Below are 56020 nucleotides of genomic sequence, written 5' to 3' on the forward strand. Positions count from 1 at the left end.
CGATCGTCATGCGGTACGATGTATCGAGGTAAATTCGCAGACAGTGGAGGGAAACGAGTGCGTAGTCGGCGAATCCGCCGCCGCCTTCCGGGGCGGCGGATTCGCCTCCATCGCCAGTAACTCTTTGAGCAACCGGCACAACTTCCCCGACGAAGCGGGAGATTTGTGTCATAGGCAACCGAATCGTCCCGCTTCAACGCCTTTGATTTAGCGACCTACCCTGCCGCAGTATGGCGATTCAACACAGCCACTCAATGATAATTACTCCCCCATCGGCGACGCCATCAGAGACAAACTGTTGATTAAGATCAGAGTTCCGAAGCGGTTCCGCCTTTTTTACAGATACCCAGTTACCAGCACTATGTCCTAGTGCTAATTGAATGGACGCAGCATATCGGTTGCTACGGAAAATTCCACTTTGTGAGGCTGTGGTATTGAAATTGAGAGGGATATCCTCACTCCATCCCGTTAGAACTCTTGAGCGAGCAATAACTTGATCATGAAGGATATGACCAGTTGAATTGACAGGGTGTAGTGAAATTATGTATGGAGTCTCATCGTTGATCGTGTCTGAGACCTTAGCTCTGGAGATAACGATGGTCTCTGTTTGTGGTTCATTATATGATGAATTATTGAAATTTATATAGGAATTAACTACTCGACCACTAGCGGATGAAAGAGCTAATTCGGTTACCTTAGTGGGTAAATAATCTCCAATGTCATAATCTGAAGTATCAATCGAAGAGTTAGCTATGAGATATCCAGTGACATTTCCACCAGGGTTGGACAGATCAACAGAAATAGAATCTTCGCTCATAAGAACCTCTTTACGAAGATCTTGAACACTGATTATTTCGTTATGTTCTCGTTTTGTGATGAATAGGGTTGAATTTGTGTTCCCGCTGAGATTATCAACAGTTACACCGACAGCCGTCCGGAAGTCCCGATGGAGTTGTGTTGACCCGGTCGCTTGATTGTGAATTCGGATATTACCATCTATTATTTGAAATGAGCTTGTACTCTTTTGTTCGGTAAGGTTGGTAGATGAGAAATCAGTCTTGTTAGTGACTGTGATTGGATATCTTATGTTTCTCGAAAGTTGTGCCTCATCTGTGTTAATTCCAGATATTTGGACAGAGTCAATATGTATTGAGCGACTCGATCTATTCGGCCGTATCGTAGCGGCTAGGAAAGTCGTATCTTCAGTATTTAATTGTGAGGTATTAATTACGGATCCGTTTTGGATACCATTGATTGACATTGAGACTGAAGAAGTGTCTACTCCATTTGACTCAATACTAGCTAAATCCACATACAGTCTTATTTTTTCGGGAGTGTTTGATGTATTCAAAACTAGAATTTCAACATTATTTATTTTTTGCCCAGACTGACCTATTCGGATAGATTCCGGGTCACCAGTGCTGTTTAAAGTGGGTTTATGATTATTTGCTTGAGCATCAACGATGCTCGTTCCCAGTAGTACGATAACAGAACCGATCACGAAGCAAACGACAATACCGGTCCACAGCCATCGAAGCGATCGCGTCCGGATCATAGCCAACGAACCGCGGATGCCAGAGCTGTCGCTCCCGGGGCAGCACGGCGTCAGTGGTCGCCCAGCCTCCGCAAAGCGGCTCTTGTCGCACCGCGGGATCTCTTACTCGAACCGATCGCTTATAAGTGGCTTACGAAGGTGAAAGCTTCCGCTCGAAGAAATAATCGAAAGACAGCGGCGTCGCGAGAGGGCTGCTTCGTAGAAATTCACGGGCGATGTATCCAAGGCCAGACAGAACGGGAAACGAGGACTGGGCGGTCGCCGAAGCGGGTCAGTGTTCGACCGCCTCCATCATCGCGAGCAGCTGTTCGGACTGCTCGACCTCGACCGGGTGGAGTCCCACCAGCGCGATCACGTCCTCGCTGTCCGCGTCGGCCGCCTGGTGTTGGATCGTCGTGAGGTAGAGGAGGACGGGGATGTCCTCGACCGACCCGCTCTGGCCGTTCGAGCCCTCGACGTCCGCGCTAACGGTCGTTTCGAAGACGGAGATGGTCGCCTCCTGATCGAGGATCGTCCGCGTCTCCTCGCCCCGCGCCTCGATGTCGTCCGTCTGGATGTCGGCGTTGCCGCCGCCGACGTCCTGCTGGTTGACCTGGTTGAGGAGCCGGCGGATGAGCTCGGCGCCCTCCACTCGGACGAGCGGATTGACCGACTGGCCGGCGACCGACGCGTTCGGGGTGCTCGCCACGAACAACGCCGACTGGGTCGTCGGGTTGACGTACCGGGCGACCCACGTCGTCGCCGTCACCCGCGCGTTCACGCCCGTGACGTTGAACTCGCGGTCGATGCTGAACGACTCCGGCTCCTGACCGTTGTATCCGGAGTCACTGTACGCGCTCTCCGGGACGCGCGCCGGTTCCGCGTCGAACTCGTAGCTCCCGTCCTCGCCGGCGCATCCCGCGACCGCGACCGACGCCGAGGCAGCCATCGCGGCGAGCAGTCCACGTCGTTTCATACGTACGGGTAGGTCCACACAGTTCTTTAACACTATCGGCGAGGGTATCGGCCGCGAGATCGTCGGGGTCGAAGGCACAAAGTTCACGTCGGGGCGTGCGCGACGTGAGGCAAATGGAACGCCGAGGACAAACCGGGCTGGTGGAAGCGCTCTTCTTAGACGTTGTTCGCCTCCACGAGACGTGGATGGAGGTGGTCTTTCCCCGACAGCTTGACCCGAGCGCCGTCCTAGGAAAGTGGAAGCCCGAGACGACGGTTCAGTCGGTCGGCTACTACCTCTGGGCGGTGCTCGGCGCGCCGCTCGTCGCGGTCGCGTACCCGCTGTTGCTCGTCGGGTTCGCCACGCGCTACTACGCGGCGAAGCTCGACTCGGCGGTCACCCGGATCGGCGTCGCCGGTGCGGTGCTCGTCGCCGCCGTCGTCTGGGGGACGCTGACCGTCATCACCCACCTCCAACTCCCGTTCGACGCGGTGATCGCGGTCGGCGCCGCGAGCGCGGTAGCGGTCGTCTCGGCCGCGCTCGCCGCCGGCTTCTCGAAGCTGGGCGGACGGTTCGTCAGCGTCCTGCTCGCGTACCCGTTCGCCATGACGGCGCTGTTCCTGCCGCCGGTCGTCGCCGCGCTCGTCACGCCGACGCTGGAGGAACTGATCTTGCCGCCGAGCTACGACCTCGCGCGGTGGATCCTCGACACGTTCCTCTCGGTGGGCGGCATAAACGAGATGCTTCGAGGCGCGTTCGACCTGGAGACGTTCGGCGAGCAGTGGGGGCTCCCCGGGCTGGGCTACGTGCTGATGTGGATCGGAATCTCGGTGCCGCTCGGGTGGTTCCTCGGCCTGCTCGTCGCGCTGGCGAACCTGATCCGGCCGGCCGACGACGCCTGATCGGGTCGGGGGTCGCCTGAATCGGAGCGACCGTCAGTCGGCTGAACCGGATCGGTCGTCGATCGATCAGTTCTCGGGATCGTATCCCTCGCTGGCCGCCTCGAACGACGACGCCGAGCGCTCGGTCTCCCGGCGTCGCTCGCGCTCGGCGATCGCCTCGGGGTCCGGGCTCGCGTCGTCGTCGATCCGAGCGATCGAGTTGTGGACCTTGGCGTGACACCAGCGACACAGGCCGACCGTGATCTCGTGGGAGCCGTCGCCGCCGTACGAGAGGTGGTGTTCCTCGACGAGCGGCCGGGAGTCGTCGTGGGCCAGGCGCACGTCCGCCAGCCCGCACCGGGCGCAGGTCTTCGCGTCGGTCGTCGACCGGTAGTGCGGGCACGCGCGCCACGCGCCGTCGGCGCCGACGTGGCAGTCGTAGCCGTCGGCGCGGCGGGCCGCCGCGAACTCGGGGTCGTCTCCGGACCGCGTCAGCGCGAAGCGACACCGACCGTCGTCGGTGAGGTGGTCGCAGACGCCGGCGACCGCGTAGGGGTCGTCGACGCCGACGGGAGTCCCGTCGGGGGTGCGCTCCATACCGGCAGGTAGGGGCGGACTCACTTCAATTCGGTCGCCTGAAGGCGGGAACGGAGCAGCGAGGGAGACGCGGCGGCCGGGGTGCCGACGGCTCAGACGAGGCTGGCGCCGTCGAAGTCGGTGCGGCCGTATTCCACGTCGAGGAGTCGGAGGAGGGTCGGGGCGACGTCGAGGAGGTCCGCGTCCTCGACCGTCGCGTCCGGGTGGTCGACGAACAGCGCGGCGTCGTCGAAGGCGTGCATCCCGGACCGTGGACCGTCGGGATCGAACACCTCGTCGTGCGGGCGGAACCCGGACTTGAGGTCGAACCCGTCGTTCGGGAGGACGACGAGGTCGGGCGCGATGGCGGCGTGATCGCCGCGGAACACCGTCTCGCGGTCGACGACGCGGTCGGCGACGGGATCGCCGTCGGGGCCGGTCCACGACTCCAGCGCCTCGCGCAGCTCGGCGCGCGTCTCCTCGTACTCGGACTCGGGGACGACGCCGTTCGGCTCGCGGCCCTCCACGTTGAGGTAGAAGCGACCGGGGACGAGGGAGTACGCGCGGGTGTCGTCGGTGACGTCGGCGAGCGCGTCGTGGTCGTCGCCGTCGTAGGAGAGCCACCCCTCGCGTTCGAGCCACTCGTTACAGTAGACGTCGTACCGGAGGCGGCGGAACCCGTGCGTGGAGCCGACGACGAGGGTGACGTCGTCCGGGAGCGCCTCGCGGATCGAGCCGACGTGCTCGTCGAGCGCGGCGTGGAAGGCAAGCAGCTCCTCGCGGTACGTCCCGCCGTCCTCGTAGTCGCCCCAGAGGAAGTGGTTGACGCGGTCGGGGGCGGTGAAGACGCCGACGAAGAGGTCCCAGTCGTCCCGCTCGACGTAGCGCTCGAAGGCCGCGGCGCGCGCGTCGAGGGTCTGGCGGGCGTGCTCTATGAACGCCGTCTTGTCCGGCTTGTGGCCGAGCTTCGCGTTGACCGACAGCCGATAGTCGCTGCCGGTCAGGTACTCGCGGAGCTCCTCGGGGGTGGCCGCCGCGTCGAGGTCGGGCGAGAGGTAGCCGGAGACCATCCGCTGGACGGTCCGCTGCGGCGGGAACGTGACGGGGACGTTCATCACGGTCGCGTCGAGGTCCGCCTCGGTCGCTCGGTCCCACACCCGGGGTGCCTGGACGTCGCGCCCCATCGGCACGTAGGTGTCGTAGGACCCCACCTCGCGGTCCTGAAAGCCGTACACGCCCGTCTCGCCGGGGTTTTTCCCCGTCGTCAGGCTCGGCCAGCACGCGCTCGACTCCGCCGGCACGATGCTGTCGATCCGTCCCCCACCGCCCTCGTCCGCGATCGCCGACAGCGCCGGGAACGCCTCCGGGTTGTCGGCGACGAGCCGGTACGAGAGGCCGTCGATCCCGATGAACGCCACCCGCGGCGTGTCGCTCCCTCGCAGCCGGTCGAAGAGACCCATACACACTCATCCGCGGTCGAGGGCAAAAGGATTGACATCGGACGCGCCGCGAACCGCGGTTCGACGCCCGCGAGAGGCGGGGGTCGTCGGCGCCCGAGGGGCGGCTCGTCTGTTCGCGAGGCCCGGACCGCCGACCGGCTCGGGAGGGTTTTTGTCCGTGACTCGCGGAGGGGCCGGCATGGAACACAGACGCGCGATGCTCGTCGACGCGTTCGCCGCGGAGCCGCTGGCCGGGAACGCCGCCGGCGTCGTCCCCGACGCCGAGGGGCTGAGCGACGGCCAGCTGGCCGCGGTCGCCGCCGAGCTCGGCGCCTCGGAGACCGCGTTCCTGACCGACGGCGACGGCGCGGCCGACGACCGGCTCCGCTACTTCTCGCCGACCACGGAGGTCGACCTCTGCGGCCACGCCACGATAGCGACCTACGGCGCCCTGTTCGCCGAGGGGGCGATCGACGGCGGCGAGCGTACGCTCCACACGAACGTCGGCGACCTCACCGTCTCGGTCGACGACGACGGCACCGCCTGGATGCGACAGCAGGCGCCGAGCGTCGAGGTCGTCGACGTCGACCTCGACCGGGTGGCGGCCGCGCTCGGCGTCGACCCCGCCGCGCTGCGCGACGTCGGCGCGGACCTCCCCGTCGCGGTCGCGTCGACCGGCCTGCCGTTCCTCGTCGTCCCGGTGAACTTCTTGGAGCGGCTGGGCGAGGCGGATCCGGACGACGACGCGGTCGAAGCGCTCTCGGAGGCGTTCGACGTCGCGGGCGTGTACGCGTTCTCCTTCGACGCGCTCGACGCGGACTCGACGCTCCACGGCCGGGCGTTCGTCCCGTCGCTCGGCATCCCGGAGGACCCGGTCACGGGGACCGCGAGCGGCGCGGTCGGGGGATACCTCCGCCACGTCGACGCCTTCGACGGGGACGAGCCCGACGAGCTCCGGTTCGAACAGGGGCACTTCCTCGACCGGCCCGGGCACGTCCGCGTTCGCGTGGAGGCGGACGGGGTCCGCGTCGGCGGGCGGGCGACGGTCGCGCTCGACGGGGAGATCCGGATCCCCGACGACGAGGACGACGAGATCATCGAGGCCTGATGCGCCGGAACGCGGGCGTCCGAGACAGAACGTTTAGGATCGCTCGCGACGTACGGCGGGTATGAAGTTCGACCTTCCACGCGCGGCAGCGGTCCTCGTACTGATCGTCGCGGTCGGCGCCGGCGGCCTCATCGGCGCGAACATGATGCCGCTCCGGACGACGCTGATGATGGTCGTCCCGTCGATGCTCGTCTTCGGGGCGCTCGCGTTCGCGATCGGCGTGAAACACGGCGAGTTCCGGGCCGGACACGCCTGACCCGGGGCGGGCGGCGAGCGGCGATCGACCGGTGACGACGCCTCCGAGCGACCGGGGATCACGACCCTTTTGAAACGCCGTTGCAAACCGGGAGCCGTGCTGCCCGGGTCGCCACTCCTCGAACTGCTGTTGATCGTCGGCGGCGTCGCCCTCCTGTACGCCGGCGCCGAACTGCTCGTCACCGGCGCGCGGGACCTCGCGCTCGCCGTGGGGCTGAAGGCGTCGACCGTCGGCGTCACGGTCGTGGCGTTCGCGACGACCGCCCCGGAGCTGTTCGTCTCGCTGCTCGGCGCCGTCACGGTGTCGACCGACATCGGGCTCGGCGCCATCGTCGGCTCGAACATCGCGAACATTGGTCTCGTACTGGGCGTCTCCGCGCTCATCCGCCCGCTCGACGTCTCCGACACCGTGTTCCGCCGAGACGTTCCGTTCATGGTGTTGGCAGCGCTGCTGCTCGTCGCGCTCGGCTGGGACGGCCGGATCGGCCTGGTCGACGGCTCGGTGCTGCTCGCAACGCTCGCCGCGTTCACGGCCGCGGTCCTGCGGCGCGTTCAGGCGAACCAGTCGGCGATCTCCGACAGCGAGCGCGATGGCATGCCGGACGCAGAGGTGCGCGACGCCGCGGCGGTCGTCGGAGGAATCACCGCGCTCGTCCTCGGCTCTCGGTGGCTGATCGACGGCAGCGAGTCGCTGCTGGCGGCCGCCGGGTTCTCCGACATCTTCATCGGGCTCACGGTGCTGGCGCTGGGGACGTCGCTGCCGGAGCTGGCCGCCAGCGTCGTGGCCGCGGTGCGCGGCCAGGCGGAGTTCAGCGTCGGCAACGTCGTCGGGTCGAACATCTACAACATCCTCGCGGTCATCGGGATCGTCGCGGTGGTGACGCCCGTCGGCGTCGCCCCCGGCGTCCGCGGCTTCGAGTTCCCCGCGCTGCTCGCGTTCACGGCCGGAATCGTCGCGATAATGGCGTACCGCGAGCGGATCACCCGACTCGACGGCGCCGTGCTCACCGTCGGGTACGGGGTCTTCGCGTACCTGTTACTTCCGTAGCACGGCGTGCCCGGTTCCGGTCGGGGCGTCCGCGGCGGGGCGGCTTCTGGGGTCGGAACCGACGGGTATTCGGTCGCGGGCGGCCGAGCCGATGCCGTGATAGCGATCGTCGTCAGCCGGGCCGACAGCGCCTCGGCGCACATCGGGGAGCGGCTGCTGGAGGTCGGCGACTGGACGGCGCGCGAGGACGGCTCGCGCCCCGACGCCGACGGGGGCGGGACCTACTACCGGACGGAGGGGTTCGAGCTCCGCGAGTTCGACGACCTCCACATCCGGCTGTCCGACCCGACCGCGGCCTTCGACTGCGACCCCGCGTTCCTCGCGTTCGTCTCCAGGCACTCGGGCGAGACCGGGCGACTCCTCACCGCGCACGTCACCGGGAACTTCGGCGGCGCCGAGTACGGCGGCGAGCCGGAGTCGCTGGCGCGGGCCGCGCCGGGCGCCGAGAAGCGCGTCGTGGAGGCGCTCGCCCGGCGCGCGCCCGACGGGTACGAGGTCGGCATCGAGTGTACCCACCACGGCCCGACCGACGTCGCCGTCCCGTCGCTGTTCGTCGAACTGGGGTCCGACGGACCGCAGTGGGAGGACCCGGACGCGGCCCGGGCGGTCGCGCGGGCGGTCCTCGACCTGCGGGGGACCGGCGCGGACCTGACTGCGGACGGCGACCCCGCGGCGACCGACGCGGGCGACGCCGGGAACTGGCCCCGCCACGTCGTCGGCTTCGGCGGGGGCCACTACGCGCCGCGGTTCACCCGGATCGTTCGCGAGACCGAGTGGGCCGTGGGGCACGTCGGCGCCGACTGGGCGCTCGGAGAGCTCGGCGCGCCCGACGCCAACCGCCGCGTGATCGAGGCCGCGTTCGAGCGGAGCCGCGCCGAGCGGGCCGTGATCGACGGCGACCGCCCCGCCCTCGCGGCGGTGATCGAGGACCTCGGGTACGGGGTGGTGAGCGAGACGTGGGTCCGCGAGGTCGGCGACGCGCCGCTCGCGCTCGTCGAACGGCTGGAGGCCGAGATGGGGTCCGTCGACGACGGCCTGCGGTTCGGCGCGGTCGGCGGCGACGCGCTCGACCCCGACTCGGAAGCGGTCGACGGCGATGCCGACGCGGTCGGCGACGCGGTCCGCGTCCGGGACCTCCCGGCGGACCTGCTCGCGCGGGCCCAGGGGCTCGACGCGGACGCGGCGCGCGCGACGGTCGAGCGCGTCGCCGTCGCGTTCGACACGGAGCAGGGCGGCACGCGGGCGGCCGGGCGCGTCGCGTTCGCGACGGCCCCGGAGGCGCCGGGCTACGCGGACCTGATCGAGGGGCTGGTCGACGTGCTTGAAACGGGGTACGACGCGGTCGAGGTGTCGCCGGAGGGGGGCGCGGTGGTCGCCCGGGAGACGGCGTTCGACCCGGCGCTGGCAGCCGAGCGAGGCGTCCCGGAGGGACCGGCGTTCGGGCGGTTGGCCGACGGAGAGGCTGTCGAGGTCGACGGGGAGACCGTCGGGCCGGACGAGGTGTCGCGGACGCGCGCGGACCGGTTCCCGATCGACGGCGACGCGCTCGACTGATTTATAAGAATCGTCGCGTTCGGCGGGCGCGGGCACGGCGCCCGTACTTTCGCCGGTCGACGGCGGACGCCGGTGATTTCGGCGTCCGACTCGCGTCAGACGAACGGGCAAAAATAAATACGTCCGGGTCGCAACCTCACCACATAATGGACTCCATCGTTGAGGACGCCATCGACGAAGCCGAAGAGGCCCCCGCAGACGACGCCGGGGGAGCCGGCGAGAGCGCCGCCGGGGGGAGCGCCGGCGCGCCGCCGCAGACGGGGACGATGACCGACGACGAGCTACAGGACGTCCTCCAGGACCTCCAGACGAACATCACGGTCGTCGGCTGCGGGGGGGCCGGCGGCAACACGGTCAACCGCATGACCGAGGAGGGGATCCACGGCGCGAAGCTGGTCGCCGCCAACACCGACGTCCAGCACCTCGTCAACATCGAGGCCGACACGAAGATCCTGATGGGCCAGCAGAAGACGCAGGGCCGCGGCGCCGGCTCCCTCCCGCAGGTGGGCGAGGAGGCGGCCATCGAGTCCCAAGAGGAGATCCAGGACGCCATCGACGGCTCCGACATGGTGTTCGTCACCGCCGGGCTCGGCGGCGGCACCGGGACCGGCTCGGCGCCGGTCGTCGCGAAGGCGGCCCGCGAGTCCGGGGCGCTCACCATCGCCATCGTCACGACGCCGTTCACCGCCGAGGGCGAGGTCCGCCGGACGAACGCCGAGGCCGGCCTCGAACGCCTCCGCGACGTGAGCGACACGGTCATCGTCGTCCCCAACGACCGCCTGCTCGACGCGGTCGGGAAGCTCCCCGTCCGGCAGGCGTTCAAGGTGTCCGACGAGGTGCTGATGCGCTCGGTGAAGGGGATCACGGAGCTCATCACGATGCCCGGGCTCGTCAACCTCGACTTCGCCGACGTCCGCACCGTGATGGAGAAGGGCGGCGTCGCGATGATCGGCCTCGGCGAGTCCGACTCCGACTCGAAGGCGCAGGACTCGGTGAAGTCCGCGCTGCGCTCGCCGCTCTTGGACGTGGACATCTCCGGCGCGAACTCCGCGCTCGTGAACGTCACCGGGGGCACTGACATGTCCATCGAGGAGGCCGAGGGGGTCGTCGAGGAGATCTACGACCGGATCGACCCCGACGCGCGGATCATCTGGGGGACCTCGGTCGACGACGAGCTTGAGGGCGAGATGCGGACGATGATCGTCGTCACCGGCGTCGAGTCGCCGCAGATCTACGGCAGCAACGGCGAGCCGCCGGAGGGCGGCGCGCCGAGCGACGTCGAGGACATCGACTACGTGGAGTGACGGACGCCGAGCGGGCGGGTCGGTGGCCGCGCGCCGGGACGGCGCCGTCGCCGCTTCGGGGGCGCATCAAAAGGTAAAAACCGTCTCGTCTCGAATCCGCAGGTAACATGGACGTTCCGTACGACCTCAACAGCTACATTCGGGTGCTGAAGCTGGCGAGCACGCCGAGCACCGACGAGTTCCTCCAGGTGTCGAAGATCGCCGGCGCCGGGATCCTGCTCATCGGGTTCATCGGCTTCCTGATGTTCGCGATCATGAGCCTCCTCCCGGGGGTCGGCGCGTAATGCCGATCTACTCGGTCAAGACCACGGCGAGCCAAGAGCGGACGGTCGCCGACATGATCGCCGAGAAGGAGGCGCCGGAGATCCAGGCCGTCATCGCCCCCGACCAGCTCACGAGCTACGTGATGGTCGAGGCGACCGACGGGACCGCCTTCGGGCGGATCCTCGACGAGATCCCGCACGCCCGCGGCGTCATTCAGGGCGGCGACGGCCCCGCCGAGAGCCCCTTCTCCGAGGTCGAGCACTTCCTCTCGCCGACCCCGGACGTGGAGGGGATCGGCGAGGGCGACATCGTCGAGCTGATCGCGGGCCCGTTCAAGGGAGAGAAGGCGCGCGTCCAGCGGATCGACGAGGGGAAAGACCAGGTGACCGTCGAGCTGTACGAGGCGACCGTGCCGATTCCGGTGACGGTCCGCGGCGACCAGATCCGCGTGCTCGACAGCGAGGAGCGGTAGCTCCCTCCTCGCGCCGGCGGCGCGGAAACGGGGCGACGCGGTGCGCGTGACGGCGTCGGTCTGACGGCGATCTCGCGCGCAACGACAAGGGCTTTATTCGACGACGACGGACCGGACGGATATGCTCGGCCACGGCGTGCCGGCGGTGTTGAGCGTGATCCCCGACACGTTCACGTTCGCGTGGGTCGTCGCGATCCTCTTCGCGACCTCGTGGGCGCTCGACAGCCGCGGACTCGCCGCGGGGCGCGTCCTCGCGGCCGCGACGTGGGCGCTGTTCGGGCTCTTCTGGCTGTCGACGGTGCCGTACTTCGCGTTCGAACACCAGAGCTACGTCGAGTCGATCCTCGCCCTGGTCGGCTTCCCGGCCAGCGTGTACGCGGGGTACCTCCTCTACGACGGGCGGGCATCGCTTTTCACCCTCACCCGGGCCATCGCGATAATGTTGTTCATCTACCTGCCGTTCGAGACCATTCCGGCGTTCACCGTCGCCGGGGTCGCGGTCCCGGAGCCCCGTCGGGTCCTCATCGAGGTCGTGGCGTCACAGACCGGGGCGCTCATCGACCTGCTCGGGTACGCGCCCGAGGCGGTGGCGAGCAACGAGGGGTACGACGCGGCGTACTCCTGGACGCTCGACGACGGCCACACGGTCGTCATCCACATCGTGCTGGCGTGTACGGGGCTCGGGAGCATGGCCATCTTCGGCGGGCTCGTGGCCGCCGTCGAGGCGCCGCTCACGAGGAAGCTCCGCGCGCTCGCGGTGTCTATCCCGCTCATCTACGGGCTGAACATCCTCCGGACGACGTTCATCTCGGTCGTGTCCGGCAACCAGTACATGCACTGGTACCCGGACCTCGTGATGACGATGTTCGGCGCGACCGACCCGTACCGGGTCTCCTTCCTCATCTCCGACCGGATCATGAGCCAGCTGTTGGCGGTCGTGGCGCTCATCGCGATCACCTTCCTCGCGGTGCGCGAGCTGCCCGAGCTGGCGGTCATCCTAGAGGACGTGCTCTACCTCATCACCGGCGAGGAACACGACCTGACGGAGGCGCTCGACCTCCCGCGAGAGCCGACGAACCGGTAGCCCGGCGGCCTCTCGACGGTTCCGGCGGGGCGGTCGGGTCCCGGAGAACTGCCGGGGATAAATAGAACTATATAGCAAGCTATAGACGTTGGCGACGGGTACGGGCGAGCATGACTGCGGCGACGCGCGGCGGATCCCCCGGTCCGCGTCGAGGGACGCGGTCGCCACGGGGTGAGCGGCGGTGATCGGCGGCGTCGACCCGTTCGTCTACCTGGAGACGAACGTCGCGAAGCTGGTGTTGGCGACCGCGCTCGGCATGTTCCTCGGGTTGGAGCGGGAGTGGTCACAGAAGTCGGCGGGGATCCGGACGTTCGCGCTGATCAGCCTCGCGGCGGCGGTGTTCTCGCTCGTCGGCGAACCGGGGCTCCTCGCCGTCGGCGGGGTGCTGGTGGTTGCCAGCGCGGTGCTGCTGGCGGTGCGAAGCTTCGTCGAGGCCGACGTCGACGGGCTCTCGCTGACCACGTCGGCGTCGATGCTCGTCGCGTACGGCGTCGGCGTCCTCGTCGCGGCGGGGCTGTTCATCGAGTCGGTGACGGTAGCGGTGCTGTCGTCGCTACTCCTGGTGTTGAAACGCGAACTCCACGCGTTCGCGTGGGGACTCTCCAGAGAGGAGGTGCGCAGCGCCGTGGAGTTCACCATCCTCGCGTTCGTCGTCTTCCCGCTCCTCCCCGCGGAGACGGTCGACCCGTGGGGGGCGGTCCAGCCGCGGCTGGTCTGGTCGCTGGTGGTCGCGGTCAGCGCCATCGGGTTCGTCAACTACGTCCTCGTCAAGCGGTACCAGGGCCGCGGCTACGCGGTGACGGGCTTCTTCGGCGGGCTCGTCAACTCGACGGCGGTCGTCGCCGAGATGGCCGAGCGGGCGAAGGGGCGCGCGGCCATCGGCGACGTCGCGGTGGGCTCCATCCTCCTCGCGAACGCGGCGATGGCGTTCCGGAACGCCGCCGTAGTGGCAGTCTTCGTCCCCGAGGCGGCGCTCGTCGTCGGCGTCCCGCTCGGCGCGATCACCGTCGCGGGGGTCGGCGTCGCCGTGCGGCGGAGCGACTGGCGGACGACGATTGAGGCCGAGCTGGCCTCGCCGTTCAGCCTCGGGAACGCGCTCACGTTCGGCGCGCTCTTCCTGATCGTGCTGCTCGTCTCCGCTGTCGCCGAGGAGTCGTTCGGCGCGAGCGGCTTCATCGTCACCTCCTTCCTCGCCGGCCTGGTGTCGTCAGGGACCTCGACGGCCACGGCGGTCTCGCTGCTCGGGACCGGACAGATCGGGGTCGAGACCGCGGTCGCGGGCGTGATCGCCGGCACCGCCGCCAGCGTCCTCATCAAGACCGTCTTCGCGGCGAGCATCGCTCGGGAACTCGTCCGTCCGGTGTTCTTCTGGAACCTCCTGCTGATCGCCGTGGGGGTACTCGCCGGAATCCCGGTGTTGCTGTTTTAAAACGCCTCGGCGGACCCGCTCCGGCGCGGGTCGGGGCGCGCCTCACGAGAGGTGTTCGGCGATGTCCGTCGACGAGACCATGCCGACGTAGTCGTCGTCGACGACCGGGAGGTGTTTGACGCCGTACATCGTCATCATCGCGGCCACCTCCTGCATCATGAGGTCGGGCGTCACCGTCTCGACGTCCTCGGTCATCACGTCGCGGACCGTCGTCGCCTCGGGGTCGCGCCCGTCGGCGACCGCCCCGACGACGTCGCTCTGCGTGACGATACAACCGCCGCCGGTGGTCACGACGAGGGCGCTGATGCCGCCGTCGCGCATCCGCTGAGCCGCCTCTCGAATCGGAACGTTCGCTCCGATCGTCTCCAGGGGCGTCGACATCACGTCCGCGACGCGGGTTCTGTCGTCGAGATCCATGCCACGACGTGTGATACCGCGTGTCATTACTCTTCCGGAACCCACACCGCGGGGCGGGCGCGACCCCGTTCGGGACGGCAGAAGAGCGGCGGAACGCGACGCTCGGAGGGGGCCGTCAGCGCGCCTTCGAGAGGTGCGCCGTGAGGTCCGTCGTCGACACCATCCCTATCGGTCTGCCGTCCCCGTCGGTCACCGGGAGGTGGGTGTAGCCGTGCGCGGTCGGCGCCGCCAGCTCCGCGACGGTGTCCTCGCGGCCCACCGTGACGACGTCGGTCGTCATGAACGCCTCGACCGGCGTCCGGTCTTTCGGGTCGTTGTCGCGGACGAGCCCCACGAAGTCCGTCGCGGTGATCAGCCCGGCCAGCCGTCCGTCGGGCTCCACGACGAGGATCGAACTGACGCCGGTGTCGCGCATCCGCTTCGCCGCGTCGGCCGCTGGGGCGCCGCGTTCGATCGTGGTGAGGTCGGTCGACATGAGCCGATCGACGAGTACGTCGTTCATGTCTCGTGGTAACGCTGGGCACGGTTATCAATTATCCGGTCGGAGGGCCTGTTCGCGTCGAGCGACACGGGTTCGGGCCCGGCGAGGGACGGAGACGTCCCGGACCGCCCGACGGCTCACTCCTCGACGAGGGCGTCCGGAGCGTCCGCGAGGCCGACCAGCGCGTCCGCTTCGACGTGGTGGAGGTCGCCCGGGATTACGAGCAGGTGGAGCGGGTCGCCGAACTGGCGGTCGGCGAGCGCGCTCAGGCGGTCGGCGGCGACGACCGCGTCCGGCGACCCGGCGCGGGCGACGGCGACAGCGAGCTCGTCGGCCCACCCCTCGGCGAGCAGTTCCGCGGCCGCGTCGGCCGTCATGTACTCCTCGTGGTCCGGGTCGGGGCCGCTCGGGCCGGTCCCGACCTTGATGTCGAGGTAGACGACGGTGTGGAGCCCGCGCTCGCGGTTCGCCTCGACGGTCTCGACCACGCTCGCGGGCACGTCGTCGCCGCCGTGCGCGTACGGGAACGGCAGCGTCGTCGCCTTCCCGAACCGGTAGTTCTGGAGCCCCGTCAGGCTCGACGCCGCGGACTGGGCGGTGACGCCGTGGACCACCCGCGTGTCGATGCCGCGCTCCTCGGCGCGGAGCCGGAGGTCGGTGTGGGTGGTCGAGATCATCGTGTCGCCGGCCGTGAGGAAGGCGGCGTCGCCGTCCGCGGCCGCCTCCAGGATCGGCTCCGGATCCTGTTCCACGCCGGCGCGGTCGCGGACCGCGATGTCGACGTCGTGGTACGCCTCCAGGTCGGCGACGTCGGCGCCGATCAGCCGACTGGTGTAGAACTCCGCGAAGACCCGGTCGGCCGCCCGCAGCGCCTCGCGCCCCTCGACGGTGACGGAGCGCTCGTCGTAGAGGCCGAGCCCAATGAAGGTGAGCATGGGTGCGTTCGGCGCGCGGCGGCCTAAAAAGACGCGGAAGGGTCGGCAGCGACGAAACCGAGGGCGGGCGCTCGGATCGGCCCGGCGGACGGGCGACGAGCGCCCGAGCGCCCCTTATAGACCTTCATGATAGTCCCTTGGGATTCCATAGCAAGCCCTAAGAGGGAACCAGCACAACGTTCCGCTACGAGGCCCAATCGGGCTCACATACCACTATGACTGACGACGAACTCATCTGGCGGATATCGGGGGGATCCGGTGACGGGATCGCTTCCACCAGCCAGAACTTCGCGAAGGCCTTGATGCGATCGGGGCTCAACGTCTTCACGCATCGGCACTACCCGTCGCGGATCCGCGGCGGCCACACCTATACCGAGGTCCGCGCGTCGGCGGACCCCGTCGAATCCCGGGGCGACGGCTACAACTTCCTGCTGGCACTCGGCGACTCCTTCGCCCGTAACCCGCAGGAGGAGGCCGTCTACGGCAACGAGGAGATCAAGCCGCTCTCGGAGAACCTAGACGAACTCCGCGAGGGTGGGGTCATCGTCTACGACGAGGGACTCCTCGACGCCTCCGAGATCCCGAACTTCGAGGAGCGCGCCGAGGAGAACGACTGGCACGTGTACCCGCTCGACCTCCGCGGGCTCGCCCGCGACATGGGTCGCGAGGTCATGCGCAACACCGCCGGCGTCGGCGCGACCTGCGCGCTGACCGGCATGGAACTCGACCACGTCGAGGACCTGATGCGCGACGCGATGCCGGAGAAGATCCTCGAACCGAACCTGGAGATCCTCGAGACCGCGTACGACCAGGTCCGCGAGGAGTACGACGTGGACGCCCCGGACGTGTCGGTGCCGACGGGCGAACACGACGAGACCCAGCTGCTCATGTCCGGGTCGGACGCCATCTCCTACGGCGCCATCGACGAGGGCTGCCGGTTCATCGCCGGCTACCCGATGACGCCGTGGACCGAGGTGTTCACCATCATGACGCAGAACCTGCCGAAGCTCGGCGGGATCTCCGAGCAGGTGGAAGACGAGATCGCCGCGGCCGCGCTCGCGGTCGGGGCCTCGCACGCCGGCGTCAAGGCGATGTCCGGCTCCTCCGGCGGCGGGTTCGCGCTGATGTCCGAGCCGCTCGGGCTGGCGGAGATGACGGAGACGCCCGTCGTCCTCGTCGAGGCCATGCGCGCCGGCCCCTCGACCGGGATGCCGACGAAGCCGGAGCAGTCCGACCTCGAACACGTCCTCTACACCTCGCAGGGCGACTCCCAGCGCGTCGTCCTGGCCCCGGGGACCGTCGAGGAGGCGTACGAGCAGTCGCGCATCGCCTTCCGGCTCGCCTACGAGTACCAGATCCCGACGATCCTGCTGTACGACCAGAAGCTCGGCGGCGAGCTGACGAACGTCCCCAAGAGCCACTTCGACCGCGATCCGAACCCGGACCTCGGGAAGACGCTCTCGGAGGACGCACTCGCGGACGAGCCGCACTCCGGCGACGGGAAGTTCCACCGCTTCCAGCACGACGTCGACGACGGCGTCTCGCCGCGGTCGGTGCCCGGGCAGAAGGGCGGTCGCTTCCTCGCGACGGGCAACGAGCACGACCCGACCGGCCACATCAGCGAGTCCCCGGACAACCGGGTCGCGCAGATCGACCGGCGGACCCAGAAGCTGGAGGCGATCCGCGCCGACCTCGACGGGGAGGACACCGGCTCGTACGCCGGCCCCGAGGACGCCGAGTACGGCATCCTCACGTTCGGCAGCCAGCAGGGCACCGTCGAGGAGGCCGTCGGTCGGCTCAACGAGGCCGGCCACTCGGTGAAGTCGTACGGGGTCTCCGACATGCTCCCGTTCCCGACCGAGCAGGTCGAGGCGTTCGTCGAGAGCGTCGACGAGGTCCTCGTCGTCGAGATGACGGCGTCCGGACAGTTCCGCGGGCTCGTCCAAAAGAACCTCGGCCGCTACGGCGAGAAGCTGTCGAGCCTGTTGAAGTACAACGGGAACCCGTTCGAGCCGGCGGAGGTCGTCGACGGGTTCGAGGCCGCGATCGTCGAGGGCGACGGCGACGCGTCCGGCCACCAGACCACGTTCGTCCCAGCCGCAGGTGACTAACCAATGAGCACGTTTTCAGCGATCGGAGAGGAGCGGGAGATCGACCGCGACGAGTACACCCCCGGCGTGGAGCCGCAGCCGACGTGGTGTCCGGGCTGCGGTGACTTCAGCGTCCTGAAGGCGCTCAAGCAGGCGCTGCCGGAGGTCGGGCGCACGCCCGAGGAGACCCTGCTGTGTACCGGGATCGGCTGTTCGGGCAAGCTGAACAGCTACCTCGACACGTACGGGTTCCACACGATCCACGGGCGCTCGCTGCCCGTGGCCCGCGCTGCGAAGCTCGCGAACCCCGACCTCGAAGTGATCGCCGCCGGCGGCGACGGCGACGGCTACGGGATCGGCGGGAACCACTTCGTCCACACGGCCCGGGAGAACCACGACATGACGTACATCGTGTTCAACAACGAGATCTTCGGGCTCACGAAGGGGCAGACCTCCCCGACCAGCCCGAAGGGCCACAAGTCGAAGACGCAGCCCCACGGGAGCGCCAAGGAACCGATCAAGCCGCTCTCGATGTCGCTCAACGCCGGCGCCTCCTACGTCGCCCGGACGGCCGCGGTCAACCCGAACCAGGCGAAGGATATCCTCATCGAGGCGATCGAACACGACGGGTTCGCGCACGTCGACTTCCTCACCCAGTGTCCGACCTGGAACAAGGACGCGCGCCAGTACGTCCCGTACATCGACGTCAACGACTCCGACGACTACGAGTTCGACAAGACGGACCGCGTCGAGGCCCAGGAGATGATGCGCACGACCGAGGAGGCCCTCTACGACGGCGAGGTCCTCACCGGCCGCTTCTACGTCGACGAGGACCGTCCGTCCTACGGCCAGGAGAAGCGCGAAATCGGCGAGATGCCCGAGGAGCCGCTCGCCGAGCGCTACTGGGACGACGACTACGAGTGGGAGCGCTCCCACGACATGTTCCTCGACAAACACGCCTGAGCGGGGCCGTCGGTCGTTGACGGCGCGGTGAATCCGTTTTTTGATTCGCAAGGTATTTTTTCATTGGTGACAAACGGAGTGGTATGAGTACGGTATCGACGGAAGAGCGGATCCTCTCCGTGTTAGAGGAGGACGCGCAGGCGTCCTGCGGGGAGATCGCCGAACGGGCCGACGTCTCGAAGCCGACGGTGCGGAAGTACATCGACCGCCTCGAAGAGCGGGGCGTGATCGTCGGCTACTCCGCGGAGGTCGACCCGAAGAAGCTCTCGTCGCAGTCGATCGCCATGGTCGGGATGGACGTCGACTCCGGACAGTACGTGGAGGCGACGCGCGAACTGAAGTCGCTCGACGAGGTCCAGGCGCTGTACACCTCCTCGGGCGACCACATGCTGATGGCCGAGGTCCGCGCCGGCGACGGCGACGAGCTCGGCGAGGTCATCTCCGAGAAGCTGCTCGGCGTCGAGGGCGTCACCGCGGCCCACCCATCCTTCCTCCAGGAGCGACTGAAGTAGGCCGGCGGCCTCAGACGAGCGTCCGCGGGGCCGCGACCACCACGTCCTCGTCGCCGACGGGGCTCCGGCGGGTCCCGCGCGCCTCGAAGCCGTGTGCGACGAAGAACTCCGTCGCGCTCGGTCTGTCCGCCGGCACCGTCGCCCGGAGCGTCTCGACGCCGCGGTCGGCGAGCGCGCCGCCGACGCGCGACAGCAGCTCCCCGGCGATCCCCTCCCCCGCGCGGTTCGGGTGGACCCACAGCGCCAGTAGCTCCGCCTCGGCGCCGTCCGGGTCCGGGTGCGCGATGGCGAGGCCGACGGGGCCCTCCTCGTCGTGTTCCATCAGGAACGACCACTCGGCCTCGGCGGCGGCCTCGCGGACGCCGGCGGCGGAGACGTCGAGCAGCGGTGCGCCGATGTCGTCGAACACCGTCTCCTCGCGGGCCCGCGAGACCGCGGTGCGAAGGGCCTCGGCGTCGTCGGCCCGAGCCGCCCGAACATCCATGTTCAACCGTGAGTAAAGAACGCACCTATAGGTTTCGGGGTGCGAATTGTTCCCACAGTAATTCGCGTCGCGGAGGCGACGCCCCGGCGGTGCCGTTGTCGTCGGTTCGAGCCAGCGAGCGCGGGCGCCGAGGGCTTCGAAACCGAGCACTCGGACGCTCGAAGCGGCGTCTTCGGTCGGGGAGGCCTACGCGACCGGGTCGACGCCGATGGTGAGCGTGACGTCCTCGACCTCCCACTCCTCGACGAGGCCGTCCTCGGCGTCCGCCGCGTCGGTCGGGTCGTCGAACCAAGCGTCGGCGCGCACTTCGCCGGCGATGAGGTCGGCGTGGTCGTCCACGAAGCCGGCCACGCGGTCGTCGTCGACGCCGACGCCGACGCGGATCCGCGCCTCCACGTCCAAGTCGAGCTCCTTGCGCATCTCCTGGATCCGGCGGATCACGTCGCGGGCGTACCCCTCGGACTCGATGTCGGGGGTCAGCGAGGTGTCGACGTAGACGGTGCCGCCCTCGAAGTCGGCGCCGGAGACGTGCTCCGGGGGCTCAGCGACGTACTCGACCATCTCGTCGTCGAGGTCGACGGGCTGGCCGTCGACGGTCACCTCGCCGCTCTCGACCGCCGCGCGGTCGGCGCCCTGAACCGCCTCCATCACCTTCTGGGCGTCGCCGCCGAACGCGGGTCCGATGGCCACCATCTGCGGCTCCGCGGTCTCGACGAGCTCGTCGAAGGCGTCCGTGACGAGCACCTCGCGGGCGTTGACGCGGTCGGCGATCAGCGCTTCGAGCCGGTCGACCGCGGCCGCGACGGTCTCGTCGGCCGTCTCGACGACGACGCGCGGGACGGGCCAGCGGAGCTTCCGGCCGGCCTGCTGACGCGCGTTCGCCGCCGCCTCCTCCACGTCGCGGAAGACCGCCACGTCGCGTTCGAGGTCCGGGTCGCGCAGGTCGGCGTCCGGCTCGGGGTACGACAGCGCGTGGACGGTCGTCGCCGCGCCGTCGAGCCGCTGGTACATCCGCTCGGTCAGGTACGGCGCGATCGGCGCGAGCAGGCGGATCACCTCGTCGAGGACGGTCGCGAGCGTGGCGTAGGCGCCGCGCTTCGAGGCGGAGTCGGCCTCCTCCCACATGCGGTCGCGGACCGCCTTCACGTAGAACCGCGACACGTCCTGCGTGACGAACTCGATGACGGCGTTGACCGCGTCGCTGACCTGGTAGTCGTCCCAGGCCTCGGCGACCTCGGCCTCCACGGACTGGAGCCGCGAGAGCACCCACTCGTCGACGAGCTCGAGCTCGCCGTCGGAGAGGTCCGCGTCGGCGGGGTCGTAGCCGTCGAGCTCCATGTACTCCAGCGGGAACCGGAACACGTTCCAGAGGATGTTGAGCTTGCCCTGAATCTCGCCGAGCCCGTCCCACTCGAACGCGAGGTCGACCCCCTGCTGGTCGTGGCTGAGCAGGTAGGTCCGGAGCGGGTCGCGTCCGGCCCGGTCGATCGCCTCCTCCGGCGTGACGATGTTGCCGACCGACTTCGACATCTTCCGGCCGTCCTCGTCGTTGGCGAAGCCGTGCATCAGCACCTCGTCGTACGGGATCTCGCCGACCGCGGCGGTGCCCATGCCGAGCTGCGACCAGAACCAGCCGCGGGTCTGGTCGTGCGCCTCGATGATGAGGTCGGCGGGCCACAGCTCGTCGTGCGCGGCCTCGTCGCTCGGGTAGCCCAGCGTCCCCCACGAAGCGACGGAGGAGTCGAGCCACACGTCGAACACGTCCTCGACGCGGCGGTACGTCGTCCCGTCCTCGACGATAGTGAGGTCGTCGACGGAGGGCCGGTGGAGGTCGATCGACTCGGGGTCGACGTCCTCCTCGACGCGCTCGGCGAGCTCCTCGCGGGTGCCGATCACGATCATGTCCTCGTCGAGGTCGCCGGCGTCGGCGTCCTCCGGCACCCAGATGGGGATCGGGATCCCCCAGTAGCGCTGGCGGGAAACGTTCCAGTCGGGCGCGTCCTCGATGAAGTCGCGGAACCGGTTGTCGCGGGCCCAGTCGGGGTGCCACTCCGAGTCCTCCATGTTGTCGAGGAGGTCGTCTTTGACGTCCGTGATCGAGATGAACCACTGGTCGGTGACCAGCTGAACGATCCCGGTGTCACACCGCCAGCAGTGGCCGTAGCTGTGGTCGACGGTGCCATGCGCGAGCATATGTCCGTCGGCGACGAGGTCGTCGACGATGTCGTCGTTGGCGTCGCGCACGAACTGGCCGGCGTACTCGCCGGCCGCCTCGGTGAACTCGCCGTTCGGCTTCACGGGGCAGTGGATGTCGAGCCCGAGCTCCGTGCCGCGCTGGAAGTCCTCCTCCCCGTGGCCGGGCGCGGAGTGGACCAGTCCGGTCCGGTCGGCCTCCACGTAGTCGGCGGCGTACACCCGACCGGCGCCCTCGAAGTCGGGGTACTCGGCGACGCGGTCGGCGAGCGGGTGGTCGTACGCCCAGCCGACGAGCTCGTCGCCCGTCAGCTCGGCCTCGATCTCGTAGTCCTCGTAGCGCCCCTCGCCGAGCACGTCCTCGACGCAGTCGGCGGCGACGTAGATGAGCTCGCTCTCGCCGCCCTTCTCCGCGCGGACGGCGTTGTAGGTGAGATCCTCGTCGACGGCGACGAAGGTGTTCGCGGGGATGGTCCACGGCGTCGTCGTCCAGATGACGAGGCTCCCCTCGCGGTCGGCGAGCGGGAACTTCACGTAGACGGAGGGGTCCTCGACGTCCTCGTACTCCACCTCGTTGTTTGCGAGGCCGGTCTCGCAGCGCGGGCACTGCGAGATGGACCGCTTCCCCTGCTCGACGAGGCCGTTGTCGGCGACCTCGGAGAACGCCCACCAGGCGGCCTCCATGTACTCCGGCGAGATGGTCTCGTACGGGTCGTCCCAGTCCATCCACGCGCCGATGGATTTGAAGTCCTCGTCCATCGCCGCCCGGTTCTCCAGGGCGAACTCCTTACACTTCTCGATGAACGCCTCCATCCCGTACTCCTCGATGTCCCGCTTGTTCTCGAAGCCGAGCTCCTCCTCGACTTTGACCTCGATCGGGAGCCCGTGCATGTCGTAGCCGGGGCGGTCGGTGACGCGGTGGCCGGTCATCCGCTTGTACCGGATGACGGCGTCCTTCAGCGTCTTGTTCCAGGCCGTCCCGAGGTGCATCTGCCCGGAGGTGTACGGCGGGCCGTCCACGAAGAAGAACGGCGGGTCGTCGGCGTGCGCCTCCTTCGCCGCCTCGTAGGCGTCGTGGTCGTCCCAGTACTCGTCGACCGCGGACTCGACGTCCGCGGGCGCGTACTGGTCGTCGATCTGCTCCATACGCGTTGGTCTGCGCGCGCGTATTTGAATACGGCGGAGTCGTGGGAACGGTTCAGCGGCGGCGAGGCGGGACAAGACACTTCTCCCGGGAGGCGGACGCAGCGAACATGGAGACGCCGCGACTCGTCCGCGAGAACCTCGGGTACGCGCTCCTCGGCGGCCCGGCACTGGCCGCCGCCGCGTACTTGGCCGGCGCGTGGCTCGCCGGCACCGGCGCCGGCGTCGCCGCCGCAGTCGCGGCGTACGCCCTCGGCTGGGCGCTCGCGGCGCGGGGGTCCGGGTCGGCGTCGGAGCGGTCGGCGTCCGAGCGATCGACCGCGAACGCGGACGACGGCTCGGACCGGCGCGAGCGGGAGGCCGAGGCGGGGAAGAGCGGCTACGGCGGCGGTGGCGGCGGCGGGTAGCGGAGGCGGTTTTCCGGCCCCACTGACCGTCAGATCGGCCGGGAATGCGGGATTCAGGCCCGCTTACGGCAAGTAATCGGGTCATACCTATACTGACCGACCGCGTACGCCGCGTATGAACGTCGCACGTTCGACGCTGGTCACCGCGGCAGTACTGTTCGTCGCGGTGACCGCGACCGGCGGCGCGTTCGCCGTCGACCCGGTGACGCTCACCGTCTCCGTGACCGATCGGGACGGCGACGCCGTCGCCGGTGCGACGGTCGAGGCGACGTGGGAGACCGACGCCGGTGAGACGGGGACCGCGTCCGGGACGACGGCGAGCAACGGGAACGTCCTCCTCGACGTCCCGGAGGGGGCCGGCGTCGAGTTGGACGTCGACGACGACGCTTACGTCCGGAACCGTCCGCTCCGGGTCGAGAACGCCAGCGAGACGACCGTGGACCTCGGGGTCTCACGGAGCGGCACCGCGACCGTGACCGTCGTCGACGGGGAGAACCGGTCGCAGCCGGACGCGACCGTCCGGGTCCGCGAAGGCGGGCGGACGATCGACCGGGGCGAGACCGAGGCGGACGGGCGGTACGAGACGGCGCGCCTCGAACGCGGCGACTACGAGGTCGTCGTCGTGAAGCCCGGGTACCTGGAGGCGTCCGTCCCCGTGACCGTGGGGGACGGCGGCGAGGCCCGGGTCGCCGTCGAGCGAGGCGCCACGACGCTCGACGTGCGGGTCTTCGACGACCACTTCGACCCGCCGGTCCCGATCGAGACGGGGGCGGTGCGGGCCTCCTCCTCGGTGTTCGACGGGCGGGTGAGCGTGACCGACGGGACCGCATCGCTCACCGTACCGGTGAACGCCGTCTACACGGTCGCGGTCGTCAAGAACGGATACGACGCCACGTCCGAGCGGGTCAGGGTGGAGGAGTCGGCGGTGAGCGTGAACGCCACCGCGCAGCGCAGCGCCGCACTCGTCGCCGAGCCCGCGAACGACCGCGTCCTCGTCGGGGAGACGACGCGCGTGACCGTGCGGAACGCCTACGACGAGCCGGTCGGTGGTGCGACCGTCGAACTCGACGGCGAGGCCGTCGGGGAGACCGACGACCGCGGCGAGTTCGAAGTGACGATCCGGACCGCCGGTGACCGGACGCTCGTCGCGCGGGACGGCGACACCGTCTCCGAACCGGTGACGGTCGTGGGCGTCGACGAGTCGGCGACGGACCGCGACGACGGGAGCGCCGACGACGCGGACGGCGACGCGTCCGACGGCGACTCGTCGAGCGGCGACGGGACCACCGACGACGAGAACCCCGGATTCGGCGTCGTCGCGGCCGCGGTCGCTCTCCTCGCGCTGTCCGTCGCGGGCCGGACCCGCGGCCGGTGAGGGCGTCGCGGCGGCCGTCGGGAGCGACCGGCTGACGAGCGCCCGCCGGCCCGCCGGGGTTCCTCAGCGGGAGTCCGGGGCCCCGTCCGCGAAGTAGTCCGCGAGCCGCTCGGCCGCCTCGGTCGCGCGCGGCGTCACCAGCGCGAACCGGATCCACTCGTCGCGGGCGGTGCCGAACGCCTCTCCCGGCATGCCGGCGACGCCCGCCTCGTCGACCAGGCGCTTGACGTTCGCCATCGTGCCGGGGAACCCCTCGAAGCGCGCGAGGACGTAGAAGGCACCCTCCGGGCGGCTGTACTCGGCGCCGGCCGCGTCGAGGGCGTCGGTGAAGGCCGCGACACGGTCGGCGAGCAGCTCGCGCGACTCGGCGTAGTAGTCGTCCGGGGCCTCGGCGAGCGCGTGGTAGACCGCGTACTGGGAGGGACGGGCCCCGGTGACGTTCACGAGCATGTGACGGGTCTTCGCGTCGCCGACGTGCGCCTCGGGGAACACGCCGTAGCCGACCCGGAGCCCCGTGATCGCCATCGACTTCGAGAAGCCGCTGGTGACGATCACGCGCTCGGAGTCGAGGGTTAGGGCCGACTCGAAGGAGCCGGCGAGGTCGAACTGACCGTACACCTCGTCGACGACGACCACGGCGTCGACCGCCTCGGCGACCGCGACGACCTCGCGGACCGCGTCGAGGTCGTAGACGGCGCCGGTCGGGTTGTTCGGGGTGTTCAAGACGATCAGCGCGGTGTCCTCGCTCGCGGCTTCGCGGACCGCGTCGACGTCGAGGCGCCCGTCGCGGGCGGTGGGCACGAGCGTCGGCTCGCCGCCGAGGAGGTGGGTCTTCCCCGGGTAGTACGGGTACACCGGGTCCATCAGGAGCGCCTCGTCGCCGGCGCCGCGGTCGAGCGCGCGCGCCATCGCGAGGTAGTTCGCCTCGCCGGTGCCGTTGGTGACGACCACGCGCTCGGGGTCCACGTCGCGGCGCTCGGCGATCGCCTCGCGGAGCTCGCGGAGCCCGTCGCTCGGCGGGTACTGGAAGTCGGCGGGCGGCAGGTCGGCGTACTCGCGGAGCGCCTCCCGGAGCGCGGCGGGCGGCTCCCAGTCGGGGTTACCGCTCACCATGTCGATGACGTCGCCGTCGGCGGCCGCGGCGTACCGCATCACGTGGAAGAACTTCGGCTCCTCGTACTCCATACGGTCGGGTCGGACGCGGTCGCCGTGGCTCTTTCGACCCGAACGCCGGGGCCGCCGACGGGGGAGGCGCGGCGTCCCACCGAGTCACCGCGATCCGGTGGTTTGACCTGCCGACCCGCACACGGGGAGACATGAACAAACGCGGCCACGTGCTCAACGGCCTGCTGCTCGCCCTCGGGCTCGGCTTCATCCTCGAACCGGGGCTCGACGCGGCGACCGCGACGACCGTCGCCGAGATCACCGTTCCCGTCGTGTTGGGGGCGCTGTTCCCCGACGTCGACACCGCCTTCGGGCGCCACCGGAAGACGCTCCACAGCCTCCCCGTGCTGGCGGTGTTCCTCGCGTACCCGATCTTCTTCGGGAACCTCCAGTACGTCTGGATCGGCGTGTTGACTCACTACGTCCTCGACGTGGTCGGGAGCCGCCGGGGTATCGCGCTGTTCCACCCCCTCTCGGACCGGGAGTTCGGATTCCCGAGCGGCGTGACGACGAGCAGCAAGTACGCCGACCTCGTCACGGTGGTCATCACCGCGATCGAGCTGGCGGGCTTCTGGGCGATCCACACCTACGTCGTCAGCCTCGATCTGGACCTGTCCGCCGCGTCGGAGGCCGCGGCCGGATTCGGACTGTGAGCGCGACGCGCTACTCGTAGACGCTCACGTCGTCGAACCGCCCCTCGTAGGCGACGTTCGACGGCAGGGTAGGCTCGTTTCCGGAGAGGAACATCCGGTCGAGCTTCGCCCACGTGTTCTCGTAGCCGAGGTGTGCGAACTCGACGAGCCCCCGGAGCCGGTGGCCGACGCCGCCGCGGTGGATCACCGTCCGCGGGCGGCGCTCGCGGAACGCCTCGGCGACCGCCGCGGCGTCGTCGAGGTCGCCCCCGAAGGCGGTCCACGCCTCGCCGACCGTGCCGGGGAGGTGGGCGTACGACGAGCCGAAGCCGGCGCAGCCGGTCTCCGACGCGGTCCGGCGGGCGCGGGCGTTCTGGTGGGGGAGGAGCTTCGTGTTGTACGTCTCGACGGCGTCGATCCGGGCGGCGTGCGCGTCCACCTCGGGCCGCGTGAGCGAGATGGTGGCGAACCCGGGGTGCGGGACGAGGACGGCCGCGTCCTGGCGCTCGAACTCGGCCATGGCGCCCTCGAAGGTGATGTAGTCGGGGACCGGGTCGGAGAGCCCGAGCGCGAGGAGGTGCCGCCGGTTCCCCCAGTCGCCGGTGAACACCTCGCGGGCGGGGACGACGGTCAGCTCGTCGTCGCTGTAGCGGGCCGCGCGCTCGCGGACCGTCGGGAGCCGCGTGAAGTGCGGCGCGTACACGAGCGCGTCGATCCCGCGGGCCTTCGCGCGGGCGACGACCTCGTCGTCGAGCACCTTGACGTGGGCGTCGACGCGCGTTTGCGATCGGGTCACGGTCGCACGGTCGTCGCGCCCGCGCAAAGGCGTATCGTTCGACGACGACGGTGCCGCGGCCGCGGGTCGGACCGCGCGGCGGCGGCCCGTCCCGGCGTCTCGCCGAGTTGGGAAACCGTTAATCCCCCTCGGGCGAGTGTTCCCGGTATGGCTCCTCGCTGGACGTGCGGCATCGGCGACTGCGACGCCGCCTTCGACGACGTGGAGGCGGCGATCGTCCACCAGACGAACGACCACCAGCGCCACGAGTGCAAGGTGTGCGGCACGATCGTCCCGGACGGCTACTTCGCGATCCGCCACGCGTTCGACGAGCACACCCGCGCCGAGTTCGTCCGCGCGTACGACGCCGACTCCGCGGCGGTCCGGCGCCGCGAGGAGATCAAAGGCGAGATCGAGGCCGCCGCGGACCTCCAGCGCGTCGTCGAGGAACTCGACCGGAACGTCTGAGGCGGATCTGTCGTCCCCGAGCTACAGCACCCGCTTCCCGAACGCGCTCGCCGCGAGCTCCGTCGCCAGCTCCGCCGTCTCGTTGTGCTGGTCCAGCGTCGGGTTCACCTCGACGATCTCCATCGAGCGGAGCGCGTCCGTCTCGTCGACGATCTCCATCGCGCTGTGCGCCTCGCGGTAGGTGACGCCCCCGCGGACGGGCGTCCCGACGCCGGGCGCGGCGTTCGGGTCGAGCCAGTCGAGATCGAGGCTGACGTGGATCCCGTCGACGCCGGCCGAGGCGACGTCGAGCGCCTCCTCCGTGACCTCGGTTATCCCCCGCTCGTCGATGTCGGACATCGTGTACGCGGCGAAGTCGCGCTCGCGGATGAGCTCCGCCTCCGCGCCGTCGACCGACCGCAGCCCGACGAGGGCGACGTTCTCCGGCGAGAGCCCCGGCGCGGTCGCCCACTCGGCGCCCGCGAACTCGCCGATCCCGAGGGCGGCCGCCAGCGGCATCCCGTGGACGTTGCCCGACGGCGTCGTCGCGGGCGTGTTGAGGTCGGCGTGCGCGTCGAACCACACGGCGCCGATGTCCGCGTCGCGCGCGGAGCCGGCGAGGCTCCCGATGGCGATCGAGTGGTCGCCGCCGAGCGCGAGCGGCACGTCGCCGGCGTCGAGCGTCGCGGCGACCTCGTCGCCGAGCTCCCGGCACACGTCGGCGGTCTCGCGGAGGAACTTCGCCTCCCCGACGCTGGGCGCGTCCGCGTCCGGGTCGCGCTCCTCCGCCCGCGGGACGGGGAGGTCGCCCGCGTCGACCGCCTCGACGCCGGCGCCGGCGAGCTGGTCCGCGAGCCCGCCGTACCGGATCGCCGACGGTCCCATGTCGACCCCGCGTCGGTTCGCCCCGTAGTCGGTCGGCGCGCCGATAATCCTGACCGTGGTCATACCGGGTACGCGACGCCGCGGCGCTTGAATGGTGGGGATCGACGCGGCCGCGGCCCGCGAGGGCGGCGGAGAGCGCCCGATTCGCCTCGCCGGATCGGACACCGTTTTGCGCCCGGGCCGCCACGGGGCGGTCATGGGCAGTTCCGATCCCTACTCGGTCGAGCCCGGCGACATCGAGCCGATCGGCGCGACCATCGCGGTCGCGTTCACCGGCGCGGCGATCGGGCTCGTCGGCGCCGCGGTGTCGTTCGTCGCCGTCGACTTCGGGCTTGCGCTGATCGGCGTCGGCGTGGTCGTCGCGCTGTCGAGCCCGCTCGCGTACGTGCGCATGAAGCGGCTGCGCGGGGAGTAGCCCCGGAACGCGCAGCGCCGGCTGTACCCGGCCGTCGAGGCGGTTTCACACGATCATTTATAAGCGAATTCCATCGCATTTAAGCGGGGGCGTCGTGTATTCGAGACCATGTCATCGATCGAGCTCACGTCGAGCCAGAAGAGCATCCTCACGGCCCTCATCAACCTGTACGGGGAACAGGAAGACGCCGTCAAAGGCGAGGCGATCGCCGAGGAAGTCGACCGCAATCCCGGGACGATCCGGAACCAGATGCAGAGCCTCAAGGCCCTCCAGCTCGTCGAGGGCGTCCCCGGTCCGAAGGGCGGCTACAAGCCCACCTCGAACGCCTACGAGGCGCTCGACATCCAGCGCATGGACGAGCCGGCCGACGTCCCGATCTCCCACGAGGGCGAGCAGGTCGAGGGGACCAACGTCGACGGGATCGACCTCTCCAGCGTCCACCACCCCGAGCTGTGCCGCGCCGAGATCCACGTCCAGGGCTCGGTCCGCGACTTCCACGAGGGGGACAGCGTCACCGTCGGCCCGACGCCGCTCTCGAAGCTCGTCATCGACGGCACCGTCGACGGCAAAGACGACACCGCGAACATTCTCATCCTGCGGATCGACGACATGCGGGCGCCCGACGAGCCGGCCGAACACTGATCTAGAAGCGGGACTCGTCTACCGGTTCGAGAAATCCTCGGAGAGCGCGGACTGATTTGTCGACGGCCGGAGTCGAGCGTCGGAGGCCGAAGGCGCGTCGACGAAAGGCGTCGCCCGCGCTTACATGTCGCCGAACGCGCTGACGCCGCGGCTCGCGGAGGAGACCTTGGCGATCCAGCGCGTGGCGATGGCCTTCTTCAGCAGCTTCGCGGGCTTGCCGCCGAACGTCTTGATCGGCATGCCCACCACGTCGTGGGCGACCGCCTCCTCGCCGACGGAGACGACGGTGCCCTTGTCCTCGTGGGTCCACGAGCGGAGCGGCGCGCCCCGGGCGGCGCGCGCGAGGTTGGCGCCGGCGACCTCGGCGGCCTGCCAGGCGGCCTGCGCGGTCGGCGGGGCCACGTCGTCCTCGCCCTGCTCGACGAGGGCGGTGTCGCCGATGGCGAACACGCGGTCGTCGCTGGTGGCGAAGTCGGAACCGGCGTGGACGCGGTTCGAGCGGTCGTCCTTGTCGACCTCGACGTGCTCCAACTCGGGCTGGCCCGTAATTCCGCCGGTCCAGATCAGCACGTCGTAGCCCAGCTCCTCGGGCTCTTCGTCCTCGCCGCCGCCGAGGTAGACAGCCTCCTCGTCGGCCTCCGAGATGAAGTCGCCGGTGAGGATGTCGATGTCGGCGTCCTCGAGCCGCTGGCGGAGCGCGCCCTGGATCTGCGGGTCGTTACCGGGGAAGACCTCGTCGAGCCCCTCGACGAGCTTGATATCGAGCGGCGCGCGGTGCTTGTCGCGGTACTCGGCGATCTCGCCGGCCGTCTGGATGCCGGAGAGGCCGGCGCCGCCGACGATGACCTGCGCGGGGTCGGAGCGGGTCGCGTCCGCGGCCGCCTCGCGCACGTCCTCGTGGATCGCCTTCGCGTCGTCGAGTCCCTTCAGCTGGCGGGCGTTCTCCTTCAAGCCCTCGATGCCGAAGAACGCGGTCGTGGAGCCGACCGCGAGGAGGAGGTAGTCGTAGTCGACGGTCGTGCCGTCGTCGGTCTCGACGACGCGCTCGTCGGTGTCGACGTCGACGACCCGGCCCTGAACGAAGTCGGACTCGGGCGACTTGATCTCGTCGACGGGGATCGTGATCTTGTCCTCGACGGCGGGGTTGCGGATCGCGCGGTGGACCTCGTGTAAAACGAGGTGGTAGTCGTGTTCCGAGATCCACGTGAGATCGGCCTCGCCCTCGCCGACCTCGTCTTCGAACGCCTTGACCGCCCCTGCGCCGGCGTATCCCGAGCCGACGACCACGACCTGTGTACTCATGCCTGCCGCTCCGCGGCGCGCGGGTAAAGTCGCTTTGGAACGGTCGCGATCGGCGGTCCGGCCCGCGGCGGGACGGCGCGTTACAGCGAGAGCCCGGCGTGCCAGCGGTCGGCGCCCGCCTCCCGCTTGACCTCGTCCATGCGCGCGAGCAACTTCACCGCGAGGCTCGCCGTCTCGGCCGCGCGCGACTCGCCCTCCGTCCGGAACTCGCCGGTGACGCGGTTGGCGTAGACGGAGCAGACCGCGCCCGCACGGAGCCCGTACACGTTCGCGATCGTCAGGATCGCCGACGCCTCCATCTCGATGTTCTTCACGTTCGCGTCCCGGAGCTCCGCGACGAGTTCGTCCGAGCCGGCGGCCTCGAACCCGTCGAATCCGGGGCGCCCCTGCCCGGCGTAGAAGGAGTCGGCGCTCATCGTCACGCCGGTGTGGTAGTCGTGGCCCAGCCGCTCGGCGGCCGCGACGAGCGCGGAGACGACCTCGCCGTCCGCGGCAGCGGGGTAGTCCTCGCGCACGTACTCGTCGCTCGTCCCCTCCTGTCGGACGGCCCCGGTCGTGATGACGAGGTCGCCCACGTCCATCTCCGGCTGGATCGCGCCGCAGGAGCCGACCCGGATGAACGTGTCGACGCCGACGCGCGCCAGCTCCTCGACGGCGATGGCGGCCGACGGCGAGCCGATGCCGGTGGAGGTCACCGAGATGGGCGCGCCGTCGTAGGTGCCGGTCGCGGTGCGGTACTCGCGGTGGCGCGCGACCTCCTCGTGGCCGTCCCACAGCCCGGTGATCTTGTCGACTCGCTCGGGGTTGCCGGGGAGGAGGACGGCGTCCGCGACGTCCTCGGGCGCGGCCTCGACGTGGTAACCGGCCTCGTCGTTCGGGTCCTCGCTGTCGTCGGTCATGTCTCCGCCCTTCGTCGAGCCGTTTAAAAGTAGTTCCGTCTCGGTCGCCCGCCGGCGTCACTCCCGGCTGGCGTCGTCGAGCGTCCCCTCGCTGATCGTGTTCGGGAGCAGTTCGCCGAGGGTGTACTCGGTCACCGCGTCGCCCCCCTCGTCGCAGGCGACGACGAGGTCGTCGGCCGCGAACTCGGCGAGCGTCTGCCGGCACATCCCGCAGGGCGTGACGCCGTCGCGGACGCCCGACGAGACCGCGATCCGGTCGAACTCGCGGTGGCCGTTCTTCACCGCCTCCGCGAGCGCGACCTCCTCGGCGTGGAGGCTGTTGGAGTAGTTGGCGTTCTCGATGTTACAGCCGGTGAACACGGTGCCGTCAGCGGTCCGCAGCGCGGCGCCGACGCGGTACTCGGAGTACGGGACGTGGGCGGCGTCCAAGGCCTCGCGCGCCGCGGCGATCAGGTCGTCCATACCGGCGCGTGACGCGGCGGGCCGATAACTGTACTGTGTCGCGGTCGGGGGCGGGCCCGCGGTCCGGTCAGGCGCGGTCCACCCACGCCGAGAAGCCGCCGTCGATGAGCGTGTCGGCCTGCTGGCGGATGTACTCGCGCTGGGTGTCGACCACGGCCGTCTCGAAGTCGTCGCCGTCGTCGAGGCGGGCGCGGACGCGGTCGCGCTTCCAGCTGGCCGGGGTCGTCCGGTTGGCCACGCGCCACCGGAGCGGCGCGACCCACTCGGCGGCCTCGTCGGCGGCGCAGCCGGCGGTCCGGAGCCCGGCCTCCGCGTGGTCGAGGAGGTCCTCGTACAGCGCGTCCGTGTCCGTGGTGTGCTGGCCGTCCGGACCGATCCACTCCATCTCGGCGTCGAGCCCGTCGGCGACCGCCGCGTAGAAGTTGTCGCGAGCGGTCTCCCAGTCGAGCCCGATGACCGGGTGTTCGCGCTGGGCGAGCGACTGCAGCAGGCCCGCGAACGCCCCCTGGAACGCGATGGAGTCGCGGACCGTGGGCTGGCCGGGGATCGGGCGGAACTCGATGCGCGCGTTCGCCGCCGAGCGGCTCGCCCCCTCGAAGACGGGCCGCACCCACCGCCAGTAGCTGCCGTGTTTGGTCCGGAACGTCGCGAAGTCGTCGTCGAACCGGTCGCTGCCGCCCGGGTCGGGCATCGGGATCAGCGTCTCGTCGGCCGCGATGCGGTCGACCGCGGTCTCGACGTCGCGGAAGTCCCGCGGGAACCGCACCTTGTCCGCGTCGGTGCGGGCGTTGAGGACGGACTCGAACACGTGGACGCGGTTCTCGGTCGCCCCCTCCGCGAGGATCCGCTCGCCGTCCCAGCCGTCGTCGTACAGGTCCGGCGGGAAGAACGGGGAGTTGACGCCGAGCGCGAGCAGGGGGCCGGCGATCCGGAGCGCGTACCGGAAGTGCCGCGGTAGCGTCTCTGCGTGCGCCACCTGATAGTGCGGCTGGATCGACGTGATGAGGCTCTCGGGCATCACCGTGTCCGCCGCCAGCGACACGCCGGGGGCGGAGAGCTCGACGCGGCTGCCCGCCGACCGCGCGTCGTCGGGTCCGTCCCCGTCCGCCGCGTCGGGGTCCGCGTTCGCCATCGCGTGGTAGCGGACCGCGTCGCTCATGTTGACCGCGACGACGACGCCGTCGACCTCGACGCTGTCGGTGAGGTACCCCTCCGCGGTCTCGCCCGCGGGCGGGATGGTCCAGAGGCCGTCGGAGACGAGCCGCATCCCCTCGACGCCGGCGGTGTTCTCCGCGGCCTCCAGGCGCGCGCGGACCTCGGCGAGCTGCGCTCGGAGCCCGTGGTCGGAGAGCGGCTGCGGGCTCGTACACATCTCGGCGTTGTGGAGCCCGAGCTCCTTCTCGAAGCCCATCAGCTCCAGCAGGCGGCGCGGCACGCGCATCAGCGCGTACTCGCCCGCCCGCGACTCCTCGCTCCACCGCCCGTCGCCGACCGCGTAGAACTCGTACTCGAAGCCGACGATCGACTGGTGGTTGTCGAAGGAGCCGTCGCGGAGCTCCTGTTTGACGATCTCGGCCTCCTCGGCCGCGCGCTCGGCGAACGCCTCGGCGTCGACCGAAAGCGCCTCCCGGACCCCGTCGGCGAGCGCGGACTCGGTGGTCATGCGACCGGGGAAGGAGTCGGCGAGGTGAAAAGGTCACCGGCCGCGAGAGCGTACGGGTCGAGTTCCCACGACGGCTCCGCCCGGCCCGCGCGCCTACTGGTTCGCCGAGCGCGCGTCGAGCGCGACGGGGATCGAGCGGCTCGCCACGTCGCCCGCGAACGCCTCGCCGTCCGCTTCCAGCAGGTCGAAGGTGTCGTAGTGGACCGGGACGACGAGGTCCGGGGCCATCGCCTCGGCGAGGTCGGCCGCCGCGCGCCGGTCGGCGACGATGCCGCCCCCGCCGATGTTCGCGAGGAAGACGGAGACGTCCAGCTCGGCGAACCCGTCGAGCGCGTCCGAGTCGCCGGGCCAGAAGACGGTGCGGCCCCCGAGCGACAGCAGGTAGCCGCAGCCGAAGCCGGGCGGGTGCGCGACCGAGCCGTCGGCGTCGGCGTTCGGTCCCTCGGAGTCGTTGTGGGCGGGCACGGACCACACCGTGACCTCGCCGGCCGGCGTGTCGACGTCGACGCGGTCCTCCTCGCCGACGCGGACCACGTCGTAGTCGGCCGCGAGCGCGTCGATCGGCTCCACGTCGCGGTCGATGCCCGCGGGGTCGACCGCCTCATAGATGACCACCGTCGCGTCCTCGCTCGCGACCGACCGGATGCCGTCGCTGTCGTAGTGGTGGTCGTGGGTGACGACGACGAGGTCGCCGTCGCGCGCCCAGTAGTCGTCGAGGACGCCGTACCGACCGGGGTCGGTGTAGGCGACCGGCCCCCCGTCCGTCTCCAGCCGCGCCGTCGCGTAGCCGAGCCACTCCACGGTGAGCTCCTCGAATCGGACCGTCATGTCACGGGGTCCGGCCGCGGGCGCCTTGAGGGTGGCTATCGGTCGCGGTCGCCGGCGTCGTCGCCCGCGCCGCGCGTCCCGCCGGCCGCGTCGGGCCCGTCGTCGATCACGACCAGGTCCCACGCCGCGGCGAGCGCGTCGTCCCCGAGCGAGCGCCCCAGCGCGTGCTCGGGGACGAGCGGCATCGGGACCGGGACGTATCCGGCGTCGCGCATCGCCCCGAAGCCGCCGAGCGTCTCGACGACGGCCCCGTCGTCGCCCCGCCGGACCCGGAACCGCTTGTCGTCCGGGTCGCGGCGGTACGCGAACGGGAACGCCGCGTCCGGCGGCGTCCGGAGGCTCTCGACGCCGGCGAGGACCGCGACGGGAGTCCCGTCGACCTCGCAGACGAGCCGCGGGACGACCGGGCGGCCCGCCTCGTCGACCGCGGCGGCGTCGACTCCCGAGTCCGCCGTCACCGGGCCGACCGGGGTGTCCGTCTCGCGCCACGCGAACGTCGGGTCGCCGAGCCCCTCGGCGCGAACGCAGGCGTAGCCGCCGCCGGCGACCGGGATCCGGTCCGGACCGAGGTGGAAGGTCCGCCGGCCGTCGCGGCGCGCGGCCAGCAGCGGCGGGTCGGCAAGGAGGTCGCGCACGGCGGCCGCGGTGGCGTCGTCGCGAGCGACGAACAGGACGCTGCGGTCGCGGTCGAGCGCGTGGCCGAGCCGCGAGACGATCACGGTCGGCGTCGCGTCGTCGGGCGCGAGCGGCTCGACCGCGATCCGCTCGTCGCCGCGGGTCGCGACCGCCGGGGGCTCGACGCCGCTCTCCGGGCGGTCGACCGCGAACCCGTCGCCGGCGAGCCGGGCGGCGGCCGCGTCGGTGAGGTCGCGCCGCGTCGCGTCCCCGAGCGGGCCTGGCATGGGCGTCACTACGCGCCGAGGGGTCAAGGGGTTTCGCGTGGCGGAACGCCGGGCGCGGTCGCGTCGCCGCCGGCCCGCCGACCGCGGCTCACTCGTCGCCGGCGAGCCGGCGGACCCGCGCGAGCGAATCGGCGTCGCCGACCCCCTTGTCCTCGCGCACGCCGACGAACCGCGGGAACCGGAGGGCGTAGCCGGCCGAGTACGTCGGCGATGTCTGGATCTCCTCGTAGCCGACCTCGACTACCAGTTCGGGGTCGAACGCGACCGTCGTTCCCGTCTCTTCGACGACGTGCGGCGCCAGCCGCTCGGTGAGGTCCGCCAGCGCCTCGTCGGTGATCCCCGTGGCCACCTTGCCGACCGTCGCGTACCCCGCGGGCACGGGGGCGTCGGCGTCGCGGTCGGCCGCGTCACGAGCCGCTGTGTCACGGCCCGCTGCGTCGCTCGCGTCCCCCTCGTCGTCGCGGACGGCGAGGAGGAACGTGCCGAACAGCTCCGCTCGGCGCCCCTCGCCCCACTCGGCGCCGACGACGACGGCGTCGAGCGTCTCCACGTCGGGCTTGCGCTTCAGCCAGTCGCGGCCGCGGTCGCCGGGCGTGTACGCCGCCTCCGGGTTCTTCAGCATCACGCCCTCGTGGCCCGCGTCGAGGGCGGTCCGCTCCGCGGCCGCGATCGCGTCGGGGTCGTCCGCGAGCGTGAGCTCCGCGGCCGCGTCCGGGAGGACCCCGCGGAGCCGGTCGTGCCGCTCGCGGAGCGGGCGGTCGAGCAGGTCGTCGCCGGCGGCGTGGAGGCAGTCGAACGCGTGGAGCCGCAGCGAGACCGCCTCGCGCATGCGGTCGACGTCGTGTTTCCGACGGAAGCGTCGCAGCACCTCCTGGAACGGGAGCGGGTCGCCGTCGTCGTCGACCGCGACGACTTCACCGTCGAGGATGACCGGGACGTCGACGCGCTCGGCGACGTACTCGACGATCTCGGGGAGCGCCTCGGTCACGTCGTCCATGTTCCGCGAGTAGAGCCTCGGGCCGAGCGCCTCGTCGCCGCCGGCCGCGGCGTCGCCGCCGCCCGCTCCGTCGTCGCCTCCGGGGTCGTAGTGGACCTGAACGCGGGCGCCGTCGAACTTCGTCTCGACGGCGACCTCGCCGAAGGCGTCGAGCGCGTCGGTCGCGGTGCCCGCCTGCGCGAGCATCGCCTGGACCGGTCGGCCGACGCGCAGCGACTCCTCGCGGAGCCCCGCGACCCCCTCGTCGCGGGCGCGGACCGCGACCCGGCCGTAGTCGTTCGTCACCTGGAGCGCCCGCTCGACGGCCGCGACCGCGTCGTCGGGCGCGGCGAGTTCCGAACCCGCCTCGTTCGACGACTCCTCGGCGGTCGCGGGCGACGCGAGAAACGCCTCGGCGACCGCGTCGCGGACCGTCCCCTCGCCGACGCCGAGCCGCATCTCGCCGAGGACGAGGCGCGCGAGGAACGCCGCCTCGCTCGGCGAGCAGCGCGTGAACAGGCCGAACAGCGCGTCCCGCTTGCGCGACTCGCTTCCCTCCCCGCTCGCGGCCGCGAGGTCGCGCAGCTCCTCGTCGAGCGCGGCCACCGTGAGCGCGTCGCGGCCGCTCCCGAACGCGGCGAGCCCCCGCTGGCCGCCGAGGTCGTACTCGGCCGCGACGGCGCCGATCTCGCCGCGCTCCGCGAGCCGGCCCTCCACGTCGGCGGCCGAGACGTTCTGCCCCGCGGCGCGGGCGATCGCCTCGCGACAGAGCGCGGGCCCGACGTCGAGGGTCCGCGTGTCGTGGGCGGGGAAGACGCGACCGAGGAGGAAGCGGACGACGACCGGGAGGTCGTCGGTCGAGCCGTCGTCCGCGGCGCCGTCGGCGTCCGCGAGCAGGTCGGCGACCGCGAGCGTGGTCTCGATGTCGCCGTCGTTCGCGGCCACCCGTTCCGCCCGTTCGGCCAGCGCGGCGAACTCCATACGCGTCCGGTCGGTGGTCGGGGGGCAAAAGCGGCCCGATGCGCCGTGCGCGGCGGGGCGCGGTGGGCGAGCGGATCCGCGTCGCGGCGGGGGACGCCGGCGGACGGGGGCGGCGGGGAACCGCTTTTCACCTCCGGTCTCGTACGGGCGTTCATGTACGTCCGCGACGCCAAAAACCGTGACGAGGCGTGGTTGTTGGACGCCATCGAGCAGCTGGGGCTCGACGACGTCGCCTTCCGGTCGCGGGACTACGTGATCGCGGTCGACGAGGAGTCCGGCGACCGGGCGGGGTTCGGCCGCCTCCGCCTCCACCGCGGCGACGAGGACGAGGCCAACCGGATCGAGCTCACCGGCATCGGCGTCCTCCCGGAGTGGCGCCGGCGCGGCGTCGGGGCGCACGTCGTCGAGCGCCTCGTCGACACCGCGGCCGCGGACGGGTTCGAGACGGTGTACGTCCTCACCGACCAGCCCGACTACCTCGCGCAGTTCGGGTTCGAGCGCGTCGACACCGACGACCTCCCGCCCGCGCTCTCGGACCGCCTGACGGAGAAGCGGGAGTTCCTCGGGGGCGGGGTCGTCGGCCTCGAACTGGCCGTCGACGCCTTCGAGATGCCGAGTGCCCTCCGGAAGGCGTTCAAAGACGCCGAGCCGACCGGCGACGACGAGCCCGAGGAGTCCGCCGAGGACTTCGGCATCGACCCGGACTCGGCGACGTACAAGTACGACACCGGTCGCTGAGTCGCGATACAACTGCTTTTGAGGTCGCGGTGGCGCGTGCCGGCGAGCGGCCGCCCTCGGCGACCGCGAGGAGCACGCGCGAGGGACGCGGCGACCGTAGGGAGCCGCGAGGCTGGGGAGGCGTGAGGTGCCGTGCGGTGCGGGGGCGGGACTCGAAGGGGCAGTCGCGACTGGGGCTTCGGAGTGGTTCGGTCCAGTAGTGTCGGGTCCGCACCGCCTCGCGGCTTGGGCTTCGGCGGTGTTCGCGGTCGTGGTATCGGCGCTCACACCGACGAACGGAACGCCGCAGCGTCGCCACTCCTCGAACGAAACGAAGTATGAATGGCGGACAGGCGGGGTAGCCCGACGTTCCGTCACGGGGTATCCCGATTGCCTCCTCCACCCCGCGACCCGACGAGCGACGGGCGTCCGGCGGTGGGCTGCTCGCTTCCGCGCCTGACCCGGTGTCGCCGACGAACCGCGACGGACCGCTCCTGCGAGCGGGCGCCACGGACCGCTGTCCCCGGCGGACGAGGCTTCCACGTTGGCTCTCGGGGCCCGCGCCGGTCTGACCGGACGTGCCCGCTGTTCGGTCCCCGCTGAAGACTGCCTCACGGGTGACGAGCGGGGCCTAACCGCCCGACCTAGTCCGTTCGATGATATTCGGGTGCGGCATAAGGGCCTTTCGTTCGGCGGACGCCGGCGGGATGGGGCAGGGCGGGGCGGGGCGAGCCGTCGCGGAGCCGGGGGCGCGACTACGTCAGCAGGCCACGAGCGTACGCCGCGGCGGCGAGCGGGACGGGGACGGAGAGCGCGACGACGGCGCGCGCGTGCCACACGAGCCAGAGGTGGTCGCGGAACACCGGGCTCGGCTCGACGGCCAGCGCCCAGCTCGCGGCGCTCGCGGTCGTGGCGACGCCGAGGACGACCGCCACGCCCGCGAGCGTTCCGGGGTCGACGTTCCCGCGTTCGACGGAGGCGATGACGACCGCGGACAGCAGCGCGAACAGCGCGATCCCGCCCCAGCCGACGACGCCGGAGGCGTAGTACGTCGCCAGCTGCGACGTGTACTCCGGCCCCGTGATGAGCGCGTACGGCGCGACGAGCGCGACGACGGTGACCACGGCGGCGGCGATCCCGACCCGACGCGAGACGGCGCGGAGGTCCATACCGACCCTCGGGACGGCGCCGCGGTAAAAGGACCGGATCGGTCGCGGCGGGCCGGCGGGGCGGGCCGACGCGACGCGCGATAGAGGAGGGCGGCTCGGTGCGCCCCGTTCCCGTAGGGTTTTGGCTCATCGGCGCCCATCGTAGGGCATGACACTCGACGTCGAGCCGCCGGACCCCCCCGAACTCGCCGCCGTCGACCCGAACGAGTACGAGGACGCCGAGGTGGCGGGCGGCGAGTACCGCCGCGACGAGCTCGAGGCGTTCCTGCGCGAGGGCGCGTGGGATGAGGCGTTCGGGGAGTGGGCCGCCGGCAGCGACATGGACGAAGACGACTGGCGGATCGCCGTCGACCTCGGTCTAGTCTCCCGGTTCGACTTCTTCTGGGACGACTTCGCCGACCGCGTCGGCTACCACGCGCCGGGGCTCCCCGAGGACTGGAAGGAGCGCGACCTCCACCCCGACCTCGACTCGTGGGGCACCGTCTCCGCAATCAACGCCGGGTTCACGGAGCTGGGACAGATCGTCTGCGAGACGCTCAAAGAGGAGTACATCGACTGGGAGGCCGACTTCGAGGCGCCGGACGACCTGCCCGACTTCGAGACGTAGCCGGCGGCTCGCGCGGGGTGGCTAAAGCGCGGCAGCACCGGCGGGGAGCGCACGCGGGAGGGCGCCGTCCGGGCAGCCGCGACTACCCGAAGTTCTCGACCTTCGCGGCGTCGGCGTCGCCGCCGGCCGCGTCGACCGCGGTCTCCGCGTCCGCGACGAGGTCGGCGAACCCGTAGACGAACACCGTCTCCCCGGTCGTCCCGGTGAGCACGTCGGCGACGGCGTCGGTCAGGGGCTCGTCCGCGTCGAGGAGGCGGACCGCGGCGCCGCGCTCGCGGAGCGCGTCGATCCGGTCGGCGTGGGCGACGTCGTCGTCGCGGTAGACGACCGCGGCCTCGGCGCCCTCGTCGAGCGCGCGCTCCGCGATGGCGACCGCGGGGCCGACCCCGGGACCCCCCGCGATCACGACGGCGCGGGGCTCGCCGTCGTAGTGCTGGTCGCCGAACGGGCCGGAGAGGGTCATCTCGGTGCCGGCCTCGGCGTCCGAGAGGAACGCCGAGAAGTCGCCGCCCTCGTCGGGGTCGATCCCGACCGTGACCTCGAACGCCTCGCCGACGCGGGGCGACGAGAGGGTGTAGAAGCGGGCGACCGACTCGCCGTCGATCTCGGTGCCGAGCTTCACGAACTGTCCGGGTTCGGCCGCGAACCCCTCGGGCGCGGTGAAGCGGAGGGCGTACGTGTCGGGCCCGACCGACTCGACCGACTCGACCGTCGCTGTCGTGTCCATACTTCGGATCGGCGGGGGAGACACAAACGCCTTCCCGTCGGCGTCGGTCCTGCCCGTGTCGAAACCGGTTCCGGCGGGGCGCCTCAACCGACGCGTCCGGGGCAGCGCGGACGCGCTCGTCCGTCCGAGTCGACGTTCTCGCCGCGCCGACGCGACGCACTCACCTCGCTGACGCGACGGCCCGTCGCGGCGTCGCGGGGGCCGGCCCCGACCGAGAGTATTCGACGGTCGTCGAAAACCGGTCCGACGCGAAGGGTCGATCGTGAGGAATATGGTGAACGTATGTTTGATTATAATCCATTTAAATCCGATATAGCAGCTTAGAGGCGACAATATTCGCGAGAGCGGGCACGTTCGTCCAGAAACGCCTCGGTGGCTCCTTCCAGAAGCCTTTTGATGAGTCCGCCGGAACCTTGCTCATAGCACATGGCTGCGGATTTCAACTGGGCTGTCGGCGGGGAGGCCGGCGACGGCATCGACTCGACGGGGAAGATCTTCGCACAGGCGCTTTCCCGCGCGGGTCGGCACGTGTTCACGTCGAAGGACTTCGCATCGCGGATCCGAGGCGGGTACACCGCCTACAAGGTGCGGACCTCCGTCGACAAGGTACAGAGCGTCGTTGACCGACTCGACGTGCTCATCGCGTTGACGCCCCGGACGATCGAGGAGAACCTCGACGAGCTCCACGAGGGGTCGGTGATCATCTACGACGGCGAGCGGACGACGATGCAGGACGTCGAGATCCCCGAGGGGATGATCGGCCTCGACGTGCCGCTCAAGAGCCTGGCCGAGGAGGCCGGCGGGGCGATCATGCGGAACGTCGTCGCGCTCGGCGCCGCCTGCGAGGTTGCGGAGTTCCCCATCGAGAACCTCGACTCGGCGCTGGAGAAGCGGTTCAAGGACAAGGGACAGAAGCTCGTCGACAACAACAAGGAGGCCGCCCGCGCGGGGCAGTCGTACGTCGCCGAGGAGTACGACCACGAGTTCGACTACTCGCTGGAGACCACCGACGAGGACTACGTCCTCCTCAACGGCGACGAGGCGATCGGCATGGGCGCCATCGCGGCCGGCTGCCGCTTCTACGCCGGCTACCCGATCACGCCCGCGACCGACGTGATGACGTACCTCACCGGCCGCATCGAGCGGTACGGCGGCCACGTCGTCCAGGCGGAAGACGAGCTGTCGGCGATCAACATGGCGCTCGGCGCGGCCCGCGGCGGCGCCCGCGCGATGACGGCGACCTCCGGGCCGGGGATCGACCTGATGACCGAGACGTTCGGGCTCATCGCCACCTCGGAGACGCCGCTCGTCATCTGTAACGTGATGCGCTCGGGCCCCTCGACGGGGATGCCGACGAAACAGGAGCAGGGCGACCTGAACCAGATGCTGTACGGAGGCCACGGCGAGGTGCCGCGGTTCGTCCTCGCGCCGACCACCATCGACGAGTGCTTCTGGAAGACGGTCGAGGCGTTCAACCTCGCCGAGAAGTACCAGGTCCCCGTCTACCTCACCGCCGACCTCTCGATGGCGGTCACCGAGCAGACGTTCTCCCCGGACACCTTCGACATGGACGAGGTGGAGGTCGACCGCGGGAACGTCGTCGACGAGACGACGATCGACGACCACATGAGCGACTCGGGCGGCTTCCAGCCCCACGAGATCACCGACGACGGGATCTCGCCGCGGGCGTTCCCCGGCACGGCCGACGGCGCGCACATGTCCACCGGCCTCGAACACGACGAGCAGGGCCGCCGGACCGAGGACACCGAGATGCGAGTCGCGCAGGTCGACAAGCGCAACCGGAAGGTGGAGACGGCCCGCGAGCGCGAGGACTGGAGCCCGCGCGAGTTCGGCGACGCGGACGCCGACGACCTCGTCATCACCTGGGGGTCGAACGAGGGCGCGCTCGCCGAGGCGGTCGACATCCTCGACGAGGAGGGCCAGGACGTGCGGGTCCTCTCGGTCCCGTACATCTTCCCGCGACCGGACCTCTCTGAGGACGTGGCGGCGGCCGAGACGACGGTCGTCGTCGAGTGTAACGAGCAGGGGCAGTTCGCGGACCTCGTCGAGCACGACGTGCTCGAACGGGTCGACCGCGTGAACAAGTACAACGGCGTGCGGTTCAAGGCCGACGAACTCGCAGCGGAGATCAAGTCGACCCTCGAAGCGGGGGTGGAGGCGTAACCAATGAGCTCAGACATTCGATTCACCGACTTCAAGTCCGACAAGCAGCCGACGTGGTGCCCGGGATGCGGCGACTTCGGGACGATGAACGGGATGATGAAGGCGCTCGCGGAGACGGGGAACGACCCCGACAACACCTTCGTCGTCGCCGGCATCGGCTGTTCCGGGAAGATCGGCACGTACATGCACAGCTACGCGCTCCACGGCGTTCACGGGCGCGCGCTCCCCGTCGGGACCGGCGTCAAGATGGCCCGGCCCGACATCGAAGTGATGGTCGCCGGCGGCGACGGCGACGGCTACTCCATCGGCGCGGGCCACTTCGTCCACGCCGTCCGGCGCAACGTCGACATCACGTACGTCGTGATGGACAACCGCATCTACGGGCTGACGAAGGGGCAGGCCTCCCCGACCTCCCGCGAGGACTTCGAGACGTCGACGAGCCCCGAGGGCCCGAAACAGCCCCCGGTCAACCCGCACGCGCTGGCGCTCGCCTCGGGCGCCACGTTCATCGCGCAGTCGTTCTCCTCGGACGCGCTCCGCCACCAGGAGATCATCCAGGAGGCCATCGAGCACGACGGGTTCGGCTTCGTCAACGTCTACTCGCCGTGCGTCACCTTCAACGACGTCGACACCTACGACTACTTCCGCGACTCGCTGGTCGACCTGAAGGAGGCGGACCACGACCCGACCGACCGCGAGGCGGCGAAGGACGTCATCCTCGACAACGAGAAGGAACACCAGGGCGTCATCTACAGGGACGAGTCGTCGGTGCCGTACCACGAGCAGCACGGCGTCGACGAGGACATGTCCGTGCTCCCGGACGGCGCCCCCGAGGGCGCGACCGACCTCGTCCGCGAGTTCTACTGAGCCGGGTCGCGGGCCCGCCGCCGGGCCACGGACCGACCCTCGCGAACGGGTCCGCCTCCCCCCGCGATCGGAGGGTCGGAGCCGACTTCGAACGCCCGTCGAACCCGCCCGCATTCCGACCTCTCTCGACGGCCAAAACCGGGCGAACGAGCGGGTTCGCACGTATTTTCCGTCGGGTTTCAGCAAGCCTAATTAGGAGGGTCCGCAACTGGCGTGTATGGTTGATCGCTACGACGTCGCTATCGCCGGCGCCGGGCCGGCGGGTGCGCAGTGCGCCCGCGACCTGGCGACGCGCGACTACGACGTCGTCGTCTTAGAGACGGAGTCGGAAGACGAGTTCCCGCGACAGAGCAACAAGTCGACCGCCGGCACGTTCCCGTCGATGATGTCCTCGTTCGGGATCCCCGACGACGTCGTGATGTCCTACACCGACGACGTGGTGCTGGAGTCGCCAAACGAGTACTACGAGAGCTACCAGCCCGGAGCGGTGTTGGAGTTCGCGGAGTTCAAGCGGTTCCTCGTCGAGGACGGCCGCGAGAACGGCGCCGAGTACCGATTCGACGCGCGCGTCTCCCGACCGATCCTCGACAACGACGGCGTCATCGAGGGGGTGCGGTACAACGGCGACGAGGAGCTGTACGCCGACGTGGTGATCGACGCGACCGGCCCGGCCGCGCCCCTCGCGAGCGCGCTCGACGTCGTCGACCTCGAACGCGAGAACCAGGCGATCGGCATCGAGTACGAGATGGAGGGCGTCGAGATGAACCACCCGGAGTACGCGGACCTCCGACGGGCGATGATGCTCCGCCTGGACCACGACATCGCGCCGGGCGGCTACTCGTGGATCTTCGCGACCGGCGAGGACACCGCGAAGGTGGGCATCTGTTACATCCAGAACGACCGCCACCGCGAGTTCGCCGAGGCGGGCAAGACCGTCGACGGCTACCTCGACGACTGGGTGAGCCGCGACCCGCGGTTCGCCGACGCCGAGCGCATCGACGGGAAGGTCCACCGCGGCTCCGCACACATCCAGATGCCCGACGAGATGCACACGGACCGCTTCCTCGCGATCGGCGACACCGTGCCGACCATCGACCCGCTGTGGGGCGAGGGGATCCACAAGGGCATGAAGTCCGCCCGCGCCGCGGCGGCCACCGTCGACCGATGCCTCACGGACTCGGAGCGTCGCCTCGACGCCGAGAGCCTCGCGGTGTACGAGCGGCTGTGGCACCGCGACGTGGCCCCGCGGATGAAGGCGCGGCTGATGCTCACGCGGCTGCTGTACCTCGCGCCCAACGAGCGCTACGACCGGTTCATGCGCGACCTCAAGGAGGCGGAGGAGAACACCCTCGAACGGGCGAACCAGGGCGACAAGCGCGCGATGGCGAAGCTGCTTCACCTCGACGACATCCCGCTGCTCACGAAGTTCGCCCGCGAGCGACTCGACGTCTGAGAGGCCGTCAAAGAACCTGCGGCGACGTCGAAGCGTCCGTGACGCTGAAAGAGAGAAAGCGCGTCGGGAGACGGACCGCGTCGGTCGCGGTCGCTATCGCTCGTCGATGGGGACGAACTCGGCGTCCTCGGGGCCGGTGTACCGCGCGCGCGGACGGATGAGGCGGTTGTCCTCCTGGTACTCGGCGACGTGGGCGATCCACCCGCCGACGCGGCTCATCGCGAAGATGGGCGTGTACATGTCGAGCGGGATGCCGAGCGAGTCGTAGACGGAGCCGGAGTAGAAGTCGACGTTCGGGGCGATCCCCTTCTCGACGAGCCCCTGGTCGGTGAGGTACTCCTCGATGGCGGTGGTGTAGTCGAGCCACTTCGTGTCGCCGGACGACTCGGCGAGGTCGCGGAGCTTCTCTTCGAGGATCTTCGCGCGGGGGTCTTTCACCTTGTAGACGCGGTGCCCGAACCCGGGGATACGGCCGCCGTCGTCCTGCCGGTCTTTCACCCACTGGACGGGGTCCTTCGCGGAGGCGTCGATCTCGTGGAGCACCTCCATCACGTCCTGATTGGCCCCGCCGTGGAGGGGGCCGGAGAGCGCGCCGATGCCGCCGGTGACGCCGGAGTAGACGTCGGCCATCGTCGAGCCGATCACCATCGCGGTGAACGTGGAGGCGTTGAGCCCGTGGTCGGCGTGGAGCGTGAGCGCCATGTCGAACGTCTCCTCGCTCACGGCGTCGGGCTCGGTCCCGGTGAGCATGTAGAGGAAGTTCCCGGCGTGCGAGAGGTCGGGGTCGGGGGCGACCGGCTCCTCGCCCTGACGGACGCGCTCGAACGCGGCGAGGACCGTCGGGATCTTCGCCGTGATCCGGCGGCCCTGACGGAGGGTGGCCTCGCCGCCGTCGCCCTCGGCGTCGGGGTCGTACGCCGACAGCATCGACGTCGCGGTCCGGAGCGCGGCCATCGGCCGCTCGCCGGCGTCCGCGAGCGCGCGGACCGTCTCGATGACGTCGTCGTTCACCTCGCGCTCCGCCGCGAGGTCGGCGGCGAACGAGTCGAGCTCCGCGGCGCCGGGGAGCGAACCGTGCCACAGCAGATATAGCACCTCCTCGTAGCTCGCGCCGCGCGCGAGGTCCTCGATGTCGTACCCCCGATACACGAGCTTTCCGACCCCGCCGTCGACGTAGCTCAGATCCGACTCCGCGACGAGGACGCCCTCGAGCCCGCGTTTTAACTCATCTGCCATACCCCGAGTTGTCAAGGCCGTCAAAAAAGCGTTATCTTTCAGGAGGGATACGATACGACGATCGTGGTACCTCGCCGCGTCGTCCGACGACGTGACAGCGTTCGGAAACGTCCGGCTCGCGGCGCGACCGACCGGGGACGGCCTCGCTTACCGCGCCGGAACGACCGTCACCGTGCGGTTCCGATCGATCGCGTCCTCCAGTTCCTCGGCGATGGCGGAGCCGCGGGAGACCTGGACCTCGCCGCCGCGGCCGACGGTGGCGGTGAAGAGGTACTCGCCGTCGGCGCGCACCTCCACCGTCTCGCCGACGCCGTCGTCGACGTCGATGACGACGTGACGCGAGGTGATCTCCGGCGCGACCACCGTGCCGCGCTCGGCGCCGACCTGCCCGTCGCCGCGACCGTTGTCGGCGGCGCCGCCCGGGCCCGACCCGCCGGGCTTCTCGTCGTGCGTCCGGACGTCGATGTCGATCCCGAGGCGGTTCTCGATGTCGGCGATGCGGCCGCCCCCCTTCCCGATCACCGTGCCGATGTCGCCCTCGGTGACGTAGACGACCGCCTCGTCGTCACCGTTGAGCTCCACGTCGACGTGGCCGTGCGCGACCGACTTGATCTCGCGTTCGATCTCCTTTTTCGCGATGCGGCCGACGCCGGAGTCCCCGTTCGCCTCGCCGCCGTCCTCGTTCAGCGGCACCGTGACGACCTGGCGGTTGAACGTGTAGATCTCGTACTCGGGCCGGCCCGTCTCGAAGTTCGACACCTGGATGACCGGGCGGGCGAGGTCCTCGGCCGTGAGTCCGGCCGGCACCTTCACCTCGGTGGTCACGTCGTAGACGGTGTGGACCTCGCCGGCCTCGATGTAGACGACGGTGTCGACGATCTGAGGTATCATCCCGAGCTCGACGCGGCCGACGAGCCGCTGCAGCGCGTCGATGGCGCGGGAGGCGTGGACGACGCCGACCATCCCGACGCCGGCCATCCGCATGTCCGAGAACACCTCGAAGTCGTTCGTCTTCCGGACCTCGTCGTAGATGGTGTAGTCGGGGCGGACCAAGAGGAGCGAGTCGGCGGTGTTCTCCATCGCGCCGCCGAGCGCGCCGTACTGCGTGATCTCCGGGCCGACCTGGAGGTCGCGCGGCTTCTCCATCGTCTTCACCGCGTAGTCGCTGTCGTTCAGGAACTCGGCGACCGCCTGCGCGAACGTCGACTTCCCGGCCCCGGGCGACCCGGAGATGAGCACGCCGCGCTTGCGCTCTTTGAACCGCTCGCGGAGCTCATCGGCGAACTCGTAGTCGTCGAGGCTCGTCTTCGCGATGGGCCTGACCGCCGTGATCTCGATGCCGTCCGCGAACGGCGGCCGGGCGACCGCGATCCGGTAGTTGCGGAACTGGACGATGTCCATCCCGTCGTCCGAGAGCTCGATGAAGCCCTCGTTCGACTGGCGGGCCAGGTCGACGATCGAGTTGGCCCACTCGCGCATCTGGGCCTCCTCGCTCGGCTCGTCGGCGATCTCGACGTAGCGCATCTCGCCGAGGCTCCCGCGCTTCGCCTTCGGGACGGTCCCCGTCTTGAGGTGGACCGACATCGTCTCGTCGGTGAAGAAGTCCTGTATCGGGAGCTCGTCGACGACGCCACGGGCGACCGGCTCGACGTATTCGACGTCGAGCCCCTTCGCGCGGGCGACCTCGGCCTGGACCACGTCGCTCGACAGCAGCGTCGCGTCGTGGTCGGCGGCCAGGTCGCGGATCAGCGCGTCCACGTCGCCCTCGTGGGCGTTCGAGCGGGCGTCGCCGCTCGCGCGCTCGCCGACGTACCGCAGCTCGATCCGCCCGTCGTCGGCGTAGTCGGCGAGCCGCTTCAGCTCGCTCAGCCCGTCCCAGCCCGATTCGAGCCCGTCGTTCGCCTGCGACTCGAGCTCGCCGACGACCGCCTCCGGGACGAACACGGCGACCGACTCGTAGGTCCCGTCCGCGACGCGTTCGGACACGCGGCCGTCGACGACCGCGCTCGTGTCCGGTACTACGTTCATACCGAGGTTCGGGACGGGAACCGTATAAGCGTGTTCGACCGGGGGCCGCGTCGGCGACGGGGAGGAAGAGACCGACCGCGGCCGCCCGTCCCGGTCAGTCGTCCGCGGCGGCGGCGTCCGCGCGCTCGGCCGCCAGCCGCTCGGCGGAGGCGGTGAAGTTCTCGAACAGCGCCTTCGCCTCGCAGGCGGCGTCGTACGCCTCGGGGGTGATCGCCTCCAGGACGGCGTCCACGCGGGCGTCGCCGATCTGGTCCCGCTTGCCGTCCGTCACGTCGCGGGCGGTCTCGACGTCGTACTCGGGGTGGAACTGGACGCCCCAGCAGTGCCCGTCGCGGAACGCGTGGACGCCGCGGTCGTTCTCGGCCAGCAGCGTGGCGGACGGCGGTAGTTCGACCACCGCGTCGCCGTGGGTCGTGAAGGCCGTGAACGACTCGCCGATCCCCTCGAACAGCGGGTCGTCGCGCACCTGCCGGATCTCGTTGTAGCCGATCTCGAAGCCGTCCATCCCGGCGACGCGGCCGCCGAGCGCCTCCGCGAGCACCTGATGGCCGTAGCAGACGCCGAGGACCGGGACGCCGGCGTCGGCCGCCTCGGCGACGTAGTCGACGAGCGGGGGGATCCACGCCTCGTCCCAGTAGACCGACGAGCGCGATCCGGTCACGACGACGCCGTCGAACTCGGTGTGGTCGGGGAGGTCGCCGTCGACGGCGTCGAACTCAACGAGGTCGGCGTCGATCTCGCGGCGGAAGTTCCGACGGGTGTTCGCGCCGTCGTGGGCGGCGTTCAACAGGGCGAACCGGAGGCGGGTCATCGACCGAACGGAGAGCCGAGAGTCACAAAACGGTTGCGGCGCCGGACGTGCCGGCCGCCGACGCGGACGCCGCGCTCGCTCGTCGACGCGCGGCCCTACGCGAACGGGTCGCCCGCGTGTTCGGCGAGCCACCCGACGAGCAGGTCGTTGACCGCGGCCGACGCCTCGACGCCGACGAGGTGTCGGGCGCCCTCGATCGAGTGGAACTCCCCGCGCGGGAGCCCCTCGGCGAGCGTCTCGCCGGCCGTGACCGGGCAGGCGGTGTCGTCGGTCCCGTGGACGACCAAGGCCGGGGTCGTGACCTCGAAGAGGTCGTCGGTCAGGTCGAACCCCTCGACCGCGGCGCGGTGGGCCGCGTACGTCTCGCGGTCGGCGTCCTCGGCGAGGCGCCACTCCGCGATCCGCGAGAGCGCGTCCGGGTGCGCCTCCCGGAAGTCGGGCGAGAGCAGCCCGGAGAGCGACCCCTCGACCGCGGCCGGGTCGCTCGGATCGGCCCAGACGCCGGCGGGGTTGTACGCGTCGCCCGCGGGGGGCGTCCCGATCAGGGCGAGGCTCGCCGGCCGCGAGGAGGCCAGCGCCGCCGTCAGCGCGACCATCCCGCCGAGGCCGTAACCGACGAGGTGGGCGTTGCGGATCCCCTCGGCCGCACAGACTGCGTCGAGGTCGGCCGCGAGCGCCTCGACCCCGTAGGGGGCGGGCGGGGCGTCCGACTGGCCGACGCCACGCGTCTCCGGCGTGACGACCGTGTGCGGGCCCGTCAGCGCGGCGTGTTGCCAGCCGAACTGCCACGCGCCGAGGCCGACGTCGCCGCAGAACACGACCGCCTCGTCGGAGTCGCCCGCGTCGGGCGCGTCGACCTCGTAGCGGATCTCGACGCCGGCGTTGGTCGCGTGGGGCATGGCGGAGTCCGTGTGGGGCCGTCAGGCCTCCTGGAGGTTGCGGAGGACGTCCGGCGCCGCGTCGAGCGCGTCGTCCAGCGCGTCCGCGTCCGGACCGCCGCCCTGCGCGAAGTCCGGCGGGCCGCCGCCCCCGCCGCCCACGCGGCCGGCGAGCTCCGAGACGACCTGCCCGGCGTTCACGTCGACGCCGTCCGGGACGCCGACGACGAAGCTCGCGGAGCCGTCGGCGCCGCTGCCGATCACCGCGACCTTCCCGTCGTCGACGTGGGCGTTCGCGGTCGCGCGCAGCTCGTCGGCGTCGCCGTCGAGCCGCTGGATCACCGCCGTCGTCCCGGCGACCTCGACCTCCTTGGCGTCGGCGCCGCCCGACGCGCGCGCGGTCGCCAGCTCCTCTTTGAGCGACTCGATCTCCTTCCCCCGCGCCTTCCACTCCTCGAAGAAGCGCTCGGCGGTGTCGGGCACGTCGAGGGGGTCGACGTCCAACACCTCGGCCGCGTCGTACAGCGCGTCCTCGGTGCGCTGGGTCGCCTCGACCGCCGCGGCGCCGGCCGCGAAGGCGATCCGCTCGACGCCGTCCTGGACGGGCTCCGTCTTCAGCACCTTCACGGCGCCGATCTCGCCGGTCCGGTCGACGTGGGTGCCGGCGCAGGCCTGGACGTCCGCGTCGCCGACGTGGATCAGGCGGACGTTCGTTCCCGGCGGGACGCCGCCTTGGTACAGGTCGAAGCCGTGCTCGGCCTCCGCCTCGTTGCGGTCGGGCCACTCCTGCCGGACGGGCACGTCGTCCCGGATCAGCTCGTTCGCGACGCGCTCGATCGCCTTCACGTCCTCGCGGGTGACGCGCTCGAAGTGGCGCACGTCGAGCCGAGCGGAGTCCGTGCCCTTCTGGGCGCCCGCCTGTCGGACGTGGTCGCCGAGCACCTGCCGGGCGGCGTGGCCGATGAGGTGCGTCGCGGTGTGGTGCGCGCGGAGCCGCTCGCGGCGGTCGCCGTCGACCTGCCCCGTGACGAACTCGCCCTTGCCGGGGTCCGCGTCCGCGCGGTGGAGGACGACCCCGTCGACCTCCTGGACGTCGGTGACGTCGACGGTGGTCTCGCCGACCGTCAGCTGGCCCCTGTCGGCCGGCTGGCCGCCGCCCTCGGGGTAGAACATCGTCTGGTCCAAGACCACGTCGTACCCGTCCTCGGCGTCGAGCACGTCGAGGACGACCGCCTCGAACTCGGTGCGGCCCTGGTCGTCGTAGAACAGCTTTTCCGTCTCGGGGAGGTCGGCGAGCCGCTCGTCGCGCTCGTCGGCCGCCGCCGCGGCGTCGCCCTCCTCGTGCCGGTCGGCGACGAGGGCGTAGAAGTCGTCGGGCACGTCGACGGTCGCGCCGCGCTCGTCGGCGATGTCGGCGACCATGTCGGGCTGGATCCCGTGGGAGTCGTACAGCTCCAGCAGCTCCTCGGTCGGGATCGGCTCGCCGGTGCCGGCGTACTCGTCGGCGAGCTGCTCGACCTTCCGGGCGCCGCGCTCCAAGGTCCGCTCGTACTTCCGCTCCTCGCTGCGGACGATCTCGCGGATGGTGTCGCGGTTCTCGTAGCCGAGGCGGTCGGCCTGCATGTCGACCAGCTCGTCGAGGGGCGCGTCGACGCCCACCTCGTCGACGAGCCGCTTCATCCGCCGCAACACCATGCGGGCGAGGTAGCCAGTGCCGACGTTCGAGGGGACGATCTCGTCGCCGAACATGTACGCGAGCGTCCGCGAGTGGTCGGCGATGGCGTAGATCGATTCGAGCGGCTCCACCAGCTCGCGCAGCCGGTCGACGTCGACGTCGAGCCGGTCGGCGATCTCGCCGCGGGCGGCCTCCACGTCGTCGACGTCGTCGATGTCGAGCCGCCCGGAGAGCTTCGCGGCGCGGTGGACGATCTCTCGCTCCGCCTCGGTGTGTTCGATCCCGGCGTTGTCCTTCAAAAAGTCGATGGCGTCGGGGTACACCGCCTCGTACACCGTCGCGGTCCCCTGGCTCATCCAGGTCCACCGCTCTAACCCGTACCCGGTGTCGACGATGTAGGTGTCCATGAACGAGTACGAGTTCCCGTCTTTCATCTCGTAGTCGCCCTCGGGGTCCTGTTCCATACACATGAAGACGAGCGTCGCCAGCTCGGCGCCCTTGTAGATGACCTCGATGGCGGGACCGGCGTTGCCGCCGCCGACCCACGGGTCCTCGATGTAGGTGATCTCCGAGAGGTCGGCGCCGAGGCTCTCGAATAGCTCGTCGCAGTACCGGACCGTCTCGTCTTTCCAGTACACCTCGCCGTGGTAGGCGTACTCGTCCTCCTCGACCTCCTCGCGCGTGTTGAACGCGTGGTGGGCCATCATCTCGAACGCCATCGTGTGCCGGCCCGTCTTGCCGACGTTGTCGATGTCCTGCATCCGGATACAGGGCTGTGAGATGGTGAGGGGGTTCGCCGGCGGCGGCGTCTGCCCGGAGGTGACGAGCGGCTGGAAGTCGTAGATGGACGCCTGGGTCAGGAGGACGTCGTCGCGCCAGCGGTTGGCGGCGACCGGGTACGGGTCGATCCGCTCGTGGCCGTGCTCCTCGAAGAAGGAGAGGAACGCCTCGCGCATCTCCGACAGCGACCGGGCCTCCGGGAAGCCGGGATCGTCGATGAAGCTGTAGTCCTCACAGGGCGGCTCGCCGCAGAGTTCTCGCTCCGCGTCGCGGGTCCAGAAGTGCGCGCCACAGGAGGGACACTCCTTGCGCTCGAACCCCTCCTCCTCGAAGTAATCGAGACGGTACTCCGCTTCGAGATCGCTCATTACACGAACGTGGCCCGTGTTGCTCCAAAAGGGTTCCGGGGTCGCTCGTCGGCCGCGACGCGCCGTTCGCCGCCGCGAGCCGGCGCCGACCGACGGTCCTCAGAGGGAACGCCGCTGACCGGTCGGAAATGGCCGACCGCGTCGGGATTCGTCGATCGGTAAGAAGATTTATACTCTCGGCGGTGCGTATCACGTACAATTGTGACTTCTGCGCTGGGCGAGCGCGCGTCGGTTCTCGTCCTCGGCGGTGGCTCTGGGCTCGCCGACGACCTCGAGGCCCGCCTCGGCGCCGACGCCCCCGGCGGCGAGGACGGTGAGGCGGTCGAGACGCACGCCGCCGACGCGGCCGCCACCGACGGTTCGCGCCTCGCCGGGGCCGACGTGACGGTCGTCGCCGACGAGGCGGGGCTCGGACGGGTCCGGTCCGCCGACCGCGTCGGTTCCGTGGTCGCCTTCGTCGACGACCCGGCCAACCGAGTCGCGACCGACCCGCTCGTGGACGCGGTCGCGCGGACGCCGGAGTCGCTCTCGGAGACGGTGTCGTGGCTGCTCGCCCGGGAGCGGCGGTCCGTCGTCCGGACGGACCCGACGCGGACCCCGTCGCGGATCGAACAGCTCAACGCCGGGATGACGGAGCTCGCGGCCGTCAGGTCGGTCGACGAGGCGTACCGGGCCGCCATCGCCGTCGCCGAGGTGGTGTTCCCGGAGTACCGGGCCGTGGTCGCGGTTCGCGACGGCGAGTGGGTCGAGCCCGTGGTCACCTCCAGCGGGACGCCCGTCGAGGACTGTAACCGGGTCCGGGTGGGGACCGGCGTGGCGGGGCAGGCGGTCCAGACCGGCGACGTCTCCGTCGCGCCGAACCCGACCCCCGAGAGCCGGTACGACACGCTGCTCACCGTCCCCGTGGGCGAGGACGTGGTCTTCCAGCTCGCGGCCGACGCGAGCGACGGCGCCGACGCGTTCGACGACGCCGACCGCCGGCTGGCGGAGCTGCTCGGCTCCCACCTCGAAGAGACCCTCGACCGGATCGACGTCACCGAGACGCTCAGGGCCGAGCGAGACCGCCTGCTCGCGCTGTTCGCGAACGTGCCTGACCCCGCCATCGCTTACGACTACACCGACGGCGACCCGGTCGTCCGACAGGTGAACGAGGCGTTCGAGGCGACGTTCGGGTACGACCCGGAGACGGTGATGGGCGAGTCCATCGACGACTACATCGTTCCCCCGGAGGCCGACGCGGAGGCGGAAGAGCTCAACGAGCAGCTCCAGCGCGGCGAGAACGTCCGACGGGAGGTCACGCGGGTCACCGCCGACGGGCCGCGACACTTCATCCTCCACGTCATCCCGATCCACCTCGACGCCGCGAACGCGGCCGGGTACGCCATCTACACCGACGTCACCGACCGGCGCGAGCGCGAGGAGACGCTGCGGCGACAGAACGAGCGGCTCGACGAGTTCGCCTCCATCGTCTCCCACGACCTCCGGAACCCGCTGTCGGTCGCGGACGGGTACGTCGACCTCGCCCGCGAGACGGGCGACGTTGACCACCTCGACAGGGTCGCCGACGCCATCGGGCGCATGGACGAGCTCGTCGAGGACCTCCTGTCGCTGGCCAGGGAGGGGCGGTCGGTGGGCGAGACGGAGCCGGTCTCGCTGGCCGCGGTCGCGCGCGAGGCGTGGGAGGGCGTCGACACGGACGTCGCGACGCTGACGGTCGAGTCCGACGCGACCCTGAAGGCGAACCGCACGCGGCTGCGCGAACTGTTCGAGAACGTCTTCCGGAACAGTGTGGAACACGGGTCCGCGAGCAGTCGGGCAGAGCCCGACGACAGCGTCGAACACGGTCGCGACGCCCCCGACGAGCCGCTCTCGGTCGGGGTCGGGGCGGGTACCTTCGAGGGGGACGACGGGAGCCCCGCGAGCGGCTTCTACGTCGAGGACGACGGCGTCGGGCTCCCGGAGGCGGACCGCGAGCGCGTGTTCGAGAGCGGGTTCACGACCGACGAGTCGGGCACGGGACTCGGGCTCGCAATCAGCGAGCGCATCGCCGAGGCGCACGGCTGGACCGTCGAGGCGACGACCGGCGAGGACGGCGGGGCCCGGTTCGAGTTCCGAACCGACTGAGCGGCGCCGAGCGCGCGGCGGTCCGAAACGACCTTACGCCGCGCGCGAGGGGATCCGGTATGGTCGAGAACGTCGTCTACCCCGCCTACTTCGACGCCGAGCTGTCCCGCTCGGAGGGGCGCCGCGTCCCGACGGATCTGGCGGTCGAAGCGCCGACCGTCGACGAGATAGCGAAGGCCGTCCAGCAGGTCGGCTACGACGCGGTCGTCGAGCGCGACGCGACGTACTCCCGGGAGTTCGAGGCCCGCGGGTACGTGGCGGTCCAGGGCACCGACGACACCGCGAAGAACGACCTCGTCCAGGCGATCGCCGCCTACCTCGGCGTGCTCCGGGAGTAACCGTGCGGCGCGTCGGTACCGTCGTCCGCACCGCCGGCGGGCTCGCGATCGCCCGCGGCGATCCGGGCGCCGAGCCCCCGCGGATCGGCGCGAGCGTCGTCGACGAGTCGCTCTCGACGGTCGGCCGCGTCGTCGACGTGTTCGGGCCGGTCGATCGCCCCTACGTGGCCGTCACGCCCGGC

53 protein-coding genes, 1 other RNA gene and 1 pseudogene (1 of these 55 cut by a window edge) are annotated in these 56020 nt (G+C 70.3%); 27 read left to right on the forward strand and 28 right to left on the reverse strand.

The features are described from left to right. The 3 genes and pseudogenes from AMR74_RS17135 to AMR74_RS07785 all read right to left on the reverse strand — a co-directional run. Positions 1-172, reverse strand: a pseudogene (locus tag AMR74_RS17135) (IS5/IS1182 family transposase); the annotation flags it as partial. A gap of 66 nt (positions 173-238) precedes the next feature. Then, on the reverse strand, positions 239-1501 hold the full coding sequence (locus tag AMR74_RS18445) for a hypothetical protein (RefSeq protein ID WP_139042983.1): 1263 nt from the start codon (positions 1499-1501) through the stop codon (positions 239-241). A 325-nt stretch (positions 1502-1826) separates the two neighbouring features. After that, positions 1827-2510 (reverse strand): DUF6517 family protein, encoded by a 684-nt coding sequence (locus AMR74_RS07785; RefSeq protein WP_053771510.1) that lies wholly within the window; start codon positions 2508-2510, stop codon positions 1827-1829. 140 nt (positions 2511-2650) lie between these two features. On the opposite strand from AMR74_RS07785, the gene AMR74_RS07790 reads away from it, so the two are divergent. Beyond that, on the forward strand, positions 2651-3391 hold the full coding sequence (locus AMR74_RS07790) for a hypothetical protein (protein WP_053771511.1): 741 nt from the start codon (positions 2651-2653) through the stop codon (positions 3389-3391). Positions 3392-3457: 66 nt separating this feature from the next. Here AMR74_RS07790 and AMR74_RS07795 read toward each other — a convergent pair whose 3' ends face one another. Continuing rightward, positions 3458-3967: a DUF7097 family protein gene (locus AMR74_RS07795; protein WP_053771512.1), complete on the reverse strand. Its 510-nt coding sequence runs from the start codon at positions 3965-3967 to the stop codon at positions 3458-3460. Positions 3968-4059: 92 nt separating this feature from the next. Then, complete coding sequence (locus AMR74_RS07800; RefSeq protein ID WP_053771513.1) at positions 4060-5406, reverse strand: alkaline phosphatase family protein; 1347 nt, start codon at positions 5404-5406, stop codon at positions 4060-4062. Positions 5407-5584: 178 nt separating this feature from the next. Between AMR74_RS07800 and AMR74_RS07805 the strand changes: the two genes are divergently transcribed. The 9 genes from AMR74_RS07805 (at position 5585) to AMR74_RS07845 (ending at position 13903) form a co-directional block, all read left to right on the forward strand. After that, the gene (locus AMR74_RS07805) at positions 5585-6493 is read left to right on the forward strand and encodes a PhzF family phenazine biosynthesis protein (RefSeq protein WP_053771514.1); all 909 of its coding nucleotides are present in this window, start codon (positions 5585-5587) and stop codon (positions 6491-6493) included. A gap of 61 nt (positions 6494-6554) precedes the next feature. After that, on the forward strand, positions 6555-6749 hold the full coding sequence (locus AMR74_RS07810) for a DUF7333 family protein (RefSeq protein ID WP_053771515.1): 195 nt from the start codon (positions 6555-6557) through the stop codon (positions 6747-6749). A 96-nt stretch (positions 6750-6845) separates the two neighbouring features. Further along, positions 6846-7796, forward strand: a complete 951-nt coding sequence (locus AMR74_RS07815; protein WP_053771516.1) for a calcium/sodium antiporter — start codon at positions 6846-6848, stop codon at positions 7794-7796. Positions 7797-7892: 96 nt separating this feature from the next. Then, a complete protein-coding gene (locus AMR74_RS07820) occupies positions 7893-9350 on the forward strand; it encodes a D-aminoacyl-tRNA deacylase (protein WP_053771517.1) in 1458 nt (485 codons plus the stop codon). Positions 9351-9496: 146 nt separating this feature from the next. Further along, positions 9497-10654, forward strand: coding sequence for a cell division protein FtsZ (ftsZ, locus tag AMR74_RS07825; protein ID WP_053771518.1), 1158 nt, complete (start codon positions 9497-9499; stop codon positions 10652-10654). Positions 10655-10761: 107 nt separating this feature from the next. Continuing rightward, positions 10762-10938 carry a protein translocase SEC61 complex subunit gamma gene (locus tag AMR74_RS07830; RefSeq protein WP_006628863.1) on the forward strand — a complete coding sequence of 59 codons (177 nt, stop codon included), beginning with the start codon at positions 10762-10764 and terminating at the stop codon, positions 10936-10938. After that, a complete protein-coding gene (locus AMR74_RS07835; RefSeq protein ID WP_004598345.1) occupies positions 10938-11390 on the forward strand; it encodes a transcription elongation factor Spt5 in 453 nt (150 codons plus the stop codon). Before AMR74_RS07830 ends, AMR74_RS07835 begins: the two co-directional genes overlap by 1 nt. A gap of 121 nt (positions 11391-11511) precedes the next feature. Continuing rightward, complete coding sequence (gene artA / locus AMR74_RS07840) at positions 11512-12474, forward strand: archaeosortase A (RefSeq protein WP_053771519.1); 963 nt, start codon at positions 11512-11514, stop codon at positions 12472-12474. A 181-nt stretch (positions 12475-12655) separates the two neighbouring features. Further along, entirely contained in the window at positions 12656-13903 is a 1248-nt protein-coding gene (locus AMR74_RS07845) for an MgtC/SapB family protein (protein ID WP_053771520.1), read from the forward strand. Between the two features lie 42 nt (positions 13904-13945). Here the strand turns inward: AMR74_RS07845 and AMR74_RS07850 are convergent, their stop codons facing one another. The 3 genes from AMR74_RS07850 to dph5 all read right to left on the reverse strand — a co-directional run bounded on the left by AMR74_RS07850 (position 13946) and on the right by dph5 (position 15736). Continuing rightward, a complete protein-coding gene (locus tag AMR74_RS07850) occupies positions 13946-14320 on the reverse strand; it encodes a CBS domain-containing protein (protein WP_053771521.1) in 375 nt (124 codons plus the stop codon). 115 nt (positions 14321-14435) lie between these two features. Beyond that, positions 14436-14822, reverse strand: coding sequence for a CBS domain-containing protein (locus AMR74_RS07855; RefSeq protein ID WP_053771522.1), 387 nt, complete (start codon positions 14820-14822; stop codon positions 14436-14438). A 116-nt stretch (positions 14823-14938) separates the two neighbouring features. Continuing rightward, positions 14939-15736 (reverse strand): diphthine synthase, encoded by a 798-nt coding sequence (dph5, locus tag AMR74_RS07860; RefSeq protein ID WP_053771523.1) that lies wholly within the window; start codon positions 15734-15736, stop codon positions 14939-14941. Between the two features lie 215 nt (positions 15737-15951). On the opposite strand from dph5, the gene AMR74_RS07865 reads away from it, so the two are divergent. From AMR74_RS07865 to lrpA1, 3 genes are all read left to right on the forward strand, one after another. Further along, the gene (locus AMR74_RS07865; RefSeq protein WP_053771524.1) at positions 15952-17847 is read left to right on the forward strand and encodes a 2-oxoacid:acceptor oxidoreductase subunit alpha; all 1896 of its coding nucleotides are present in this window, start codon (positions 15952-15954) and stop codon (positions 17845-17847) included. Between the two features lie 3 nt (positions 17848-17850). Beyond that, positions 17851-18789 (forward strand): thiamine pyrophosphate-dependent enzyme, encoded by a 939-nt coding sequence (locus tag AMR74_RS07870; protein ID WP_053771525.1) that lies wholly within the window; start codon positions 17851-17853, stop codon positions 18787-18789. An 83-nt stretch (positions 18790-18872) separates the two neighbouring features. Continuing rightward, complete coding sequence (lrpA1, locus tag AMR74_RS07875) at positions 18873-19301, forward strand: HTH-type transcriptional regulator LrpA1 (RefSeq protein WP_053771526.1); 429 nt, start codon at positions 18873-18875, stop codon at positions 19299-19301. Positions 19302-19311: 10 nt separating this feature from the next. Here lrpA1 and AMR74_RS07880 read toward each other — a convergent pair whose 3' ends face one another. Together AMR74_RS07880 and ileS are read right to left on the reverse strand one after the other, a co-directional pair. Then, the gene (locus AMR74_RS07880; protein ID WP_053771527.1) at positions 19312-19785 is read right to left on the reverse strand and encodes a GNAT family N-acetyltransferase; all 474 of its coding nucleotides are present in this window, start codon (positions 19783-19785) and stop codon (positions 19312-19314) included. Positions 19786-19971: 186 nt separating this feature from the next. Continuing rightward, positions 19972-23124 (reverse strand): isoleucine--tRNA ligase, encoded by a 3153-nt coding sequence (gene ileS, locus AMR74_RS07885; RefSeq protein WP_053771528.1) that lies wholly within the window; start codon positions 23122-23124, stop codon positions 19972-19974. A gap of 107 nt (positions 23125-23231) precedes the next feature. On the opposite strand from ileS, the gene AMR74_RS07890 reads away from it, so the two are divergent. Next, entirely contained in the window at positions 23232-23528 is a 297-nt protein-coding gene (locus AMR74_RS07890) for a hypothetical protein (protein WP_053771529.1), read from the forward strand. Between the two features lie 115 nt (positions 23529-23643). Continuing rightward, positions 23644-24903, forward strand: a complete 1260-nt coding sequence (locus AMR74_RS07895; protein ID WP_053771530.1) for a carboxypeptidase regulatory-like domain-containing protein — start codon at positions 23644-23646, stop codon at positions 24901-24903. 63 nt (positions 24904-24966) lie between these two features. On the opposite strand, the gene AMR74_RS07900 is transcribed toward AMR74_RS07895, so the two are convergent. Then, positions 24967-26088: a pyridoxal phosphate-dependent aminotransferase gene (locus tag AMR74_RS07900; RefSeq protein WP_053771531.1), complete on the reverse strand. Its 1122-nt coding sequence runs from the start codon at positions 26086-26088 to the stop codon at positions 24967-24969. A gap of 131 nt (positions 26089-26219) precedes the next feature. Here AMR74_RS07900 and AMR74_RS07905 point away from each other — a divergent pair, with 131 nt between their 5' ends. Beyond that, positions 26220-26720: a metal-dependent hydrolase gene (locus AMR74_RS07905; RefSeq protein ID WP_053771532.1), complete on the forward strand. Its 501-nt coding sequence runs from the start codon at positions 26220-26222 to the stop codon at positions 26718-26720. A gap of 10 nt (positions 26721-26730) precedes the next feature. Here the strand turns inward: AMR74_RS07905 and AMR74_RS07910 are convergent, their stop codons facing one another. Continuing rightward, positions 26731-27522, reverse strand: coding sequence for a PHP domain-containing protein (locus tag AMR74_RS07910; protein WP_053771533.1), 792 nt, complete (start codon positions 27520-27522; stop codon positions 26731-26733). 120 nt (positions 27523-27642) lie between these two features. On the opposite strand from AMR74_RS07910, the gene AMR74_RS07915 reads away from it, so the two are divergent. Continuing rightward, entirely contained in the window at positions 27643-27942 is a 300-nt protein-coding gene (locus AMR74_RS07915) for a DUF7565 family protein (protein ID WP_053771534.1), read from the forward strand. 21 nt (positions 27943-27963) lie between these two features. Here the strand turns inward: AMR74_RS07915 and rocF are convergent, their stop codons facing one another. Continuing rightward, positions 27964-28869, reverse strand: coding sequence for an arginase (rocF, locus tag AMR74_RS07920; RefSeq protein ID WP_053771535.1), 906 nt, complete (start codon positions 28867-28869; stop codon positions 27964-27966). A 133-nt stretch (positions 28870-29002) separates the two neighbouring features. Between rocF and AMR74_RS07925 the strand changes: the two genes are divergently transcribed. Next, positions 29003-29221, forward strand: a complete 219-nt coding sequence (locus tag AMR74_RS07925) for a hypothetical protein (protein ID WP_053771957.1) — start codon at positions 29003-29005, stop codon at positions 29219-29221. A 108-nt stretch (positions 29222-29329) separates the two neighbouring features. After that, on the forward strand, positions 29330-29863 hold the full coding sequence (locus AMR74_RS07930) for an Rrf2 family transcriptional regulator (RefSeq protein WP_053771536.1): 534 nt from the start codon (positions 29330-29332) through the stop codon (positions 29861-29863). A gap of 120 nt (positions 29864-29983) precedes the next feature. Here AMR74_RS07930 and AMR74_RS07935 read toward each other — a convergent pair whose 3' ends face one another. From AMR74_RS07935 to ligA, 7 genes are all read right to left on the reverse strand, one after another. Continuing rightward, the gene (locus tag AMR74_RS07935; RefSeq protein ID WP_053771537.1) at positions 29984-31165 is read right to left on the reverse strand and encodes an NAD(P)/FAD-dependent oxidoreductase; all 1182 of its coding nucleotides are present in this window, start codon (positions 31163-31165) and stop codon (positions 29984-29986) included. An 80-nt stretch (positions 31166-31245) separates the two neighbouring features. Continuing rightward, entirely contained in the window at positions 31246-32064 is an 819-nt protein-coding gene (locus AMR74_RS07940) for a nucleoside phosphorylase (protein WP_053771538.1), read from the reverse strand. 57 nt (positions 32065-32121) lie between these two features. After that, positions 32122-32526 (reverse strand): cytidine deaminase, encoded by a 405-nt coding sequence (gene cdd, locus AMR74_RS07945; protein WP_053771539.1) that lies wholly within the window; start codon positions 32524-32526, stop codon positions 32122-32124. Between the two features lie 67 nt (positions 32527-32593). Next, positions 32594-34189: a hypothetical protein gene (locus AMR74_RS07950; protein ID WP_053771540.1), complete on the reverse strand. Its 1596-nt coding sequence runs from the start codon at positions 34187-34189 to the stop codon at positions 32594-32596. A gap of 93 nt (positions 34190-34282) precedes the next feature. Continuing rightward, a complete protein-coding gene (locus tag AMR74_RS07955; protein ID WP_053771541.1) occupies positions 34283-35017 on the reverse strand; it encodes an MBL fold metallo-hydrolase in 735 nt (244 codons plus the stop codon). A gap of 35 nt (positions 35018-35052) precedes the next feature. Beyond that, positions 35053-35919 carry a hypothetical protein gene (locus AMR74_RS07960; protein WP_053771542.1) on the reverse strand — a complete coding sequence of 289 codons (867 nt, stop codon included), beginning with the start codon at positions 35917-35919 and terminating at the stop codon, positions 35053-35055. An 88-nt stretch (positions 35920-36007) separates the two neighbouring features. Next, a complete protein-coding gene (ligA, locus tag AMR74_RS07965; RefSeq protein WP_053771543.1) occupies positions 36008-37876 on the reverse strand; it encodes an ATP-dependent DNA ligase LigA in 1869 nt (622 codons plus the stop codon). Between the two features lie 153 nt (positions 37877-38029). Here ligA and AMR74_RS07970 point away from each other — a divergent pair, with 153 nt between their 5' ends. Next, positions 38030-38614: a GNAT family N-acetyltransferase gene (locus tag AMR74_RS07970; protein WP_053771544.1), complete on the forward strand. Its 585-nt coding sequence runs from the start codon at positions 38030-38032 to the stop codon at positions 38612-38614. 322 nt (positions 38615-38936) lie between these two features. Here the strand turns inward: AMR74_RS07970 and ffs are convergent. After that, positions 38937-39248, reverse strand: an RNA gene (gene ffs, locus AMR74_RS17140) — signal recognition particle sRNA. Positions 39249-39348: 100 nt separating this feature from the next. Beyond that, a complete protein-coding gene (locus AMR74_RS07975) occupies positions 39349-39762 on the reverse strand; it encodes a DUF7548 family protein (RefSeq protein WP_053771545.1) in 414 nt (137 codons plus the stop codon). 148 nt (positions 39763-39910) lie between these two features. Between AMR74_RS07975 and AMR74_RS07980 the strand changes: the two genes are divergently transcribed. After that, a complete protein-coding gene (locus tag AMR74_RS07980) occupies positions 39911-40369 on the forward strand; it encodes a hypothetical protein (RefSeq protein WP_053771546.1) in 459 nt (152 codons plus the stop codon). An 82-nt stretch (positions 40370-40451) separates the two neighbouring features. Here AMR74_RS07980 and AMR74_RS07985 read toward each other — a convergent pair whose 3' ends face one another. Beyond that, entirely contained in the window at positions 40452-41096 is a 645-nt protein-coding gene (locus AMR74_RS07985; protein ID WP_053771547.1) for a ferredoxin--NADP reductase, read from the reverse strand. A 426-nt stretch (positions 41097-41522) separates the two neighbouring features. On the opposite strand from AMR74_RS07985, the gene AMR74_RS07990 reads away from it, so the two are divergent. The 3 genes from AMR74_RS07990 (at position 41523) to AMR74_RS08000 (ending at position 45600) form a co-directional block, all read left to right on the forward strand. Next, positions 41523-43280, forward strand: a complete 1758-nt coding sequence (locus AMR74_RS07990) for a 2-oxoacid:acceptor oxidoreductase subunit alpha (RefSeq protein WP_053771548.1) — start codon at positions 41523-41525, stop codon at positions 43278-43280. A gap of 3 nt (positions 43281-43283) precedes the next feature. Continuing rightward, positions 43284-44147 carry a 2-oxoacid:ferredoxin oxidoreductase subunit beta gene (locus tag AMR74_RS07995; protein WP_053771549.1) on the forward strand — a complete coding sequence of 288 codons (864 nt, stop codon included), beginning with the start codon at positions 43284-43286 and terminating at the stop codon, positions 44145-44147. A 217-nt stretch (positions 44148-44364) separates the two neighbouring features. Further along, the gene (locus tag AMR74_RS08000; RefSeq protein WP_053771550.1) at positions 44365-45600 is read left to right on the forward strand and encodes a digeranylgeranylglycerophospholipid reductase; all 1236 of its coding nucleotides are present in this window, start codon (positions 44365-44367) and stop codon (positions 45598-45600) included. A gap of 93 nt (positions 45601-45693) precedes the next feature. Here the strand turns inward: AMR74_RS08000 and citZ are convergent, their stop codons facing one another. The 5 genes from citZ to alaS form a co-directional block, all read right to left on the reverse strand. Continuing rightward, a complete protein-coding gene (gene citZ, locus AMR74_RS08005; protein ID WP_053771551.1) occupies positions 45694-46836 on the reverse strand; it encodes a citrate synthase in 1143 nt (380 codons plus the stop codon). Between the two features lie 147 nt (positions 46837-46983). Then, a complete protein-coding gene (locus AMR74_RS08010; RefSeq protein WP_053771552.1) occupies positions 46984-48864 on the reverse strand; it encodes a PINc/VapC family ATPase in 1881 nt (626 codons plus the stop codon). Positions 48865-48958: 94 nt separating this feature from the next. Next, positions 48959-49675, reverse strand: coding sequence for a type 1 glutamine amidotransferase (locus AMR74_RS08015; RefSeq protein ID WP_053771553.1), 717 nt, complete (start codon positions 49673-49675; stop codon positions 48959-48961). Positions 49676-49770: 95 nt separating this feature from the next. Continuing rightward, positions 49771-50574 (reverse strand): alpha/beta fold hydrolase, encoded by an 804-nt coding sequence (locus AMR74_RS08020; protein ID WP_053771554.1) that lies wholly within the window; start codon positions 50572-50574, stop codon positions 49771-49773. Between the two features lie 21 nt (positions 50575-50595). Beyond that, complete coding sequence (alaS, locus tag AMR74_RS08025) at positions 50596-53376, reverse strand: alanine--tRNA ligase (RefSeq protein ID WP_053771555.1); 2781 nt, start codon at positions 53374-53376, stop codon at positions 50596-50598. A 201-nt stretch (positions 53377-53577) separates the two neighbouring features. On the opposite strand from alaS, the gene AMR74_RS08030 reads away from it, so the two are divergent. The 3 genes in view from AMR74_RS08030 to AMR74_RS08040 are tightly spaced (at most 59 nt apart) and all read left to right on the forward strand, a layout consistent with a single transcriptional unit that may run on beyond the window. Beyond that, complete coding sequence (locus AMR74_RS08030) at positions 53578-55500, forward strand: PAS domain-containing sensor histidine kinase (protein WP_053771556.1); 1923 nt, start codon at positions 53578-53580, stop codon at positions 55498-55500. Positions 55501-55559: 59 nt separating this feature from the next. Further along, on the forward strand, positions 55560-55838 hold the full coding sequence (gene srp19 / locus AMR74_RS08035; RefSeq protein ID WP_053771557.1) for a signal recognition particle subunit SRP19: 279 nt from the start codon (positions 55560-55562) through the stop codon (positions 55836-55838). 2 nt (positions 55839-55840) lie between these two features. After that, positions 55841-56020 carry the 5' portion of an H/ACA ribonucleoprotein complex subunit GAR1 gene (locus AMR74_RS08040; RefSeq protein ID WP_053771558.1) on the forward strand. The gene runs 51 nt beyond the window's last position, so 180 of the gene's 231 nt are visible here — the first part of the coding sequence; the start codon lies at positions 55841-55843; its stop codon lies off the right edge, out of view.

It is taken from the genome of Halorubrum tropicale, assembly GCF_001280455.1.
GTDB lineage: Archaea > Halobacteriota > Halobacteria > Halobacteriales > Haloferacaceae > Halorubrum > Halorubrum tropicale.

Excerpts from the sequence above, each read along its gene's own strand:
- AMR74_RS07855 (WP_053771522.1), bottom strand. The coding sequence starts at position 14,822 with ATGAACGACGTACTCGTCGATCGGCTCATGTCGACCGACCTCACCACG.
- AMR74_RS07850 (WP_053771521.1), bottom strand. The coding sequence starts at position 14,320 with ATGGATCTCGACGACAGAACCCGCGTCGCGGACGTGATGTCGACGCCC.
- AMR74_RS07900 (WP_053771531.1), bottom strand. The coding sequence starts at position 26,088 with ATGGAGTACGAGGAGCCGAAGTTCTTCCACGTGATGCGGTACGCCGCG.
- srp19 (WP_053771557.1), top strand. The coding sequence starts at position 55,560 with ATGGTCGAGAACGTCGTCTACCCCGCCTACTTCGACGCCGAGCTGTCC.
- AMR74_RS08015 (WP_053771553.1), bottom strand. The coding sequence starts at position 49,675 with ATGACCCGCCTCCGGTTCGCCCTGTTGAACGCCGCCCACGACGGCGCG.
- AMR74_RS07800 (WP_053771513.1), bottom strand. The coding sequence starts at position 5,406 with ATGGGTCTCTTCGACCGGCTGCGAGGGAGCGACACGCCGCGGGTGGCG.
- AMR74_RS07940 (WP_053771538.1), bottom strand. The coding sequence starts at position 32,064 with ATGACCGACGACAGCGAGGACCCGAACGACGAGGCCGGTTACCACGTC.
- AMR74_RS08000 (WP_053771550.1), top strand. The coding sequence starts at position 44,365 with ATGGTTGATCGCTACGACGTCGCTATCGCCGGCGCCGGGCCGGCGGGT.
- AMR74_RS07830 (WP_006628863.1), top strand. The coding sequence starts at position 10,762 with ATGGACGTTCCGTACGACCTCAACAGCTACATTCGGGTGCTGAAGCTG.
- AMR74_RS07895 (WP_053771530.1), top strand. The coding sequence starts at position 23,644 with ATGAACGTCGCACGTTCGACGCTGGTCACCGCGGCAGTACTGTTCGTC.
- AMR74_RS07870 (WP_053771525.1), top strand. The coding sequence starts at position 17,851 with ATGAGCACGTTTTCAGCGATCGGAGAGGAGCGGGAGATCGACCGCGAC.
- cdd (WP_053771539.1), bottom strand. The coding sequence starts at position 32,526 with ATGGACGACCTGATCGCCGCGGCGCGCGAGGCCTTGGACGCCGCCCAC.
- AMR74_RS07880 (WP_053771527.1), bottom strand. The coding sequence starts at position 19,785 with ATGGATGTTCGGGCGGCTCGGGCCGACGACGCCGAGGCCCTTCGCACC.
- AMR74_RS07795 (WP_053771512.1), bottom strand. The coding sequence starts at position 3,967 with ATGGAGCGCACCCCCGACGGGACTCCCGTCGGCGTCGACGACCCCTAC.
- artA (WP_053771519.1), top strand. The coding sequence starts at position 11,512 with ATGCTCGGCCACGGCGTGCCGGCGGTGTTGAGCGTGATCCCCGACACG.
- AMR74_RS07915 (WP_053771534.1), top strand. The coding sequence starts at position 27,643 with ATGGCTCCTCGCTGGACGTGCGGCATCGGCGACTGCGACGCCGCCTTC.
- AMR74_RS07805 (WP_053771514.1), top strand. The coding sequence starts at position 5,585 with ATGGAACACAGACGCGCGATGCTCGTCGACGCGTTCGCCGCGGAGCCG.
- AMR74_RS07865 (WP_053771524.1), top strand. The coding sequence starts at position 15,952 with ATGACTGACGACGAACTCATCTGGCGGATATCGGGGGGATCCGGTGAC.
- AMR74_RS07960 (WP_053771542.1), bottom strand. The coding sequence starts at position 35,919 with ATGCCAGGCCCGCTCGGGGACGCGACGCGGCGCGACCTCACCGACGCG.
- AMR74_RS07995 (WP_053771549.1), top strand. The coding sequence starts at position 43,284 with ATGAGCTCAGACATTCGATTCACCGACTTCAAGTCCGACAAGCAGCCG.
- AMR74_RS07970 (WP_053771544.1), top strand. The coding sequence starts at position 38,030 with ATGTACGTCCGCGACGCCAAAAACCGTGACGAGGCGTGGTTGTTGGAC.
- AMR74_RS07950 (WP_053771540.1), bottom strand. The coding sequence starts at position 34,189 with ATGACCACCGAGTCCGCGCTCGCCGACGGGGTCCGGGAGGCGCTTTCG.
- AMR74_RS08020 (WP_053771554.1), bottom strand. The coding sequence starts at position 50,574 with ATGCCCCACGCGACCAACGCCGGCGTCGAGATCCGCTACGAGGTCGAC.
- AMR74_RS07890 (WP_053771529.1), top strand. The coding sequence starts at position 23,232 with ATGGAGACGCCGCGACTCGTCCGCGAGAACCTCGGGTACGCGCTCCTC.
- alaS (WP_053771555.1), bottom strand. The coding sequence starts at position 53,376 with ATGAGCGATCTCGAAGCGGAGTACCGTCTCGATTACTTCGAGGAGGAG.
- AMR74_RS07905 (WP_053771532.1), top strand. The coding sequence starts at position 26,220 with ATGAACAAACGCGGCCACGTGCTCAACGGCCTGCTGCTCGCCCTCGGG.
- AMR74_RS07990 (WP_053771548.1), top strand. The coding sequence starts at position 41,523 with ATGGCTGCGGATTTCAACTGGGCTGTCGGCGGGGAGGCCGGCGACGGC.
- ftsZ (WP_053771518.1), top strand. The coding sequence starts at position 9,497 with ATGGACTCCATCGTTGAGGACGCCATCGACGAAGCCGAAGAGGCCCCC.
- ligA (WP_053771543.1), bottom strand. The coding sequence starts at position 37,876 with ATGGAGTTCGCCGCGCTGGCCGAACGGGCGGAACGGGTGGCCGCGAAC.
- AMR74_RS07925 (WP_053771957.1), top strand. The coding sequence starts at position 29,003 with ATGGGCAGTTCCGATCCCTACTCGGTCGAGCCCGGCGACATCGAGCCG.
- AMR74_RS07835 (WP_004598345.1), top strand. The coding sequence starts at position 10,938 with ATGCCGATCTACTCGGTCAAGACCACGGCGAGCCAAGAGCGGACGGTC.
- lrpA1 (WP_053771526.1), top strand. The coding sequence starts at position 18,873 with ATGAGTACGGTATCGACGGAAGAGCGGATCCTCTCCGTGTTAGAGGAG.
- AMR74_RS07980 (WP_053771546.1), top strand. The coding sequence starts at position 39,911 with ATGACACTCGACGTCGAGCCGCCGGACCCCCCCGAACTCGCCGCCGTC.
- AMR74_RS07785 (WP_053771510.1), bottom strand. The coding sequence starts at position 2,510 with ATGAAACGACGTGGACTGCTCGCCGCGATGGCTGCCTCGGCGTCGGTC.
- AMR74_RS07975 (WP_053771545.1), bottom strand. The coding sequence starts at position 39,762 with ATGGACCTCCGCGCCGTCTCGCGTCGGGTCGGGATCGCCGCCGCCGTG.
- AMR74_RS07955 (WP_053771541.1), bottom strand. The coding sequence starts at position 35,017 with ATGACGGTCCGATTCGAGGAGCTCACCGTGGAGTGGCTCGGCTACGCG.
- AMR74_RS07930 (WP_053771536.1), top strand. The coding sequence starts at position 29,330 with ATGTCATCGATCGAGCTCACGTCGAGCCAGAAGAGCATCCTCACGGCC.
- AMR74_RS07935 (WP_053771537.1), bottom strand. The coding sequence starts at position 31,165 with ATGAGTACACAGGTCGTGGTCGTCGGCTCGGGATACGCCGGCGCAGGG.
- citZ (WP_053771551.1), bottom strand. The coding sequence starts at position 46,836 with ATGGCAGATGAGTTAAAACGCGGGCTCGAGGGCGTCCTCGTCGCGGAG.
- rocF (WP_053771535.1), bottom strand. The coding sequence starts at position 28,869 with ATGACCACGGTCAGGATTATCGGCGCGCCGACCGACTACGGGGCGAAC.
- ileS (WP_053771528.1), bottom strand. The coding sequence starts at position 23,124 with ATGGAGCAGATCGACGACCAGTACGCGCCCGCGGACGTCGAGTCCGCG.
- AMR74_RS07810 (WP_053771515.1), top strand. The coding sequence starts at position 6,555 with ATGAAGTTCGACCTTCCACGCGCGGCAGCGGTCCTCGTACTGATCGTC.
- AMR74_RS08010 (WP_053771552.1), bottom strand. The coding sequence starts at position 48,864 with ATGAACGTAGTACCGGACACGAGCGCGGTCGTCGACGGCCGCGTGTCC.
- dph5 (WP_053771523.1), bottom strand. The coding sequence starts at position 15,736 with ATGCTCACCTTCATTGGGCTCGGCCTCTACGACGAGCGCTCCGTCACC.
- AMR74_RS07985 (WP_053771547.1), bottom strand. The coding sequence starts at position 41,096 with ATGGACACGACAGCGACGGTCGAGTCGGTCGAGTCGGTCGGGCCCGAC.